This is a genomic window from Sinorhizobium terangae (assembly GCF_029714365.1).
GTDB classification, from domain to species: Bacteria; Pseudomonadota; Alphaproteobacteria; order Rhizobiales; family Rhizobiaceae; genus Sinorhizobium; species Sinorhizobium terangae.
This window is the reverse complement of sequence record NZ_CP121660.1, coordinates 1,260,384-1,318,054: the sequence shown is the minus strand read 5'-3', so window position 1 is coordinate 1,318,054 and position 57,671 is coordinate 1,260,384. Positions and strand designations below refer to the sequence as shown.

At 62.6% G+C, this 57,671-nt stretch carries 50 protein-coding genes and 2 pseudogenes (2 of these 52 cut by a window edge); 32 read left to right on the top strand and 20 right to left on the bottom strand.

All coding sequences use genetic code 11. The features are described from left to right. Positions 1-235, bottom strand: partial view of an IclR family transcriptional regulator gene (locus QA637_RS24800; RefSeq protein WP_283065321.1) — the beginning only. The gene continues 587 nt to the left of window position 1, outside the view; the window shows 235 of its 822 coding nt (coding positions 1-235); its start codon is at positions 233-235; its stop codon lies beyond the left edge, outside the window. Positions 236-407: 172 nt separating this feature from the next. On the opposite strand from QA637_RS24800, the gene gcl reads away from it, so the two are divergent. From gcl to QA637_RS24780, 4 genes are all read left to right on the top strand, one after another. Then, the gene (gene gcl, locus QA637_RS24795; RefSeq protein WP_283065319.1) at positions 408-2,192 is read left to right on the top strand and encodes a glyoxylate carboligase; all 1,785 of its coding nucleotides are present in this window, start codon (positions 408-410) and stop codon (positions 2,190-2,192) included. 79 nt (positions 2,193-2,271) lie between these two features. Then, on the top strand, positions 2,272-3,081 hold the full coding sequence (gene hyi, locus QA637_RS24790) for a hydroxypyruvate isomerase (protein WP_283065318.1): 810 nt from the start codon (positions 2,272-2,274) through the stop codon (positions 3,079-3,081). A 5-nt stretch (positions 3,082-3,086) separates the two neighbouring features. Then, positions 3,087-3,971 (top strand): 2-hydroxy-3-oxopropionate reductase, encoded by an 885-nt coding sequence (locus QA637_RS24785; RefSeq protein WP_283065317.1) that lies wholly within the window; start codon positions 3,087-3,089, stop codon positions 3,969-3,971. 102 nt (positions 3,972-4,073) lie between these two features. After that, positions 4,074-5,342: a glycerate kinase type-2 family protein gene (locus tag QA637_RS24780; protein WP_283065316.1), complete on the top strand. Its 1,269-nt coding sequence runs from the start codon at positions 4,074-4,076 to the stop codon at positions 5,340-5,342. 52 nt (positions 5,343-5,394) lie between these two features. On the opposite strand, the gene QA637_RS24775 is transcribed toward QA637_RS24780, so the two are convergent. Continuing rightward, complete coding sequence (locus QA637_RS24775; RefSeq protein ID WP_153439589.1) at positions 5,395-5,907, bottom strand: Hsp20/alpha crystallin family protein; 513 nt, start codon at positions 5,905-5,907, stop codon at positions 5,395-5,397. Positions 5,908-6,101: 194 nt separating this feature from the next. Continuing rightward, positions 6,102-6,581, bottom strand: coding sequence for an Hsp20 family protein (locus tag QA637_RS24770; RefSeq protein ID WP_283065313.1), 480 nt, complete (start codon positions 6,579-6,581; stop codon positions 6,102-6,104). 280 nt (positions 6,582-6,861) lie between these two features. Here QA637_RS24770 and QA637_RS24765 point away from each other — a divergent pair, with 280 nt between their 5' ends. Then, positions 6,862-7,167, top strand: coding sequence for a DUF982 domain-containing protein (locus QA637_RS24765; protein ID WP_153439587.1), 306 nt, complete (start codon positions 6,862-6,864; stop codon positions 7,165-7,167). A 103-nt stretch (positions 7,168-7,270) separates the two neighbouring features. On the opposite strand, the gene pbpC is transcribed toward QA637_RS24765, so the two are convergent. From pbpC to QA637_RS24730, 7 genes are all read right to left on the bottom strand, one after another. Further along, positions 7,271-9,307, bottom strand: coding sequence for a penicillin-binding protein 1C (gene pbpC, locus QA637_RS24760; protein ID WP_283065311.1), 2,037 nt, complete (start codon positions 9,305-9,307; stop codon positions 7,271-7,273). A 413-nt stretch (positions 9,308-9,720) separates the two neighbouring features. Further along, the gene (locus QA637_RS24755; RefSeq protein WP_283067339.1) at positions 9,721-15,177 is read right to left on the bottom strand and encodes an alpha-2-macroglobulin family protein; all 5,457 of its coding nucleotides are present in this window, start codon (positions 15,175-15,177) and stop codon (positions 9,721-9,723) included. A 160-nt stretch (positions 15,178-15,337) separates the two neighbouring features. Then, positions 15,338-16,069, bottom strand: coding sequence for an aspartate/glutamate racemase family protein (locus tag QA637_RS24750; RefSeq protein WP_153439586.1), 732 nt, complete (start codon positions 16,067-16,069; stop codon positions 15,338-15,340). Positions 16,070-16,074: 5 nt separating this feature from the next. Further along, positions 16,075-16,896, bottom strand: a complete 822-nt coding sequence (locus QA637_RS24745) for an ABC transporter permease (protein ID WP_153439585.1) — start codon at positions 16,894-16,896, stop codon at positions 16,075-16,077. A gap of 1 nt (position 16,897) precedes the next feature. After that, positions 16,898-17,806 carry an ABC transporter permease gene (locus QA637_RS24740; RefSeq protein ID WP_153439584.1) on the bottom strand — a complete coding sequence of 303 codons (909 nt, stop codon included), beginning with the start codon at positions 17,804-17,806 and terminating at the stop codon, positions 16,898-16,900. A 240-nt stretch (positions 17,807-18,046) separates the two neighbouring features. Further along, entirely contained in the window at positions 18,047-19,345 is a 1,299-nt protein-coding gene (locus tag QA637_RS24735; RefSeq protein ID WP_153439583.1) for an ABC transporter substrate-binding protein, read from the bottom strand. Between the two features lie 81 nt (positions 19,346-19,426). Further along, positions 19,427-20,515, bottom strand: coding sequence for an ABC transporter ATP-binding protein (locus QA637_RS24730; protein ID WP_153439582.1), 1,089 nt, complete (start codon positions 20,513-20,515; stop codon positions 19,427-19,429). A 253-nt stretch (positions 20,516-20,768) separates the two neighbouring features. Between QA637_RS24730 and QA637_RS24725 the strand changes: the two genes are divergently transcribed. The 10 genes and pseudogenes from QA637_RS24725 to QA637_RS24680 form a co-directional block, all read left to right on the top strand. Then, on the top strand, positions 20,769-21,476 hold the full coding sequence (locus QA637_RS24725) for a GntR family transcriptional regulator (protein ID WP_153439581.1): 708 nt from the start codon (positions 20,769-20,771) through the stop codon (positions 21,474-21,476). Positions 21,477-21,597: 121 nt separating this feature from the next. Next, positions 21,598-22,323 carry a DeoR family transcriptional regulator gene (locus tag QA637_RS24720; protein WP_153439580.1) on the top strand — a complete coding sequence of 242 codons (726 nt, stop codon included), beginning with the start codon at positions 21,598-21,600 and terminating at the stop codon, positions 22,321-22,323. Between the two features lie 143 nt (positions 22,324-22,466). After that, on the top strand, positions 22,467-23,480 hold the full coding sequence (gene deoC, locus QA637_RS24715) for a deoxyribose-phosphate aldolase (protein ID WP_153439579.1): 1,014 nt from the start codon (positions 22,467-22,469) through the stop codon (positions 23,478-23,480). Positions 23,481-23,485: 5 nt separating this feature from the next. Beyond that, a complete protein-coding gene (locus QA637_RS24710) occupies positions 23,486-25,870 on the top strand; it encodes an aldehyde dehydrogenase family protein (RefSeq protein WP_283065310.1) in 2,385 nt (794 codons plus the stop codon). A gap of 238 nt (positions 25,871-26,108) precedes the next feature. Continuing rightward, positions 26,109-26,564 (top strand): RbsD/FucU family protein, encoded by a 456-nt coding sequence (locus tag QA637_RS24705; protein WP_283065309.1) that lies wholly within the window; start codon positions 26,109-26,111, stop codon positions 26,562-26,564. Between the two features lie 444 nt (positions 26,565-27,008). Continuing rightward, positions 27,009-27,437, top strand: coding sequence for an OsmC family protein (locus QA637_RS24700; protein ID WP_283065307.1), 429 nt, complete (start codon positions 27,009-27,011; stop codon positions 27,435-27,437). Positions 27,438-27,845: 408 nt separating this feature from the next. Beyond that, complete coding sequence (locus tag QA637_RS24695) at positions 27,846-28,367, top strand: DUF2231 domain-containing protein (protein WP_153439574.1); 522 nt, start codon at positions 27,846-27,848, stop codon at positions 28,365-28,367. Positions 28,368-28,533: 166 nt separating this feature from the next. Then, positions 28,534-29,343 carry a dimethylarginine dimethylaminohydrolase family protein gene (locus QA637_RS24690; protein ID WP_283065305.1) on the top strand — a complete coding sequence of 270 codons (810 nt, stop codon included), beginning with the start codon at positions 28,534-28,536 and terminating at the stop codon, positions 29,341-29,343. Positions 29,344-29,515: 172 nt separating this feature from the next. Beyond that, a complete protein-coding gene (locus tag QA637_RS24685) occupies positions 29,516-30,070 on the top strand; it encodes a hypothetical protein (RefSeq protein ID WP_153439572.1) in 555 nt (184 codons plus the stop codon). Between the two features lie 325 nt (positions 30,071-30,395). After that, positions 30,396-30,687, top strand: a pseudogene (locus QA637_RS24680) (sulfite exporter TauE/SafE family protein); the annotation flags it as partial. Between the two features lie 26 nt (positions 30,688-30,713). Here QA637_RS24680 and QA637_RS24675 read toward each other — a convergent pair. Both QA637_RS24675 and QA637_RS24670 read right to left on the bottom strand, forming a co-directional pair. Continuing rightward, positions 30,714-32,090: an FAD-containing oxidoreductase gene (locus QA637_RS24675; RefSeq protein ID WP_153439571.1), complete on the bottom strand. Its 1,377-nt coding sequence runs from the start codon at positions 32,088-32,090 to the stop codon at positions 30,714-30,716. A 56-nt stretch (positions 32,091-32,146) separates the two neighbouring features. Then, positions 32,147-32,257 (bottom strand): annotated as a pseudogene (locus tag QA637_RS24670) (DUF4126 domain-containing protein); the annotation flags it as partial. 222 nt (positions 32,258-32,479) lie between these two features. Between QA637_RS24670 and osmF the strand changes: the two are divergent. The 10 genes from osmF (at position 32,480) to QA637_RS24620 (ending at position 42,488) form a co-directional block, all read left to right on the top strand. Next, positions 32,480-33,391 carry a glycine betaine ABC transporter substrate-binding protein OsmF gene (gene osmF, locus QA637_RS24665; RefSeq protein WP_153439570.1) on the top strand — a complete coding sequence of 304 codons (912 nt, stop codon included), beginning with the start codon at positions 32,480-32,482 and terminating at the stop codon, positions 33,389-33,391. Between the two features lie 189 nt (positions 33,392-33,580). Beyond that, positions 33,581-34,768 carry an ABC transporter permease gene (locus QA637_RS24660; RefSeq protein WP_283065303.1) on the top strand — a complete coding sequence of 396 codons (1,188 nt, stop codon included), beginning with the start codon at positions 33,581-33,583 and terminating at the stop codon, positions 34,766-34,768. After that, entirely contained in the window at positions 34,765-35,703 is a 939-nt protein-coding gene (locus QA637_RS24655; RefSeq protein WP_153439568.1) for an ABC transporter ATP-binding protein, read from the top strand. The genes QA637_RS24660 and QA637_RS24655 overlap by 4 nt, the downstream gene beginning before the upstream one ends. Further along, entirely contained in the window at positions 35,703-36,440 is a 738-nt protein-coding gene (locus QA637_RS24650; RefSeq protein WP_153439567.1) for an ABC transporter permease, read from the top strand. Before QA637_RS24655 ends, QA637_RS24650 begins: the two co-directional genes overlap by 1 nt. A gap of 174 nt (positions 36,441-36,614) precedes the next feature. Beyond that, positions 36,615-37,772 carry a Gfo/Idh/MocA family protein gene (locus tag QA637_RS24645; RefSeq protein WP_283065300.1) on the top strand — a complete coding sequence of 386 codons (1,158 nt, stop codon included), beginning with the start codon at positions 36,615-36,617 and terminating at the stop codon, positions 37,770-37,772. Positions 37,773-37,785: 13 nt separating this feature from the next. Then, the gene (locus QA637_RS24640) at positions 37,786-38,670 is read left to right on the top strand and encodes a carbohydrate ABC transporter permease (protein ID WP_283065298.1); all 885 of its coding nucleotides are present in this window, start codon (positions 37,786-37,788) and stop codon (positions 38,668-38,670) included. Continuing rightward, positions 38,667-39,524, top strand: a complete 858-nt coding sequence (locus tag QA637_RS24635) for a carbohydrate ABC transporter permease (RefSeq protein WP_153439564.1) — start codon at positions 38,667-38,669, stop codon at positions 39,522-39,524. Before QA637_RS24640 ends, QA637_RS24635 begins: the two co-directional genes overlap by 4 nt. Positions 39,525-39,552: 28 nt before the next feature. Continuing rightward, positions 39,553-40,782, top strand: coding sequence for an extracellular solute-binding protein (locus QA637_RS24630; protein ID WP_283065296.1), 1,230 nt, complete (start codon positions 39,553-39,555; stop codon positions 40,780-40,782). Between the two features lie 90 nt (positions 40,783-40,872). Beyond that, the gene (locus tag QA637_RS24625) at positions 40,873-42,006 is read left to right on the top strand and encodes an ABC transporter ATP-binding protein (protein WP_283065295.1); all 1,134 of its coding nucleotides are present in this window, start codon (positions 40,873-40,875) and stop codon (positions 42,004-42,006) included. Positions 42,007-42,104: 98 nt separating this feature from the next. Continuing rightward, the gene (locus QA637_RS24620; RefSeq protein ID WP_283065294.1) at positions 42,105-42,488 is read left to right on the top strand and encodes a VOC family protein; all 384 of its coding nucleotides are present in this window, start codon (positions 42,105-42,107) and stop codon (positions 42,486-42,488) included. Between the two features lie 93 nt (positions 42,489-42,581). On the opposite strand, the gene QA637_RS24615 is transcribed toward QA637_RS24620, so the two are convergent. The 8 genes from QA637_RS24615 to ehuB form a co-directional block, all read right to left on the bottom strand. Then, positions 42,582-43,961 carry an aspartate aminotransferase family protein gene (locus tag QA637_RS24615; protein WP_283065293.1) on the bottom strand — a complete coding sequence of 460 codons (1,380 nt, stop codon included), beginning with the start codon at positions 43,959-43,961 and terminating at the stop codon, positions 42,582-42,584. Positions 43,962-43,985: 24 nt separating this feature from the next. Continuing rightward, a complete protein-coding gene (locus tag QA637_RS24610; RefSeq protein ID WP_283065292.1) occupies positions 43,986-45,482 on the bottom strand; it encodes an NAD-dependent succinate-semialdehyde dehydrogenase in 1,497 nt (498 codons plus the stop codon). 133 nt (positions 45,483-45,615) lie between these two features. After that, the gene (locus QA637_RS24605; RefSeq protein ID WP_283067337.1) at positions 45,616-46,098 is read right to left on the bottom strand and encodes an Lrp/AsnC family transcriptional regulator; all 483 of its coding nucleotides are present in this window, start codon (positions 46,096-46,098) and stop codon (positions 45,616-45,618) included. Next, positions 46,098-46,721, bottom strand: coding sequence for a GntR family transcriptional regulator (locus QA637_RS24600; protein WP_428843141.1), 624 nt, complete (start codon positions 46,719-46,721; stop codon positions 46,098-46,100). Before QA637_RS24600 ends, QA637_RS24605 begins: the two co-directional genes overlap by 1 nt. Before the next feature lie 110 nt (positions 46,722-46,831). After that, positions 46,832-47,611 (bottom strand): ectoine/hydroxyectoine ABC transporter ATP-binding protein EhuA, encoded by a 780-nt coding sequence (ehuA, locus tag QA637_RS24595; protein WP_283065291.1) that lies wholly within the window; start codon positions 47,609-47,611, stop codon positions 46,832-46,834. A 3-nt stretch (positions 47,612-47,614) separates the two neighbouring features. Next, a complete protein-coding gene (gene ehuD / locus QA637_RS24590; RefSeq protein ID WP_283065289.1) occupies positions 47,615-48,262 on the bottom strand; it encodes an ectoine/hydroxyectoine ABC transporter permease subunit EhuD in 648 nt (215 codons plus the stop codon). Further along, the gene (ehuC, locus tag QA637_RS24585; protein ID WP_428843170.1) at positions 48,262-48,903 is read right to left on the bottom strand and encodes an ectoine/hydroxyectoine ABC transporter permease subunit EhuC; all 642 of its coding nucleotides are present in this window, start codon (positions 48,901-48,903) and stop codon (positions 48,262-48,264) included. The genes ehuD and ehuC overlap by 1 nt, the downstream gene beginning before the upstream one ends. Before the next feature lie 150 nt (positions 48,904-49,053). Then, positions 49,054-49,917 carry an ectoine/hydroxyectoine ABC transporter substrate-binding protein EhuB gene (ehuB, locus tag QA637_RS24580; protein ID WP_283065285.1) on the bottom strand — a complete coding sequence of 288 codons (864 nt, stop codon included), beginning with the start codon at positions 49,915-49,917 and terminating at the stop codon, positions 49,054-49,056. 191 nt (positions 49,918-50,108) lie between these two features. On the opposite strand from ehuB, the gene QA637_RS24575 reads away from it, so the two are divergent. The 7 genes in view from QA637_RS24575 to eutB are tightly spaced (at most 60 nt apart) and all read left to right on the top strand, a layout consistent with a single transcriptional unit that may run on beyond the window. Further along, complete coding sequence (locus tag QA637_RS24575) at positions 50,109-51,290, top strand: M24 family metallopeptidase (protein ID WP_283065283.1); 1,182 nt, start codon at positions 50,109-50,111, stop codon at positions 51,288-51,290. A gap of 60 nt (positions 51,291-51,350) precedes the next feature. Beyond that, positions 51,351-52,499, top strand: coding sequence for a M24 family metallopeptidase (locus QA637_RS24570; RefSeq protein WP_283065281.1), 1,149 nt, complete (start codon positions 51,351-51,353; stop codon positions 52,497-52,499). A gap of 9 nt (positions 52,500-52,508) precedes the next feature. After that, on the top strand, positions 52,509-53,765 hold the full coding sequence (locus QA637_RS24565; protein WP_283065279.1) for a sarcosine oxidase subunit beta family protein: 1,257 nt from the start codon (positions 52,509-52,511) through the stop codon (positions 53,763-53,765). Between the two features lie 9 nt (positions 53,766-53,774). Beyond that, complete coding sequence (locus QA637_RS24560) at positions 53,775-54,041, top strand: sarcosine oxidase subunit delta (protein ID WP_153439551.1); 267 nt, start codon at positions 53,775-53,777, stop codon at positions 54,039-54,041. Beyond that, entirely contained in the window at positions 54,038-56,977 is a 2,940-nt protein-coding gene (locus QA637_RS24555) for a sarcosine oxidase subunit alpha family protein (RefSeq protein WP_283065277.1), read from the top strand. The genes QA637_RS24560 and QA637_RS24555 overlap by 4 nt, the downstream gene beginning before the upstream one ends. Further along, positions 56,970-57,467, top strand: a complete 498-nt coding sequence (locus tag QA637_RS24550; RefSeq protein ID WP_283065275.1) for an aminomethyltransferase family protein — start codon at positions 56,970-56,972, stop codon at positions 57,465-57,467. The genes QA637_RS24555 and QA637_RS24550 overlap by 8 nt, the downstream gene beginning before the upstream one ends. Beyond that, positions 57,446-57,671 carry the 5' end (the start) of a hydroxyectoine utilization dehydratase EutB gene (gene eutB, locus QA637_RS24545; RefSeq protein WP_283065273.1) on the top strand. 785 nt of this gene lie beyond the right edge of the window, so 226 of the gene's 1,011 nt are visible here — the first part of the coding sequence; its start codon is at positions 57,446-57,448; its stop codon lies beyond the right edge, outside the window. The genes QA637_RS24550 and eutB overlap by 22 nt, the downstream gene beginning before the upstream one ends.

Sequence of the window (57,671 nt, the reverse complement as noted above, 5' to 3'; positions counted from 1 at the left end):
ACACCCCCGTGTCGCTGTCGCTCATGACCATGCCGTGGGAGGCGAGCGAGGTGAGCAGTCGGTGCACGGTCGACGGCGCCATGCCGGTGCGCTCGGAAAGCGAGGTCAGCGTCGAGTCGTCGCTTTCCGCAACGATCGCCAGGAGCGCCAGGCTGCGATCCAGCACTTGCACGGACGAAGGTGCGGCATTCTCGGCGGCCTTGCGACCGCGCTTTCCCTTGCCCGTCCACTCCATGAACCATTCTCCAAATCAGTTGCTTCGTTCCATCTTCCTCTACCGCGATTGCCCTCGATTTTCTCCTTTTTGTTGAAAATCTTTATTTCCGCATGATGGAAATGATTTCCATTTTAGAATTGATGAAATCGGAAAATGGATTATCGTCCTATTCCAAACAGGAGGAATTTCCATGGCCAAGATGCGCGCTGTCGATGCGGCAGTTTATGTTCTGGAGAAGGAGGGGATCGATTGCGCCTTCGGTGTTCCGGGCGCTGCGATCAACCCGTTCTATTCAGCCTTGAAGGCCCGCGGATCGATCCGCCACATTCTTGCCCGTCACGTCGAGGGCGCCTCGCATATGGCGGAGGGCTATACGCGGGCGAGATACGGCAATATCGGTGTCTGCATCGGCACCTCGGGGCCGGCCGGCACCGACATGATCACCGGCCTCTATTCGGCCTCCGCGGACTCGATCCCGATCCTCTGCATCACCGGCCAGGCGCCGCGCGCCCGCCTTGACAAGGAGGATTTCCAGGCCGTCGACATCGCTGCGATCGCCGGCCCCGTCACGAAATGGGCGGTCACGGTCATGGAACCGGCCCTGGTCCCATTCGTCTTCCAGAAGGCGTTCCACCTGATGCGCTCCGGCCGTCCCGGTCCGGTCCTCATCGACCTTCCGGTCGACGTTCAGCTTGCCGAGATCGAGTTCGATCCGGAAACCTATTCGCCGCTGGAGCCCTACAAACCGTCGGCGACCCGCGCGCAGGCCGAAAAGGCGATCGCCATGCTGAATGAAGCCGAGCGGCCGCTGATCGTCGCGGGCGGCGGCATCATCAATGCCGACGCCTCGGACCTTCTGGTTGAATTTGCCGAGATCACCGGCATTCCGGTCATTCCGACATTGATGGGCTGGGGCACGATCCCGGATGATCACCCGCTGATGGCCGGCATGTGCGGGCTGCAGACATCGCACCGCTACGGCAACGCGACGCTGCTCGCCTCCGACTTCGTGCTCGGCGTCGGCAATCGCTGGGCCAACCGCCACACGGGCAACGTTCCGACCTATACCGAAGGACGCAAGTTCGTTCACGTCGATATCGAGCCGACGCAGATCGGCCGTGTCTTCGCCCCGGATTTCGGCATCGTCTCGGACGCGGGTGCTGCGCTCAAGCTCTTCCTCGATGTTGCCACCGAATGGAGGACCGCCGGCAAGTTGCGCGACTGGTCGGGCTGGGCGGAAGAGTGCCGCGAGCGCAAGCGCACCATGCTGCGCAAGACCCACTTCGACCAGACTCCGCTCAAACCCCAGCGGGTCTACGAGGAAATGAACCGGGCCTTCGGCCGTGATACCTGCTACGTCTCGACCATCGGCTTGAGCCAGATCGCCGGCGCGCAGTTCCTGCACGTCTACAAACCCCGCAACTGGATCAATTGCGGCCAGGCGGGTCCGCTCGGCTGGACGCTGCCGGCGGCGCTCGGCGTCAGGGCGGCGGATCCGGACAGGCCGATCGTCGCGCTTTCCGGCGACTATGACTTCCAGTTCCTGATCGAGGAACTGGCCGTCGGCGCGCAGCATAAGCTGCCCTACCTGCATGTGGTCGTGAACAATTCCTATCTCGGCCTCATCCGGCAGGCGCAGCGCGGCTTCAATATGGATTTCGAGGTGAGCCTCGCCTTCGACAACATCAATGCCGACGGCGATGCCGAGAAGGGGTACGGCGTCGACCACGTCGCGGTCGCCGAAGGCCTCGGCTGCAAGGCGATCCGCGTCCGCAGCCCCAATGAATTCGCCGAAGCCTTCGACAAGGCGCGGGCGCTGATGGATGAACACCGGGTGCCGGTCGTCATCGAGTTTATCCTCGAGCGCGTGACGAACATCGCCATGGGCGCCGACATCAACGCCGTCGTCGAGTTCGAGGAACTTGCCGCGCGCGGTGAGGACGTGCCGACGGCCATTGCCGCACTTCTTGACTGAAATCATCAGAGCGGGACGAGGAAAAGTGCACGCGGTTTTCCGCCCGCGTCCCGCTCCAACTTCCAGGAGGAACAATCGCATGCCGAGATTTGCTGCGAACCTGACCATGCTGTTCAACGAGGCACCGTTCCTCGATCGCTTTTCGTTGGCCGCCAAGGCGGGCTTCGAGGGGGTGGAGTATCTCTTCCCCTACGAATTCGAGAAGATGGCGCTCAGGAATGCGCTTGAGCGCCATGGCCTCACCCAGGTGCTGCACAACCTGCCTGCCGGAGACTGGGCGCGCGGCGAGCGTGGCATCGCCATACTTCCGGACCGCATCGACGAGTTTCGCAAGGGCGTTGCGTCCGCCATCGACTATGCGATCGCGCTCGATTGCAGGCAGGTCAATTGCCTCGCGGGCATCGCGCCGGACGGCGTTTCCGATAAAATCCTGCGCACGACGCTGGTTGAGAACCTGAAGCTCGCGGCGACCGAACTCGGCAAGCACGGCATCCGCCTCCTGATCGAGCCGATCAACCGCTTCGATATTCCGGGTTTCTATCTCAACACCGTCGAACAGGCGGCCTCGATCATCGCCGAGGTCGGAAGCGACAACCTCTTTATCCAGTACGACCTTTATCACCAGCAGCGCACGCAGGGAGAATTGGTCGGCACCTACAAGCGCTTCGCCGATCGCATCGCCCACATTCAGCTTGCCGACAATCCGGGCCGCAACGAACCCGGCACCGGCGAGATCAACTATCCCTTCGTCTTCGATGCACTGGAAGCGGCCGGCTACGACGGCTGGATCGGTTGCGAATACAAGCCGCTGACGACGACGGCCGAGGGGCTGGGCTGGCTTGGCGCTGAGCGCAAGCAGTCGGCAGACATCATCAAAATCAGGAGCTAAGCACGATGGCATCTATCGGTTTCATTGGACTGGGTATCATGGGCACGCCGATGGCGCGCCACCTGCAGGATGCCGGATATACGATCGTCACGTCGAAATTCGTCATCCCGCCGCGCCAGGAGCTCGTCGATAACGGCCTCGAATTCGTCGAGACGCCGAAGGCGCTCGCCGAGGCTGTCGATACGATTATCCTGATGCTGCCCGATACGCCGGAAGTGAAGGACGTTCTCTTCGGTGAAAACGGTGTCTTCTACGGCCTTGGCAAGGGCAAGCTCGTCATCGACATGAGCTCGATCTCGCCGATCGAAACGAAGGAATTCGCAAGAAGAGTCCGCGAAACGGGAGCCGAATACCTCGATGCTCCGGTTTCCGGCGGTGAGGTCGGGGCGAAGAACGCCTCGCTCAGCATCATGGCCGGCGGTTCGCAGGAATCCTTCGATCGTGCTCTGCCGCTCTTCAAGCTGATGGGCAAGAACATCACCCTCGTCGGCGATTGCGGCGACGGCCAGGTCACCAAGGTTGCCAACCAGATCATCGTTGCACTGACGATCGAGGCGGTCTCCGAGGCGCTGGTCTTCGCGTCCAAGGCCGGTGCCGATCCGGCGCGGGTGCGTGAAGCGCTGATGGGCGGTTTCGCTTCGTCGCGCATTCTCGAAGTCCATGGCGACCGGATGATCAAGCGCAGCTTCGATCCGGGCTTCCGCATCTCGCTGCACCAGAAGGATCTCAATCTGGCGCTGCAGGGCGCAAAGAGCCTCGGAATTTCGCTGCCGAACACGGCGGCCACGCAGGAGCTCTTCAACAATTGCGCCGCCAATGGCGACAGCGGGCTCGACCATTCCGGCCTCGTCCGGGCGCTCGAGCGCATGGCCAACCACCAGGTTGCGTAATTTCAATAGGTTCGAGCGTTTCACGGTTTCGAAGAAACTTTGAAATGTTCATCCGGGGCGGCGGTGGGGAGGCCGCCGCCCTTCATTTTCAGGGAGACATACGTGGCACCCATCGCCGACCCCCGCGCCTTTCTCGAAACGCTGTTTATCTCGGCCGTCGCCGCCGCAGATCCTGACCTCGTCATCGCCTCCAACCTGCCGGAGAGACCGAAGGGGCGGACCGTTGTGGTCGGGGCGGGGAAGGGCGCTGCGCAAATGGCGCGGGCCTTCGACAAGGCTTGGCGCGGTCCGCTGAGCGGCGCCGTCGTCACGCGCTACGGCTTCGGCGTTCATTGCGAACGCATCGAGGTGCTGGAAGCGGCCCATCCCGTGCCGGACGAAAGGGGGCTCCACGCCTCCAAACGCCTTCTCGCCGAGGTTCGCGGTCTGACGAAGGACGATCTCGTGGTGGCGTTGGTCTGCGGCGGCGGTTCCGCGCTCCTGCCGTCGCCGCCGCCAGGCCTGTCGCTGCAGGATGAAATCGTTGTCAACCGCGCTCTTCTCGCCTCCGGCGCCCCGATCAGCGCAATGAACTGCGTGCGCAAGCATCTGTCGACGATCAAGGGCGGCAGGCTGGCGGCAGCTGCCTATCCGGCGAAAGTCGTTTCGCTCGTCGTTTCCGACATCCCGGGGGATGATCCGGCGCTGGTCGCCTCCGGTCCGACGATTGCGGACGAGAGCACGCGCGGGGAGGCCTTGAGGATCGTCGAGCGCTGCGGGCTGTCGTTGCCGGAAAAGGTCATCGAGTGGCTTACGACAGATGCTGCCGACGCGCCGAAGCCGTCCGATCCGAGATTTCGCCGAAACGAAGTGCGCCTGATCGCCTCGGCGGCCGTCTCGCTGGAGGCGGCGGCCGCGCGTGCCCGCGAAGCCGGGATCGAGGCGATTATCCTCTCCGACGCGATTGAAGGCGAAGCGCGCGAAGTCGGGCGCGTCCACGCCGCGATCGCGCGCGAAGTTGCTCAGCGCAGCCGCCCGTTCGCCAAGCCGGTCGTCGTCCTCTCGGGTGGCGAGACAACCGTGACGATCAAGGGAAAGGGCAGGGGCGGCCGCAACAGCGAATTCCTCCTGTCGCTGGCGCTCGGCATAGACGGCATTCATGGCGTCTCGGCACTTGCCGCCGATACCGACGGCATCGATGGCTCGGAGGACAATGCCGGCGCTTTTGCCGACTGTACGACGATTGCCCGGCTTCAGGGGCAGCGGCTGGACCCGGCGGCGCTGCTTCAATGCAACGACAGCTGGACGGCTTTCGATGCACTCGGCGATATCTTCAAGCCGGGACCGACCGGAACCAATGTCAACGATTTCCGAGCGATCCTCGTGCAGTAATTTGGCGCTCAAACGCCTCGCCGCCGCCGAGCCTCGAGGGCACTGCCGGCGCTTATTCGGTGCTGATCGCGATGCGTTTGGACTTGTCCTGGCTCTGCTCCGTTTTCGGAAGCGTGATGCTCAGCACGCCGTTCTTGAACGTCGCTTTGACCTGACCTTCGTCGATGTCGTATGTGAGCGGAATACGCCGTTCGAAGCGGCCGTAGTAGCGTTCGGAGAACTGCTTCTCCTTGTCCTCGCTCTCGGCGCGCTTTTCGCCGCGTAGCGTCAGCACGCCCTCGGAGAGGGACAGCTCGATATCCTTTTCTTCGAGCCCGGGCAGTTCCGCAGTGACCTTGATCTCGTTATCGCGATCGGTGACTTCGACATTAGGCCAACCGAAGCCGAAGCCCGGCTGGTTCGAAAACGCAAACGGCATGCGTTGATCGAAATTGCGGAAGACGTCGTCGAACAGGCGGTTCATTTCCCGGTGAAGCATCAGGAATGGGTTGCGGTCGCTATCCCGATAGGATGTCGGCACATGCTCCGGGGCGCGGCCCCATGGAATGAGATCACGTACGTTCATTGTCAGCTCCTTTTTCTTTTATTGCCGTCTGCCGAAGCGCCGGTGATCACCGCGCTTCGGCGGTATTCGGCATAGGCGGTTGCCCCGCCACCTAGAGCGCCGTGCGTTCAAATGAACGCACAAAGGACGCTCTAGCACTTTGATTCTAGAGCATCTTATCCGCTTTCAGTGATTCCACTTGAAAGCGGGATGCTCTAGGCGGCCTGCTTGCCACCTCCGGTCTGCTCGCGGCCCTCCAACGGGGGTAGGGCCTTAGCCTGTTCAATCTCGATCCGGCGTGGCTTCATCTGCTCGGGCAACTCACGGACGAGATCGATTGCCAACAACCCATTGGCGAGGTTGGCACTTGTGACCTTCACATAGTCGGCCAGCTGGAAGCGGCGATCGAAATTGCGCCCGGCAATACCGCGATAGATGTAATCAGCGTTGTCTTCGCCGGCTTTTTCGCCGCGAACGACAAGCAATTGCGGTTCATGTGTGACGGTTATTTCGTCCGGCGCGAAGCCGGCGACTGACATGGTGATGCGATACTGGTTATCGCCGACGCGAAGGATGTCGTAGGGCGGCCAATTGTCGGTTGGTGCCAGGCGGCTCGCTGCGTCGAGCAGGTCGAAAACGTGGTCAAATCCCACGCTTGACCGAGACAGGGGCGAAAAGTCGAGTGTTGTTCTCATAGCCATATCCTCCTTGAAGCAACATGGACGATGAGGAGCAGCGTCGAAGAGGACGATGCCCCCCGACTGCGAACCCCAAAAGGCGGCTCGCAATTGCGATTTAGTGACTTCCGCAGCGGTTTCAAGGGGTTGTGCCGGCGATCGGGAGGCGAGGAAAGGTTATGGATGCAAGTCTTTGTAATATCGTGAAAAATTTCGACGCGCGCTCGGCTTGATTTTCCGGAATCGGGCCCAATATCTGTGTCAGCGATCCATTGATGGCGCGCGAAAGGAGGAATAAATGCTTCTCAATGAGATTCCCTGGACAACTCCCCTCACCGTACGTCTTTCAAGCGGCATCAAGCACACCTTCAATTCCGTATACGAAGCCCTGGACTTTCTTGAAAACGAGTGGCCGCTACGCAATGGCCGCCATTACGAACGTGCGGTACGCACCTGCCGCGGCGCGCTCAATCGAATGACGCCGGCCGCGATCGCCCGAGAGGCTTTCGTCGCCGCCTGCGTTGAAGCCGGAATGCCGATTGTGGCGACCGGCCATCCAGCGCATCAGCAGGTGGGTGAAGGCAATTCAACTCGGCGTGCGTGAGGAAACGCGAGTGCCGTCCACCGATTGAAAACGGATGATCGGTGGACGGATGCGAAGACGTCCGAAAACTGCCGCAGTTGACGCCGTCGATCCGCGAACGGCATTATTCAACGAAAACGCGAACGCTTGCAGCCCGCCCCACGGCATCAATAACCGTGAGAGTGGAGTAGCCGCCGCCGTCCGGCAGCCACTGGCTGATGCGGCGGCGGGTGACATCGGGCAGCGGCCGGCCATTGGCGAGCCATCGGAACGGCGCGCGACCGCCCTGCAGCTTGAGGGTCAACGGCGTCATCGTTTCACCGCCGCTCGCGCCAAGGTCGACGCGCGCGCCCTCAGGCGGAAAGACGATCTGAGGGGCCGGCTCGCGTGCCGATGCCGAAAGCAAGCCGCTCGCGGTCGTCGAAAAGCGCCGCTGGCTGATCGGCAGGTCGCCCTGAGCAATTCGAACGGCGCCGGGCGGGGCATCCGGCAGCGGCGTGATGGCGATCCCGGATTTGGCGAAAGCTTCGAACAGGATTGGTGCGGCGGCGCCGTAACCGGTCAGTCCAGGTACTGCGCCGTTGTCCGGCCGGCCAACCCACACGCCGAGTACGTACCGGCCGTCGAAGCCGACGGACCAGGCATCGCGATAGCCGTAGCTGGTACCGGTCTTGTAGGCGATGCCGCGCTGCCGGCTGTCGGCGGGCGGCAAAACGTCGGAGAGGATATCGGCGACATGCCAGGCGGCAACGGTCGAGAGCAGTGGCTCTCCGTCGATCAGGCCCGCCTTTCCCTCGATGCCGTCGCCGAGCCGCACCGGCCAGCCGCGATTGGCGAGGCCCGCGTAAAGCTGAACGAGGTCACGCAGGGTAATGCCGAGGCCGCCGAGGCCGATCGCAAGACCCGGTGCCTCATTGGGCGGCAGGGCGGGCTGCACCTCCGCCCGGCGGAAGCGCACCATCAGTCGCGCGGGTCCGACAGCATCGAGCAGACGGATCGCCGGCACGTTGAGAGAGAGCTGCAGCGCCTGCCGGATGGAGACGTCGCCCTGATAGCTCATGTCGAAGTTGCGCGGGCGATAGCCGAAGAAACCCGCCGGCCGGTCCTCGATGATGGTTTCCTGGGCGACCAGTCCCTCCTCGAAGGCAAGCCCGTAGATGAAGGGCTTTAGCGTCGAACCGGGCGATCGCATGACCCGCGTCATGTCGATCCAGCCGGCGCGGCTCGCGTCAAAGTAATCGGCCGATCCGACTTCGCCGACGATCCCGCCGCTCCGCACGTCGGCCATCACCATGGCGACGGAGACCTTTGGCCCGAGCTTTGCCGCCCCCTCGCGCGCAACGGCTTCGAGCCCGCGCTGAATGTCGCGACGCAGCGTCGTATGGTGCTGGAAGGTTGTTGGCTCCTTGCGAAGCGCCACTTCGGCGAGATGTGCCGCATAGGCCGGAAGCTGAAGGCGCCGCGTCGGTATGGCCGCCAACGCCGCCCGTTCCGCTTCGCCTTCGCCGATCACTTGGGAGACCGCGGCACGGCCGAGGACCCGTTTGCGCGCTGCTTCGGCGGCGGCCAGATTGCGGTCGGGACGACGCTTTTCCGGCAATTGCGGCAGCGCGACGAGAAGCGCCGCCTCGGCGACAGAGAGACGGCGCGGTTCCTTGCCGAACCAGGCGAGGCTTGCGGCGCGCACGCCTTCGAGATTGCCGCCGTACGGCGCATGGGTCAGGTAGAGGTCGAGGATTTCGTCCTTGCTGAGGCGCCGCTCGATCTGGATGGCGCGTGCGAGTTGCAGGAGCTTCGCCGGCAGCGTCCGCTCCCGGCGCGGCTCGATCAGCCTGGCCACCTGCATCGAGAGCGTCGATGCACCGGAAACGACGCGGCCGTTTGTGACGAACTGCAGTGCCGCACGGCCGAGCGCCAAGGGGTCGACACCGTGGTGCTCCCGAAAACGCTGGTCCTCATAGGCGACCAGCATCCTGAGAAAGCGCGGGTCGACATCGTCGACGGTCGTCTTCAGCCGCCACAGGCCATCCTTGGTCGCGAAAGCGCGTAGCAGACGCCCGTCCTTGTCGAGAACTTCGGCCGAGACGGCGCCGGCCGGCTCGATCGGCGGTGGAAATGCTTTGTCCGCCCATTCGAGGGCGACGATTGCGAGCGCGGCCATGACGAGCCCAATGGGCAAGGTGATCAGTAACGTCGTGTAACGACGCGGAAGGTGTCGGGAACGACCTGGATCGATTGTACTGGCTTTACCCCCCTCTGCCCTGCCGGGCATCTCCCCTACAAGGGGGGAGATCGGCAAGGTGCGGACTTCCGGCTTCCTATCCTCGATAAACTCAGCCTGACCGCCCGACGGGGCGTCGTCACTCCTCAGTTCTACCGCATCGAAGACAGTCGCTTCGGCGTATGATGCATCAGCCGTCGCGTGCGATGCGGAGGTGGCGCATGTCGGTGCATCCCTGTTCTCCCCCCTTGTGGGGGAGATGCCCGGCAGGGCAGAGGGGGGTGACGTCCAACCGATGCCTTTGCGACTCCCCACTATCCGTTCAAGTAGCTGCCAGAGCGTCATCGCGCGATCTACTGGGCTGCCAGCACCTCCATGCGCCCGGTGGCCGTGCGGGCCGAGAATTGCGGCCGGTACATGTCCTCCACGCTTGCCGCCGGATGATCATAGGTGCCCGGGGTTACCGCGCGTACGACATAGGCGAGCGTGATCTCCCGGTTGTCGCCGGTCGAGCGATCGAAGGCCGCCACGAAGCGATCGCTGCGGAACTCGGTGTGGGCGGCTTGTACCTCACCGATCCATTCGAAGTTCGTGAGTTGCGCACTGTCGACAAGGCTTGGATTGTCGATCTCGAAGCCGGCCGGCAGCAGATCGGTGATCAGCACGCGCGACGGCCAATCGTTGCTTTCGGTGACCTTGAGCACGACGACATAACGCTCGTTCTGCCGCGCTTCGCTGACATTGGCCTCGGCGCCGTCGAGCGTGTAGTAGGTGCGCTCGATCGTGAAGCCATCACCGCCGGCCGACAACGGCTGAGCCGGGGCCGCGACGGTCGTCACCACGGCGGAGACTGCGTCGGCGCCGTTGTTGCGAATGACGACCGGGTGCTCGATGAGCGCATCCCCGGTTATGCGTGCGGCGTAGCTGCCGGTGCGCGCCGCGCCGTTGATGTCGAGTTTCATATCCTCGTCGCCGCCCTGGATCGCGCGCGCTGCGAGCAACATCCAGGTCTGTTCCTGCGTGCTCGCATATTGCGCCTGCTGCCACTCCCGCGCGACGATCCTGGAAAGCTCCGGAATGATCGCCGGTACGGGACGGCTTTCGGCCGCGAGCGCCAATACCGCCGCATCGTCGCGCAGTGACGAGCCGTAGTCGGACCGGGCAAGGCTGACTTTGACGAGGCCGGCGCCGGTCGACATGTTCAAGGATGCCGCAAAGATATCCTGAGAGCGGGCCGCATCGCCATAGAGCGCCAGTGCCGCGGCGATATGCGCCTTGGCGAGCGGCGTCGGGAAATCGTCGAGCATCGTGTCGGCGTAATAGCGAAGGTCGCTGATCGCCGCCTTGCGATTGCGGGCGAGCACATAGAGCGCATAGGCGATCTCGTTGCCGCGGTCCTTGACGTTGGTCTCGTAGCTCAGCGCATTCTGGAGATTCTCGAGCGCCTGCACCATCGCCTGTTCGGGCACGTCATATTTCTGTTCGCGCGCCCGCGTCAGGAAATCACTCACATAGGCGTCGAGCCAGAGATCGCCGGAGCCCGGGCCCCAGAGGCCGAAGCTGCCGGAGGAGGACTGGTAGGCAAGCACGCGGTAGATCGCCTCCTGCACCCGCTTCGTCACCTCGCCGTCGTCGGCAAGGCCGGACTGCTTGGCGAGTTCGCTGAGATAGAGCAGAGGCAGGGCGCGACTCGTCGTCTGTTCCGCGCAGCCATAGGGATAGCGGTCGAGCGTCATCAGGAGCGCGGGAATATCGAAGGCGGCCGAGCGCGTGACGTTGAGACTGACGGACGCGCCCTGCAGCAGGCTGTCGGCAAGCAGTTGGTCGTCCACCGTCAGGCTGCTGCCGGCGGCGATGCTGACCACCTGCCGCTGGGTGACCGGCAATGCCGCCGGGCGGACCGGAACGTTCAACGCCTGCTCGATCGACAGGCCAGAGGCGTTGGAAAGTGCCACGGTGACGAGCCCGTTGCCGGGATATTGGCCCGTCAGCGGCAGCGTCACGGCGGTCTTGCCACCGGCGTCGAGATGCACGGTTTCGGCTGCGCCGGTCTGCTCCACGGCTACAGGGCCGTTGGTCGTCACCTGCAATTGATAGTCGCCGGCAGGTGCATCCGTGTTGGCAATGTCGAGCCTCAGTTCGGCGCGGTCTGCCGGGGCAAGGAACTTCGGCAGGCTTGCGGTCACCACGACCGGGTCGCGGATCACGACGTCCTTGGTCGCATGGCCGACACCGGATTTCGTCCAGGTGACGGCCATGACCCGCGCTGTGCCGTTGAACTGCGGGATATCGAAGCTGACCATCGCTTCGCCGTCTGCATCGAGCTTCACCGGTCCGGAGAAGAAGGCAACCAGCTTTTCGGTCGGCGGGCTGCCTTGCAGCGGCACTTGCCCGCCGTCGCCGCCGGTGCGCAACCGGCCCGTGGCGCCGAGCGAGCCGTCGATCAGGCGTCCGTAGAGGTCGCGGATCTCAAGGCCGAGCTGCCTTTGGCCGAAGTACCAGCCGTCGGGATCGGGTGCCTCGTAACGCGTGAGGTTCAGGATGCCGACATCGACAGCGGCGATCGTAACGTAAGCGTCCTCGTTCGCGCCCGCGCCGCGCACCTTGAGGTTGCCGTTGAGGGGCTGGCGCGGCTGCATCTTCTCCGGCGCGTCGAGCGTGACGGCGAGCTTGCGCTCCGCCGGATCGACGGCGAGCCACTTGATGCCGATCGCCCGCATCGGCATACGGCTCTCCTGGGCATCACCGGGGCGATAGAGCGTCGCGGTGACATAGGCACCGCCGCCCCACTCGGCGGTGACCGGCAATTCCACCTCGCCGCCGGTCTCGGCAATGGTCGCCGTCTTCATCGTGATCAGGCTTTCCGTACCGACCGTGACCAGCAATTCGCCGGCAAAGCGCGGTGAGACTTTGAGCCTCGCAGTCTCGCCGACCGCGTAGCTCTCCTTGTCGAGCGCGATCTCCAGCCCGTCCGGTGTTTCAGTCGAAGTTGCTTCGACATACCAGCCAGCATCGAACTCGACACTGGAGGCAGGTCCGTCGACCGCAGCCGTCTCGATCTCGAGGCGGTAGCGGCCCCAGCCGACCGGCACGGCGATCTCGCCACCGTCCGCAGCCACGTCGACAGTGCCGTTCGCCACCTGCTTCGTGGAGACGACTGGCTCGTATTTCCAGGCGCTCCCGTCCCGATACCATTGGTAATTGCGTTCGACGCTGATCAGCTTCCAGAGCAAGCCGGGTATCGGTATTTTCGTGCCGTCCTCCCCGACCGCAATCACGTGAAAGCGCCCGACCGAGTTTTCGGCAAGATCTCCGGAAAACTCCGGCTTGATGCCGACCATCGGCCCTTCGGGCTTGACCGGCAGCGTCAGCGAGCGTTCCACGGCGCGACCGCCGGCCTCTCGCATGCGCACGGTGACATTGGCGTTCAGCAACTGCGTCGTCGAGGGAACCTCGGTCAGATCGACGTCGAAAACAGCTTTGCCGTTCTGATCCAGCGGCTCCAGCGCCTCGAGCGGCAAGCGCGTGTCTTCGCTCGCCTCCTCGTCGGCAAGGCCGAAGAAGTAGCCCTTGAAGGCCGCGCTCTCGCGCGTCGGCTTGATCGCGACTTCACCCTCAAGCGTCAGTCCGGCAGCGGGCGCGCCATAGAGGAAGCGGCCTTCGACAGAGACGGGCACCGGCGTGCCCACAGTGATCTCGCTTGCCTCGCTCGTCAGGTCGAACTCGGTGCGGTCCGGCACGAAGTCGTCGACGAGGAATTGCTTCTCGCCGATCGCGGACCCTTTCGGATCCGCGAAGATCTGCATGGTCCAGGTCCCGCGCATCGCGTTTTCCGGAATCGGCAGGTCGAGCGTGTGGCCGCCGAGCTTGGCGCCATTGCTGACCATGCGCCGGTCCTCGACGCCATCCGGGCGCAGGAAGGCGAAGGTGAGCGGCAGGTTCTCGATCGCCGCGCCGTTCACGTCGCGGGCAAGCGCGGCCGCATGCACCGTCTCGCCGACGCGATAGATACCCCGTTCGGTCCAGGCGAAGAGGTCGATCGCGCCGGGTGCGGCGCGACCGGTGACGCCGCGATCGGAAAGATCGAAGCCGGCGCGGGTCATATCGAGAAAGACGTAATCCGCGTCGCTCGTCTTCGCGGTGATGACGGCAGGTGTCATGCTGGCCGTGCCGCGCATCAGGCCGGCGGCGAACGTCGCCTTGCCCTCCGCGTCGCTCGTCGCGGTGCCGAGAACTTCATTGTTCTTCGCAACGAGTTGCAGCTCGACGCCGTCGAGCGGCTTGGCGGTGGCGAGCGAGCGGGCAAAGACGGTGAGTCCATCCGTCCCGGCATAGGTCGAGATGCCGATATCGGAGACGACGAACCATTGGGTGGCGCGGGCGTCCCAATCCTGGCTAAGCCCGGTGCCCGAGACTGCCGTCAGCACATAGACGCCGGGTTTGCGTTGAGGCAGTGCTTCATCCACCGGGAAGCTGGTCACCACTTCCTTGTTGAGTTCTGTTTTGATGTCGATGCTGCCCTGCCAGACGAGTTCGCCGCTCTCTTCCTTGATGCGCTCTTCGCTGTAGCCATCGAGCTGGGTCAGGAACTGCGAACTGGTCAACAGGGAAGAGATGCCGCGGTCGCCGATGCGATAGAGCTTGAGCTTGGCGCTCTCGGTGTTGACGGAGACGATCGGAATGCCGCGCCGTGCGGTCGACGGCAGCACGAAGCTGTCGCCGGTGAAGCGCACCATTGGCGAGCGATCCTTGACATAGATGTCGAGACTGACGGGCGTTTCGATGACCTCGTCGACGGAGGAGGGCAGGCCCTGCCTCAGCACAAGCTTGTAGCGTTGCCCGTGCGACAGGCCCTCGACGCAAATCTCGTTTCCCTTGGCCTCGACCGCCTTGGGAGCCTTGCCATCGAGAGTGACGAACGAGGCGTAGTCCGTTCCGTTCTTGACGAGCTGCTCGGAGAACTGGACGCAGGCACGCGGGCTGGCGCTGTCGGCATCGATCGTATGGTCGGTGACGCGGAACCCCTGCCGCGCCCTGAGATCGAGGTAGGCCGTTTCGACCGTCTTCGCCTGCACGAGTTCGAGGCTCGCCTTGTAGGCGTTGAGGGCGGCGCGATAGTTCTCTGTGTTTTCGAGCGATTTGGCGAGAACGGCGAGCGCGTCTGCCCGGCTCTCGGTCGTGCGGGTCAGTTGATAGCCGTTGAGGGCGGCAAGCGCTGCCTGGCCGGCAATCTCAGTGTTGCCAGTGATCCGGTTGGCTGCACGCGCCGTCTCCAGCCACAATTCGCCGTCATCCAGCGTTACCGCCAGCGCACCGCGAAAGCCTTTCAGCGCATTCTCGATGTTGCCGGCTGTCAACTCGCTCCGGGCGGCTTCGATCAGACCGTTGACGCCGAAACCCTGTTGATCCTCTGTGAGCGCTAGGTTCGCCTTGACGTCACGCGCCTGCTGCAACAGATCGTCTGAGATGAAAGAGAGACGCGATGGCGCGCCGATATCGGGCTGGACGCTGCCCGTCTCGACGACTTTGCCGGCGATCGCCCCTTTGAAGGTGTTCAACTGATTGAAGTCGGATTTCAGGAAGCACCACCTCACCTTTGGATTGTAGGTGAAGGCGCGGCAGGCCTGGTCGGCGATGCAGGCGGTCTCGCACTGCCGAAGCGAGACATTCTGCTCGGTGCGAAGATCGAACCCGAAATAATCGCCGTCTTGCGTAATCTCGATTGTGCGGCTCGTTTCAGCCGCCGCAGCAGGTGAACTGAGGGAGGCGAGCGTGAGAAGAAGGGTGGAAAGGCCGACAAACGCGCGCATAGACATAAGTCCTCCCCGATGCTGCCCGTCTCGATGGAGCGTCACTTTGTCAACCTTCTCGCCGGCTTGTCAATCGCGCATGCGGCAAAGGCCCGCGGCAACTGTCGCTTGAGCGGTGCTGCAACCTGAGCGATTGATTGGGCGGGGCTCAGGGACAGGCTTATTCCGGCGCGAAGGCCTGCATCGAACCGGTGTAGGGTTTTGCAATCGGTGCGGCATAGGAACCGCGCTTGCTGGTCGTAAGGCCCTGCGCGACGAGCGCCTCAGCCTGCTTGACCGCCGCTGAGACGCCATCGACGACCGGGACGCCGTATTCGCGCTGCAGAAGCTGCGCTAGATCGGTCATGCCGGCGCAGCCAAGAACGATCGCTTCGGCTCTGTCCTTAGTAAGCGCCAACTCGATCTGGCGCCTGAGCTTGGCGAGCGCGCCCGAGTCCTTGTCCTCAAGATCGAGCACCGGAATATCGGCGGCACGAACCTTTGCGCGGCCGCCCATGCCATAGCGCACGACGAGGTTTTCGATAAGAACGCGGGAGCGCTCCAGCGTGGTGACGGCGGTGAAGCGTTGGGCCAGAAGCGCGGCCGTCATCAGGGCGGATTCGCAAAGCCCCAGCACGGGAATGTCGGCGAGGGTGCGCGCAGCCTCGAGCCCGGTGTCATCGAAACAGGCGATGATGGCGGCATCGGCGCCGGCTGCCTGCCCCGCGCGGATTTCGAGAAGCAGGCCCGGTACAGCAATCGCGCCGTCATAGTGCCCCTCGATCGAGGCGGGCCCGTTTCTGGAGGTTGCTGCGACGATTTCGGTCCCATGTCCGGCGACGGCGCGCGCTGCTTGCGCAGCCTTTTCCGTCATTGAGGCTGTGGTGTTCGGATTGACGATCAGAATGCGCATGGATGTCAGCTTATCTTTGCCTGCCGACGCCTGAGCACGAGGATGACGGCGAGAGCGACGAGGATGATGGTGAAGGAGAACAGCGTCGTGACCGTGCCGAGAGCATAGAGCACCGGCGTCGTCACATTGGTCGTCATGCCGTAGATTTCGAGTGGGAGCGTGTTGTAGGTGCCCGACGTCATCAGCGTGCGGGCAAACTCGTCATAAGAGAGGGTAAAGCCGAAGAGGCCGACGCCGACGAGGCTCGGCGCGATCATCGGCAGCACGACATGACGGAAGGTCTGCCATGGCGTTGCGCCGAGGTCGCGGGCGGCTTCCTCATAGGCGGGCGAGAAGCGGTTGAAGACGGCGAACATGATCAGCACGCCGAAGGGCAGCGTCCAGGTGAGGTGCGCGCCGAACCCGGAAGAATACCAAGCGGGCTTTAACCCGAACTGCTGGAAGACGACGCCGATGCCAAGCGAAATGATGATCGAGGGCACGACGAGACTCGCGACCGTCACGTAGAAGAGTGTCGTCGAGCCGCGGAAGCGGTGGCGGAAGGCGAGCCCCGCCAAGAGCGCCACGACGACGTTAACGACCATGACCATAAGTCCCAGCGTGAACGACCGGCGGAACGAGGCGCCGAAATCGCCGACAGCCTGCTTTTCGAAGAGGTTGTAGAACCAGTGCAGCGAAACGCCGTTCAGCGGAAAGGTGAGACCGCCGTCCGGCCCCTGGAAGGAGAGGATCAGGACCGCCGACAACGGTCCGTAAAGGAACAGCACGAACAGCGCAAAGAAGGCCGCCAGCACATAGAATTCCCAAGTCCGTCTTTCGTGGCTCATCTCAGAGCTCCTTCCTGATATCGACGACCCGGAGGATCGCGGCGACCATCAAAAGAACGACGATCAGCAGCACGACGGCGTTGGCGGCCGCCGCTGGATATTGAAGCAGCGACATCTGGTTCTTCATCATCAGCGCGACCGATGCGCTCTGCCCGCCGGACATGACCTGCACGGTGGAAAAATCCGCCATCACCAGCGTCACGACGAAGATCGAGCCGATCGCCATACCCGGCTTTGCCAGCGGCAGGATGACGTTCCAGAGGATCTGTGAGCCGCTCGCGCCGCAATCGCGCGCGGCTTCGATCAGCGAGCGATCGATGCGCATCAGCGTGTTGAAGATCGGCGTCACCATGAACAGCGTGTTGAGATGCACCATGGCGAGCACGACGGCAAAATCGGAGTAGAGCAGCCATTCGATCGGCTCAGGGACGATGCCGAGCTCGATCAATGTCGAGTTGACGAGGCCGTTGCGGCCGAGTACCGGGATCCAGGAGATCATCCGGATGATGTTGGAGGTGAGGAACGGCACGGTGCAAACGAGGAAGAGCACCATCTGCATCGTCGTCGTGCGGATGTGGAAGGCGAGGAAGTAGGCGACCCAGAAGCCGATCACGAGCGTCAGCGCCCAGGTGATCGCCGTGAATTTCAGCGTGTTGAGATAGGTCTTCCACGTCACCCACGAGCCAAGCGTGTCCGTATAGTTCATTGTCAGCAAATCCGGGTAGATGCCCGCGAAGTCGTAGTCCCAGAAACTGACGACGAAGATGGTCAGGATCGGCAGGATGAAGAAGAAGCCGAGGATCAGGAAGAGCGGCGTCGCCTGGAGATAAGCAATCAGCCATTGTGGTGCGGCGAGGAAGCGTGGTGCCTTGCCGGCCTTGATTTCTCCTGAGCTTGCGACGGCTGTCATACTCAATCCCTTTACAATTTTGCCTTGGAAACTGCCCCTCATCCGCCTGCCGGCACCTTCTCCCCGCTCGCGGGGAGAAAGGGACTTACGGCGCTGTCCTCGTCCTACCTTTTCCCTCGCGAAGAGAAAGTGCGGGAGCCGCGCCCCTCGTCCCCTCTCCCCGCGTGCGGCGAGAGGGCAAGGGTGAGGGGCAATCGCCTCCGATAAGAGGCGATCGCTTAACGTGAGGCCAAATCTCCTCTACGCCGCGATGAACTCGTTCCAGCGGCGGACCATGTAGCGGTCCTCGTCCATCACGGAGTTCCAGCACGCGACCTTGCCCATACGTTCCTCGAACGAGCCGCCGTCGCGGACGGCACCGGCCTTTTCCATGACCTTGCCCTCCGGAGAGAGGATGTCGCCCTTTGCCGGCTTGCCCTCGACCCAGAAGCCCCACTCGTCCTCGGACATGTGCGCTTTGGCCGTCTCCATGGCGGCGGAGTAGTAACCCTGGCGGTTGAGATAGGCCCCGACCCAGCCGGAGAGATACCAATTGATGTATTCGTAAGCGGCGTCGAGCTGGGCGCCCTGCAGGTGGGCGGCAAGACCGAGCCCGCCGCCCCAGGCGCGATAGCCCTCTTTCAGCGGCTGGTATTTGCAGGCGATCCCCTTGGAGCGGACGGCGGCGACGGCCGGCGACCACATGGACTGGATGACGACTTCGCCCGAAGCCATCAGGTTGACGCTCTCGTCGAAGGACTTCCAGAAGGCACGGAACTGGCCATCCTGCTTGGCCTTGATGAGGAAATCGATGGTCTGGTCGATTTCATCCGTTGTCATGTTGCCCTTGTCGGCATATTTGATCTTGCCCATGGCCTCCATGATCATGGCGGCGTCCATAATGCCGATCGAAGGGATGTTGAGGAGCGCCGTCTTGCCTTTGAAGGCGGGATCCATGATGTCGGCCCAGGTCGTGATCTCGCGACCGACGAGATCCGGACGGATGCCGAGGGTGTCGGCATTGTAGATGGTCGGGATGAGGGTCATCCATTGCGTCGGCGCCTTGGCGAAGGTCTTGGAGTCCTGCGCTTCGACGAAGCCGACGGTGTGCGGCGCGGTGCCCTGGGCGATTACGCTGTCCGGCTTCAGCTTGCCGTTGATGAAGAGCGGCACGATCTTGTCGTAATATTTGATCTTGGTGACATCCATCGGCTGCATGACGCCAGCCGGGAAGACCTTCTTGGCGATCCAGTATTCGATGTCGGCGATGTCGTAGGAGTCCGGCTGGGTGACGGCGCGCTGGGCGGCGGCGTCGGAGTCGGTCGCCGTCATTTCCAGCGTGATGCCAAGGTCCTGTTTGCACTTCTCGGCGATCGCGTTGATGTTCGAAACGCCGGTACCGAACTGGCGGAGCGTGATCGGGTTCTGCGCCCAGATGGTCGGGAATCCGGTGATAACGCCGGATCCGGCGATGGCGCCAACGGCGGCAGCGCCCGTCTTAAGCAGCGAGCGTCGGGAGATGCCCTTTTGGGCTTTCAGTGTCTTGGCTTCGGTTGTCATACGCAGTTCCCCTTCTTGGTGGTTGGTGGTTGTTTGTGAGCAAGGCGCGGGCGAAAACGCATCGCGCGTTTCCTCTTCTCGCTATGCCGAAAGACGGCCGAGAGGGATCACGTCCTCCAAGGCCCAGCTCAAGGACACCGCTTCGCCCACGGAGACCGGTTTCCTGAAGTAGTCCGCGTCGGAGAGGATCACGGTGAAGTCGTCGCTGCCGGCGCCGATCACGGTGATCCTCACGGAAGCGCCGCGATACTCGACATTCGAGACGACACCTTGGAGGCCCAGTGATCTTTCCGAGGCCGGTTCGAGACGCACGCGATCGGTGCGGATGCCGATGTCGATCGGCTTGCCGACCTCCTGCGCGATATCGCGTACGGCAAAGGTCTGGCCTTCGGGCACCTGCAGCGTCACTATGCCGTCCCCGATCGCCGTGATGCGGCCGGAAAGCACGTTATGGTCGCCCATGAAGCGGGCAACGAAGGCGGTTGCCGGCTTTTCGAAAACGGTGCGTGGCTTGGCCGCCTGCTCGATGCGGCCGTTGTTCATGATGACGATCAGGTCGGCCAGCGCCATCGCCTCTTCCTGGCTGTGCGTCACATGGACGAAGGTGATACCGAGCGTCTTTTGCAGCTTCTTCAACTCTGCCCGCATCCGGATCTTCAGGAAGGGATCGAGCGCGGAGAGCGGCTCGTCGAGCAGCAGCGCCTCCGGATCTGTGATGAGCGCCCGGGCAAGCGCCACGCGCTGCTGCTGGCCGCCGGAAAGCTGCGCCGGGCGACGCGTCGAATAGGCCTCCATCTGCATGAGCTTCAGCATTTCCAGCGCCTTCGCCCGGCGCTCATCCCTTTCTATGCCCTTCATCTTCAGGCTGAAGGCCACGTTGTCGACGAGATCGAGATGAGGGAACAGCGCGTAGGACTGGAACATCATCGCCGTGCCGCGTTTCGCCGGCGGAAAATCCGTGACCACGGTATTGCCGAGACGAATGTCGCCGGACGAAATGCTCTCGTGACCGGCAATCATGCGCAGCGTCGATGTCTTGCCGCAGCCGGAGGGTCCGAGAAAGCAGCAATAGCTGCCGGCGGGAATCTTTAGGCTGATCGAATGGACGGCGGTGGTCGATCCGTAGATCTTGGAAACGGAGGCAATATCGATCTCTGCCGCTTTTGACATGGCGTTTTCTCCTTGCGACAGGAGAGAAGCATCAAGCGTGCCAGTTTGCTAAAAAGCCTGATATCCATGGCCACGTTTTCGGATGCCGCGATCGGCCGGCGGGTTTGGCCTGAGCGGTTGCACATTTTGTAGGCGGTCGTCGGCAAAGACTGCCAATATTGTATACAATTGAAAGCCGAGTTGAGCACAATTAATGATTCACTTCCGGCGTGCGCCGCGTTAGAGTGTCAACATTGTTCGGATTCCCAGCCCCATGACCTCAGCCACTCTTGCCCCGGCAGAAAACGCCATCGACACCGGCGCCCAGCATATCCGTGACGTGATCCGCGAGGCGATCGTCGAGCGGCGGTTGGCGCCCGGAACGAAGCTTTCCGAAAACGACGTCGGCGGCCTTTTCAACGTCAGCCGCACGGTCGTGCGCGCCGCGCTCCAGGCCCTTTCCTACGAAGGGCTCGTGACGGTCGAAAAGAACCGCGGCGCCTTCGTCGCCTACCCCTCGGTTGCTGAGGCGCAGCAGATATTCGCGACGCGCCGACTTATCGAGCCGGGCCTTTTACGCGAGGCGGCCCGTCATCTGGAGAAGCGACATATCAAGGAGTTGCGTGCGCTGCTTGCCGCAGAGGAGCGGCTAACCAATGAGCGTGGCCAGTCGGCGCGCCGGGCGGAGATCAAGGCCTCCGGCGACGTTCACCTGGCGCTCGCGGCGATCACCGGAAATGCCATTCTCCAGCGTTTTATGGACGAACTCATTGCGCGTTCCTCGCTGGTGATTGCGCTTTACGGCCAGTCGGTGGTCTCAAGCTGCGGTCATGCCGAGCATCAGCAGATCATCGACGCCTTAGAGAAAGGAGATGTCGAGGCCGCCTGCAGGCTGATGCTAGAACATATCGATCACATCGAAGCCGACCTCGATCTCCGAGCGAAGAAAAGTGGTGACCTGAAAGACGTGCTGAGCCTCTAGGGCCGCATCCAGGTGACCGATTGGAAGGCCGCTTGCCGATGTGATGGATTCTGTGATAATTCTCACAATAAAATTTCTAGCGAGCTCCCGCTCACATGCTGGATTGCGAGAACCGGGATCGATGACCAGTCGCAAGTCGACACGTATCACGACCTTGACCGACGCGCTTTCGGCGCGCCGCGTGCTTCATCTGAAAGAGGCCGCCGCGCTGCTTGGCGTATCGGAAATGACGGTGCGCCGCGACGTTGCCGACAATCCCGGGCTTTTCGGCTATCTCGGGGGGCACATCGTTCCCGCGGCCGATATCGAAAGCGACATTCCCTATGAGCTTGCGCGCGCGGCTGACAGCCATGCGGCCGCCAAGCGCGAGGCCTGCGTCCATGCCGCACGGTATATTCGTCCCGATGAGACGATCTTCATCGACTGCGGCACGACGCTTGAATACCTCGTCGATCTGATTCCGGAAGATTATTCAATAACGGCAGTCTGTTATTCGTTGAACGTGGCCGACCGCCTGACCCGGAAACCCAATGTGCGGATCGTCATGCTGGGTGGTCTTTTTCATCCGTCGTCGGCATCCTTTTCAGGCGATTCCGGCCTGGAGACGCTTGATCGGCTTGGTATCAACGTCGCGTTTCTCTCCGCCGCCGGGATCGACCGACAGCGGGGCGCGACCTGCGTCCATTTCCACGAGGTGTCGATCAAGCAGAAGGTGATCTCGCTCGCTCGGGAAAATTACCTCGTCGTCGATCGCAGCAAGATCGGCAAGCTGAAGCCGGCCTTTTTCGCGCCCACGGGCGCCTTTCGGGCGGTGATCACGGAAGATGGCGAGACGGCGGTCGGATAGGCGCTTCGCGCTTTGCTTGACAGATCGGCGCTTTGGTGGAATTCTAACATAAATAGATAAAAAGATAACAACATCGCCAAGGCGGACAAAAGCTGCGAAGATGCGCGCCCGAGGGCGACATCGGCGATACGAGGAGTAGTCGTTTGGAAGACCTTGCTGTGAAGAGCACGGCGGCGGCATCCGCTAAGATCGTCGGTGCGGGTCACAATTGGCCGCGCAATGATGGCATCGAGCTCGACCTTTCGTGGGTGGTCGATCAGCGTGTCAATCTGTCGGCGGCCGAACGGCGTGTTGCGACACTGCCGGGGCGGCGTACGGTCAAGAAGGACGCCCAGGCCGCCTGGCTGCTGAAGGCGGTGACCTGCATCGATCTTACCACGCTCAATGGCGACGACACGACCGAGCGCGTCAGGCGGCTATGCGCCAAGGCGCGCCAGCCAGTGCGACAGGACATTCTCGATGCGCTCGGCATGGGCGATCGCGGCATCACGACCGGTGCCGTCTGCGTCTATCATCGCTTCGTTTCGACGGCGGTAGATGCGCTTGAAGGTTCAGGTATTCCGGTTGCCGCCGTCTCCACCGGCTTTCCGGCGGGTCTCGTGCCGCACGACGTGAAGTTGAAGGAGATCGAGGCCTCCGTCGCCGATGGCGCGCGGGAGATCGATATCGTCATCACGCGCGAGCATGTGCTGACCGGCAATTGGCAGGCGCTCTACGACGAGATGCGCGATTTCCGCGCGGCTTGCGGAGACGCTCATGTCAAGGCGATCCTCGCGACCGGCGATCTCAAGACCCTGCGCAATGTGGCGCGCGCATCGCTCGTCTGCATGATGGCCGGCGCCGACTTCATCAAGACCTCGACGGGCAAGGAGGGTGTCAACGCGACGCTGCTCGTAACGCTCGTCATGCTGAGAATGATCCGGGCCTATCAGGAGCGCACCGGGCTCAAGGTCGGCTACAAGCCGGCCGGCGGCATCTCGGCGGCGAAAGATGTGCTGAACTATCAATTCCTCATGAAGGACGAACTTGGCCGTGAATGGCTGGAACCCGATCTCTTCCGCATCGGGGCATCGAGCCTGCTTGCCGATATCGAACGCCAGCTCGAGCATCATGTCAGCGGCGCCTACTCGGCCCTCAACAGACACCCGATAGGATAATCCTGATGACGGTTGCCAGGTATTTTGACGAAATGTCCTATGGTCCCGCACCTGAGGCCGACACCGAGGCGCGTGCATGGCTCGCGCGCCACAAGGGCGTGTTCGGCCACTTCATCAACGGCGCCTTCGTCGCTTCGGCGTCTGGAAAGACGTTCGATACCTACGAGCCTGCGACCGGGGCCTTGCTCGCCAAGATCGCGCTCGGCGGCCGCGAGGACGTCAACAGCGCGGTTGGCGCCGCCCGCAAGGCGCAGGGCGCATGGGCGAAGTTGCCCGGCCATGCGCGTGCGCGTCACCTCTACGCGCTGGCCCGCATGATCCAGCGCCACGCGCGTCTGATCGCAGTGGTCGAAGCGATCGACAACGGCAAGCCGATCCGCGAGACGCGCGACATCGACATTCCGCTTGCCGCCCGTCACTTCTACCACCATGCCGGCTGGGCGCAGCTCCAGGAGACCGAGTTCGCCGATCAGGTGCCGGTCGGCGTCGTCGGTCAGGTCATCCCGTGGAACTTTCCCTTCCTGATGCTGGCCTGGAAGGTCGCGCCGGCGCTGGCGCTCGGCAACACGGTCATCCTGAAGCCGGCCGAATTCACGCCGTTGACGGCGCTTCTCTTCGCCGATCTCGCCGCCGCGGCCGGGTTGCCGCCGGGCGTCTTGAATGTAGTGACGGGCGAGGGAGAAACCGGCGCGCTGATCGTCGAGCATGAGGATATCGACAAGATCGCCTTTACCGGTTCGACCGAGGTTGGCCGCCTCATCCGCGAGAAGACCGCCGGAACCGGCAAGTCGCTGACGCTGGAACTCGGCGGCAAGTCACCCTTCATCATCTTTGATGATGCCGATATCGACGGGGCGGTCGAAGGCGTCGTCGATGCCATCTGGTTCAATCAGGGCCAGGTCTGCTGTGCAGGTTCGCGCCTCCTCGTCCAGGAGGGCATCGCCCCGCTTTTTTATGAGCGCCTGACGCGACGCATGGGAACGCTTCGCGTCGGCCAACCGCTGGACAAGGCGATCGATATGGCGGCAATCGTGGCGCCGGTGCAGTTGCAGCGGATTGAAAGCCTTGTCGCCCAGGGTGTGACCGAGGGCGCGTCGCTGCACCAGCCCAAGATCGACCTGCCGAAGGGCGGCAGCTTCTATCCGCCGACGCTGCTCACGAACGTTCAGCCGACCTCGATCGTCGCCACCGAGGAAATCTTCGGTCCGGTGGCGGTTTCCATGACCTTCCGCACGCCGGAAGAGGCGATCCAGCTCGCCAATCATACGCGCTACGGCCTTGCCGCCAGCGTCTGGAGTGAAACGATCGGGCTCGCTTTGCATGTGGCCGCGAAGCTTGCGTCCGGCGTCGTCTGGGTCAATGCCACCAATCTCTTTGACGCGGCGGCCGGCTTCGGAGGAAAACGCGAGTCCGGCTTCGGTCGTGAGGGCGGGCGCGAGGGCTGCTACGAATATCTGAAGCCGAAGGCCTGGGTTGGGCGCAAGCTCCGGTCCGTTCCGGCCGCGCCGATCGTGAAAGCGGCCGCGGGCGACTTCTCCATGCCGGCGCTCGACCGCACCGCAAAGCTCTTCATCGGCGGCAAGCAGGCGCGGCCGGATGGAAACTATTCGCGGCCGGTGCTTTCCTCCAAGGGCAAGGTGATCGGCGAGGTCGGCGAAGGCAACCGCAAGGACATCCGCAACGCCGTCGTCGCAGCGCAGGCTGCATCGGCCTGGTCTTCTGCAACGACCCATAACCGTGCGCAGATCCTTTATTACATCGCCGAAAACCTAAGCGGCCGCGCGGCGGAATTTGCCGATCGCATCGCCGCCATGACCGGCGCCTCGGCAGCCGGTGCGAGGGCCGAGGTGGACGCTGCGATCGCGCGTCTTTTCACCTATGGCGCCTGGGCGGACAAATACGAGGGCGTCGTGCACCAGCCGCCGCTGCGCGGCGTTGCGCTGGCGATGCCGGAGCCGCAGGGCGTCGTCGGCGCCATCTGCCCGCCCGAGGCACCGCTGCTTGGGCTTGTCAGCCTCGTGGCGCCGTTGATCGCCGTCGGCAACCGCGTCATCGCCGTTCCGAGTGAGCAGCATCCGCTGGCGGCAACGGATTTCTATTCCGTGCTTGAAACCTCCGATGTGCCGGCTGGCGTCATCAATATCGTCACCGGATCGGCGGTCGAACTCGCCAAGACGCTTGCCGCCCACAACGACGTCGATGCGCTCTGGGCTTTCGGCTCACCGGAACTCTCGGCGCTGGTCGAGAAGCTCTCCGTCGGCAACCTGAAGCGCACGTTTGTCGACTACGGCAAGGCGATCGACTGGATGGACCGGACGGCTGCCGAGGGCCCGGCTTTCCTGCGCCGTGCCGTCGACGTCAAGAACATCTGGATCCCCTACGGCGAGTAGGAGGGTCCAGCATCTTTTTGGGCGGGGGCACGGCCGGAAGAGCGGGGAAATCCGAACAACCTTGTTGACGCCCGGCGTTGGAATGGGCCTGATGCGGCCGTACGCCGCCGGAAGCCCCGGCGATGGGTGCCTGTAGGGCCGCGCGTCCGATCGGACGTGCAAGGTTGCCGCAGCACGTTGAATTGCAGCATGGTTCTGTCGTTAGATCGGTCAAGGAATCATGCAGGGGAGGACAGGAATGCTCAGGAATATCGACCCGGCTCTCAATGCCGACGTGCTGCACGCGCTGCGCTCGATGGGTCACGGTGACACGCTGGTCATCTCGGACACCAATTTCCCATCCGATGCGATCGCGCGTCAGACGACGCTCGGGAAACTGCTGCACATCGACAACGTCTCCGCCGCGCGCGCCGTAAAGGCGGTGCTCTCGGTCCTTCCGCTTGACACACCGCTGCAGCCCTCGGCCGGTCGTATGGAAGTCATGGGCGCACCGGACGAGCTTCCGGCGGTACAGCGGGAGGTCCAGGCCGAAATCGATCGCGCCGAGGGCAAGCCGGCGCCGATGTACGGCATCGAGCGCTTCGCCTTCTACGAAGAGGCGAAGAAGGCCTATTGCGTCATCACCACGGGCGAGACGCGTTTCTACGGCTGCTTCCTCTTCACCAAGGGCGTCATTCCGCCGGAAGCCGCCTGATTCGTCGGCGCGACGTTAGACCGGACAACAAAGGCGGGGGATCGCGGTCGTAAACCGCGCCGCGACCCAATCAAGTTTGGAGAGCGACCGAGCGCTCTTTGCTTCGCAGCCTTTCGCGTGGCCGCGAGAAAGGCGAGCTTCGCCGGCCTCGCGATGAGCTTCGAAAGCGCGACCGGAACAAAGTGCAGGAGAAGTCGCCGATCGTGATCATGTTCCAGGCGGCGACCCAGGTGGCGATGAAGAATAATGTCGCGGGCAACGTCAACGGCGCCACATCCGACTTCGTCTCCTACCGCTTGGTGAAGAAGAACTGAGCGATCCACGTCCATTTCTTCGGGGAGCAAATTGCGCCGTGGGCCTGATAAGCCCCCGCGGCGTTGTTGCAGGAGCAGAGCGTTGCCTCGATATTGCGCCGGTCGCGTGCGCAGCGGGAAGGAATAATGAATGGCTGAGTTGAAGGTAAGGACGAGGGAGACGGGCGCGACCGCCGTCGTCGGGCGCACGGGCTTCCCGCACGTGAAATCGGTCACCGGCGGCGAACTCGATATCGTCACCAGCCCGTCACAACCGGGCTATGGCCCGCTCGATCTTCTCTATGCTTCGCTTGCGAGCTGTCTGGTGCTGAGCGCCCGCATTGCCGCGAGCCGCTTCGGTGTACTCGACAGATTGACGGAGGTCTCCGCAAAGGTCACCGGCGAGAAGGCCTACGACGAGCCGTCGCGTGTCGCACGCTTCGACATCGAGTTCTCCATCAAAGGCGATTTCGACGACACCGTTCGCCATGCGATCGCGGAGGCGGCCGAGGCGGAGATCTGCACGATCAGCAATACCTTGCGCGGCAATCCGGATTTCGCAACCAGGGTATATGGCTAGCACATCGGCCCGAAAATCGGACCCGATTTTCGGAAAGCACGATGCGTCGAATCAAAGAGTTACAGCGTCGTTTGTGCGTCCTAATGGACGCACGGCGCTGTAATGCGTGTCACCCAAGGGTTCCAGAGGGATAGCAACCGCCGCTGCTTTGTGCTCGCATCCGCGCCTGGCAGCTGAGTGTACCTGCGGTCGTGGAACCTTCTACTATCAAGCGACGTTTGTAATTGCTCGCTCGCGATTCCGCCGTTTTGAGGTTGGCGGCCGCCGGCTCCGCCGGAAGAGGTCGAGCAGTGATCTTCGGAGGTTGTCGAGCGCTTCACCGGACACCTCTACCGGCTCCGCGCCATCCGGCTGGATGTGACGCGAAGTTTTGACGCCCGCCGCTTCCGTATTGAGGAGGCAGCGTCCATGACTTGGAATGAAAGTCACACTTCAACGACGGCGCAAGGAGCCGTATCGACGCCGGAATTGGCGCGTCCTGCTGGCAATCCCCGCAGCACGCTGCAGATCGCCGGCCATCCGATCCACCCGATGCTCATTCCGTTTCCGGTCGTCTTCGTGGTGACGACGCTGTTCTGCGATCTCGCCTTCTGGCAGACGGGCTCGTCATCATGGTCAGCCGCGGCGCTGTGGCTCCTCGGCGGCGCGCTGGTCTTCGGCGCATTGGCAGCGGTCGCCGGTCTGACGGATTTCCTGGGCGAGCCTCTCATCCGGAGACTGACGGATGCCTGGTATCACTTCATCGGCAACGCGGTAGCAATCGTCGTGACGGCGGTGAACTTCTATCTGCGCTATTCAAATGGCGACCAGGCCGTGATACCGGAAGGACTGCTGCTTTCGCTCATCGTCGTCGGAATTTTCCTGTTCACCGGCTGGAAAGGCTGGGAGCTGGTCTATCGCCACCGAGTCGGCGTCTCCGACGAGCTTTAGCTCAGCCGCAGGGACGCACATCTGAAGCTGCAGAGCCCCGGCAGGGCCGGGCTGAGATTCTGTTCATCAAAACACTTTAGACGCAAACTTGCTAGCGTCGAGCGCGATTCTCTGATCGACTGCAGCGGTCATCAGTGAAAACCGTCGAAGCTCAGGTGCCGAACGAATGCCGCAGCCACGCTCCGTCTATAATTTCAACAGGATCATCGCCCGTACTCCTTCGCGCTCGGTCGTCAACGGCTTGCGCGCCGAAGATCGCGGTAACCCGACCTATGAGGGGGTCAAGGCCGAGCATGACGCCTATCTTCAGGCGATGCAGAAAGCCGGCGTTGAGGTTGCCGTCCTTCCGGCGCTCGAAGCCTTTCCGGACGCGATCTTCGTCGAGGACCCGGCACTCGTCTTCACCGAAGGGGCGATCCTGCTCAGGCCGGGCGCGGCGACACGCGTGAAGGAAGTCGAGGAAATCGCGCCGACGCTGCGCGATGCGTTCGAGACGGTTCTTGAACTACCGGGCACGGGCTATGCCGATGGCGGCGACGTGCTGACGACAGGTGAAAGCGTAATGATTGGTCTCTCGGCCCGCACAGACAAGGCAGGCGCCGAAGCGCTTCAGAGCTGTCTCGACAGGCTCGGCCGCAAGAGTGAGATCGTCGCGACGCCCGAGGGCGTTCTCCACTTCAAGACGGATTGCTCGCTGCTCGACGACGAAACCGTGCTTTCCACCAACCGCCTGGCGCGGTCGGGCGTCTTCGGGAAATTCAAGCAGGTGATCATTCCGGAGGGCGAGGAGGCGGCCGCCAATGCGCTCCGGGTCAATGACGTCGTCATGGTCGGCGCCGACTTCCCGCGCACGATCGAGATGCTCGACAGGGCTGGCTTCAAGGTCGTGCCGCTGAAGACCACGGAAATCGGCAAGATCGATGCCGGGCTCTCCTGCATGTCGCTGCGTTGGTTCAGCTGCGGAAAAGGTGGGTGAATAGGTGCCGCATGGCAACGGACGATACCAGATCGTCGCGGGCGCCCTGGCCTGCTCTGCTTAATTGTTTGGGTGCGGCCAATCTGCTATTATTTTAGGCGTGGCTAATGCGGCTCGGGACAGCCGCCGGCCGATACAATGACAACGATGAATGCGATCCGGGAGAATGGCCATGAAAAGGCTTCTAACGGCCGCTGCTCTGTTGGCAGCAAGCAGCTTGGTTGCAATGCAAGGCGTAGCCGCCGACGCAGCCGTCGACGACGCTGCGCTGATCAAAAGCGCCGAATCCGCTGCGCCCGCTGCGGTAGCAAGGGGCGCTGCCATCCACGTTATGGACGAGAAGGGCAGTATGCGCACGTTGAGGGAGGGCACGAACGGCTTCTGGTGCATGCCGGACAATCCGGTCACGCCAGGCCCGGACCCGATGTGCGGCGATGCCAATGCCATGGAATGGGCGACGGCATGGATGCAGAAAAAGGAGCCGCCAAAAGGGAAGGTAGGCTTCATGTATATGCTGGCCGGCGGCACCGACGGAAGCAATACCGATCCTTACGCGACAAAACCTGAAGAGGGTAACAACTGGGTGGAAACCGGCCCGCATGTCATGATCGTCAACGCGACGGACATGATGCAGGGCTATCCGACGGACCCTAAGCCCGACACCTCCCGGCCGTATGTGATGTGGGCAGGCACTCCTTACGCCCACCTTATGGTACCGGTGAAATAGCGAGAGTGGAAAAGCTCTGGGCGCGAACGGTTGTTCGCGCAAATTGCGGCAACGACAGCTGAGATGCTTTTGTTCGCGAAGGCACTCGTTTTGGTTTGTGCTGCGCGCGCCCCACGCCTCTATCCGTACGAACGTGATCGTCGCGGGGCCGGTCACGACCGACTGGATCAGGGTGCGGCAACGTTTCGACAGTAGTTAGGCACGCCCGGACCGAGCCGAAATCACGGGACAAGCCGATGCGTGGTCCGTTTAATTGCGAACCTTGAGGGGCACCATGAACGCAGTCATGCGCAGAGCCACGTATGGAAGAATTCCTACTGTTCGCGGCGGTCGGCCGCGATACGTGATTGGCACGGTCAATGCGGCCGAGTTCCTGATTGCACTTCGGTGTGGCTGAGCTTCCTCGCCACCATGTAACCGGCCACTGGGAGCAAACCGGCGAAATCGGCGATTACCTGACATCTGTTGGCGGGCTGATCGTCGGAGGTGTTCCGGCGGCGCCGCCGGCGGGATGGGTGATCAAGACATTGCAGGAGAAGACACTCCTGCGGCTTGTCGGATCCCTGATCACGCTTTTGGCCGGCTACCAGACGCTCGAACTGACAGACGTGCTCTGAGGGACTCGGTAAGGACAATCCTGGCATTACTTCGCAGGAGTAAGTTCCCCGAACACCGTCGGGATCAGTTCCGACACGGTCGGGTGGATGTGCACGGCGCGGGTGATCGTCGTATAGGGCTTCTTCGCATACATGACGTCGAGGATGCTCTGAATCGCTTCGTCTCCGCCGGTGCCGAGGATCGATGCGCCGAGGATTTCCTGCGTGTCCGCGTCGACGATCACCTTCATGAAGCCCTGCGTCTCGCCCTTCTCGACGGCACGCCCCACCCTCGTCATCGGCCGTGTGCCGATCAGCAGCTTGCGGCCGCTGTTGCGGGCTTCGCTCTCGGTCATGCCCGCGCGCCCGAGCGGTGGGTCGATGTAGAGCGCGTAAGTCGGGATACGGTCGGTCACCCGGCGCGGATCGTTGTCGAGGAGATTGGCGGCGACGATCTCGAAATCGTTGTAGGCGGTGTGGGTGAAGGCGCCGCGGCCGTTGCAGTCGCCCATCGCGAAGATATGTGGAACGCTGGATCGCAGGAAATCGTCGACCTCGATATTGCCCCGCGGGTCGGTCTTCACGCCAGCCTTGTCGAGCCCGAGATCGTCCGTATTCGGCCGGCGGCCGGTGGCGAGCAGCACATGCGAGCCGATGACTTCCGGCGCTCCTGACGTGCAATCGACGCCGGCGGCGACGCCGTCTTTATGCTTGGCGAAGCGGATGCATTCGGCATTGAGGCGGACATGGATGCCTTCCTTTTCGAGAATGTCGCGGATCGTATCGGAGACGTCCGGATCTTCCCGCCCGATCAGGCGCGGCGCTTTCTCGATGACGGTCACCTCGGAACCGAAACGCCGGAACATCTGAGCAAATTCGAGCCCGATATAGCTGCCGCCGATGATGACGAGGTGCTCCGGGAGTTCGCTGAGGTCCATCATCGAGGTGTTGGTGAGATAGGGAACCTCGTCGACGCCAGGAAAATCAGGGACCGCTGCACGGCCGCCGGTGTTGAGAAAAATCTGGTCGCCGGAAATCAGCTCATCACCGACGCGGATGTCGGTCGGGCTTTCGAAGCGTGCATGGCCTTCGATGACTGTGCAGTTGTCCATGCCCTTGAGCCAGCTTTCCACGCCCGAACGAGCATCGAGCCGAACCTTCTCCTTGCGTGCCATGACGCGGGCGAAGTCGACGGAGATCGCGCCGGTCATCATGCCGTATTCGGCGCCGCGACGCGCGGTGTGGATCGCATAGGCGCTGGCCACCATCGCCTTGGTCGGCATGCAGCCGGTGTTGACGCAGGTGCCGCCGAAAAGCTTGCGCTCGATGAGCGCAACGGTCTTGCCGGCAGCCGTCAGCCGCCCGGCAAGCGATGGTCCGGCCTGGCCGGCGCCGATGATGATTGCGTCGAAGTGCTTGCTCATGACACGGAGGACACCACCCGGAAGGTTAGCAGAATTGCGATCAGAGCTTGGAGAAGGGCAATTGGCAGCCAGCCCGCATCGGCCGCGATGCAGACGGCGGCGGGCGCGGTCATGGCACAAAGCCCCGCCACCACACCAATCAAAAGCGCGAAAATCTTGACGGACATGGTTTCCCCCGAAACAATTCCATGCGCTGAGGGGAGAGTGGCTGAGAACGGTATCGATTGCAATGTCCAATAGGAGAGTGCGTCTGCCGGAGAATTCAACCGTAGGCGCGGACACGCAACCCGCTCTATTTTTCGCCGAACCCTGACATATATGGAATGGCTTACGCCGACCCAGCGGAGAATCCGTGATCAAACTGCGAGACCAGAACGAGGGAGACAATCATGCGCCTGATCAAGACTGTTATCGGTACTGCCCTTGCCATCGCGCTCACCGCCGCTGCGGCTGAGGCCGATGTCGTCGTTTCCTCGAAAATCGATACGGAAGGGGGCGTGCTCGGCAATATCATTCTCGCCGTCCTCAATGCCAACGGTATCAAGACCACGGACCGTGTTCAGCTTGGCGCGACACCAGTGGTGCGCAAGGCGATTACCGCCGGGGAGATCGACATTTATCCCGAATATACCGGCAATGCAGCGTTCTTCTTCGAGAAGGCGGACGATCCGGCCTGGAAAGATGCTGCCAAGGCCTATGAGCAGGCAAAGAAGCTCGACTATGACGCCAACAAGATCGTTTGGCTGACCCCGTCGCCCGCCAACAACACCTGGGCGATCGCGCTCCGCAAGGAGGTCGTAGAGGCCAACAAGCTCAAGACGCTCTCCGACTTCGGCAAATATGTCTCGGGCGGCGGCGAGGTCAAGCTTGCGGCCTCGTCCGAATTCGTCAACTCGGCCGCGGCGCTTCCGGCGTTCCAGACAACATATTCCTTCAAGCTTAAGCCCGACCAACTGATCACGCTGTCAGGCGGCGATACATCGGCGACGATTGCCGCGGCTGCAAATCAGACGAACGGCGCCAACGCCGCGATGGTCTACGGCACCGATGGCGGCATTGCGCCTTCCGGCCTCGTCGTGCTCGAAGACGACAAGAGCGTCCAGCCGATCTATCAGCCGGCACCGATCATCCGCGAAGCGGTGCTCAAGGAAAACCCGCAGATCGAGGAATTGCTGAAACCGGTCTTCGAAAAGCTCGACCTCGTGACGCTGCAGGAGCTTAATGGGCGCGTCCAGGTTGGCGGCGAGCCGGCCAAGGCCGTTGCCGAGGACTTCTTGAAGAAGAACGGCTTTCTGAAATGATGTGACGAAGGGAGGGCGCACGTCCAGACGGGCGCCTCCTGCAGCCCACGCGTCCAGTCAGATGCGCAAAGGACGCTGTAGCAAATCGAACTGCCGCATGATTTTGTCCTTAATCGATTCCGATTTAAGGAATCATGCAGCAGTCCATCCGACCGGACGGGCGACTCCTGAAACGCCACGGGTGATGGCATGATCCAAGGAAAGGAACGCTTGCCCTTCCGCGTCGACAAGCTCGGCGTCGTCATTGCTGCGCTCGCTGGCTACGGCGCGCTCCTTGCGCCGTTTGCAACCTTCCGGGCCAACCGGATCGTCCAGGGTGAGGCGAAGGCAATTCTGGAGGCCTTGCCGCCATCGCTCGGATACACGCTTCTTGGCCTCATCGCGTTGGCTGCGGCGGTTGCCCTCTTCAAGACGCCGAACCTGGTACGAATGGCTGCGGCTTTTGCCGCTCTCGTCGCGCTTGGCATTCTGATCGGAATGGCCGCCAATCATCTGACGCCGCCGGAAAACACCTATGCCCGCGTTTCGCCGGCCTCGGGCTTCTGGGTGATGGTTTTCGCCTTCTCACTTCTGGTTGCCGATGCGCTGACACGCCTGAATCCCGGGCCCGTCATCCGCCTCCTCTTTCTTGTTTCGGTTCTTGCGGCCGCCGGTGCTATGCTGATAGCCGGCGGCTGGGACGGACTCTCCATCCTGAAGGAATATGCAAGCCGCGTCGACACCTTCTGGAAGGAGGCGGGGCGGCACGTAACGCTCGCGCTCGGATCGCTCGCGGCGGCGACCGTCATCGGCTTGCCGCTAGGCGTGCTTTGCCATCGGGTGGAGGTGTTGCGCGCCAGCGTGCTGAACGTTCTCAACGCCATCCAGACAATTCCGTCGATCGCGCTTTTCGGCATCCTGATCGCTCCGCTCGGCTGGATCGCGACACATGTGCCGGGTGCCGCGGCCATCGGCATTCGCGGCATCGGCGTCGCGCCCGCTTTTGTCGCGTTGTTTCTCTATTCCTTGCTGCCCGTCGTCGCCAATACGGTGGTCGGGCTCGCCGGCGTCCCGCGCGACGCCAACGACGCTGCTCGCGGCATCGGTATGACCGACTGGCAGCGACTTGCCGGCATCGAGTTTCCGCTCGCCTTTCCGGTGATCCTCACCGGCATCCGCATCGTGCTCGTCCAGAACATCGGACTCGCAACCATCGCCGCCCTTATCGGCGGCGGCGGTTTCGGCGTCTTCGTCTTCCAGGGCATAGGCCAGACGGCGATGGACCTCGTGCTGCTCGGCGCTGTGCCGACCGTCGTCCTGGCCTTTGCGGCGGCGATCGTGCTCGACGCCTTGATCGAAATGACCGTAACGGACCGTAACCAGGGCAATACCGCATGATCGAAATCGAACAGGTTACCAAGCGCTATGGCAACACGACCGTTGTCGACGACGTGTCGCTGACCGTCGAACCGCATACGATCACCGTGATCGTCGGCACCTCCGGCTCGGGCAAGACGACGCTGATCAGAATGGTCAACCGGCTGGTCGAGCCGACTTCGGGCACGATCAGGATCGATGGCCAGGATAACCGCGCCCTGCCGGATTTCGAGCTTCGCCGCAGGATCGGCTACGCCATCCAGGGCCACGGGCTGTTTCCACACCGCACGGTCGCCCAGAACATCGCCACGGTCCCGACGCTCCTCGGCTGGGACAGGAAGCGCATCGACGCGAAGGTCGAGGAACTGCTGACGCTGTTCCAGCTCGATTCTGCGGCCTTTGGCCCGCGCTATCCGCATGAGCTTTCCGGAGGCCAGCAGCAGCGGGTCGGCGTTGCGCGCGCGCTCGCCGCCGAGCCGAACGTGCTTCTGATGGACGAACCCTTCGGCGCCCTCGATCCGATCATCCGCTCCAAGGCGCAGGACGACCTCGTCGCGATCCAGAGACACTTCGGCACGACCATCATCCTCGTCACCCATGACATGGAAGAGGCGTTTCACCTCGCCGACAGGATCGCCGTGATGGACAAGGGCGAGGTCGTGCAATACGCGACACCGGCCGAGATGCTGGTCAAACCCGCGACACCTTTCGTGGAAACGCTGATCGGCACCAGCGAGCGGCCATTCCGGCTGCTGGCGATCGACACGGCCGCGGATGCGGTCGAGCCCGGCTCGGCCGAAGGCGCGCCGATACCGGCGACGCTCAGCCAGCGCGAGGCGCTCTCCGAGCTCCTGTGGTCCGGGCGATCTGCGCTGCCGGTTGCCGCGCCGGACGGCGCCATCCTCGGCAAGGTCAGCCTCGAAGGCTTGGCAAAACGGGCGGCGAGGCCACGGTGATGGCGTGGCTACCCAAGCTCGCCCGGATTGCTGTCCTGCTGCTGTTGCTCGCCTTCCTGCTGCAGCCCTCCTGGTTCGAACCCTTGCTGCGGCCACTGGTTCAGCAAAATGCGCCGGCGATCTACAACCAGGGCAGCCTGTTCTGGCTGACCGTGCTGCATCTCAGGACAGTTTTTGTCGCAACGGCTGGCGCGGCTGCCGTTGCCGTGGCTCTGGCGATCCTCGTGACGCGGAAGGCAGGGGCGGAGTTTCTTCCGCTCTCGCGCAGCCTCGTGAACATCGGCCAGACCTTTCCGCCGGTCGCTGTCCTGGCGCTGGCGGTGCCGATTTTCGGCTTTGGCGAGAAACCGACGCTGATCGCCCTCTTCCTCTATGGCCTGCTGCCGATCTTCGAGAATGCGCTGACGGGCTTGACGACGCTGCCGCCCGCCGTGATGGAGGCTGCACGCGGCGCGGGTATGACGGAGCGCCAGCGGCTTTTCAACATTGAGCTTCCCCTGGCGCTGCCGGTGATCCTGACGGGGATCCGATTGTCCGTCGTGATCAGTCTTGCGACCGCAACGATCGGGTCGACCGTTGCGGCCAAGACGCTCGGGGAAGTCATCATCGCCGGTCTGCAGTCGAACAACCTCGCCTTCGTGCTTCAAGGCGGCCTCATCGTCGCCGCGCTGGCCGTGCTCATCCATGATGGGCTTCAGGCATTCGAGAGATTCCTTTCCGGCCGGGTGCGCGCCTAGACCATCCGGACGACTTGCCACTGCTCGCAGAAGTCGTAACAGCAGCAGTTTGGCGCGATTGTGAAAATGAATTTCACATTTCGCCGGAATGGCCGATTTTTTGTTGACGCCCTGAAAAATCTATCTCAGTCTACGAAAATAAATTACGCCAAAAGGCAAGGGAACAGCGCGAGCATGAAAGTCGGTATAATCGGACTCGGATTCCGTCTTGGCTATCTGGGCTACGTTTTCAAGGCGATCGACGAAAGCTTCGAGATCGCCGGCTATGTCGACCCGGCGCCCGCCGGCCTCGCAACCCTCGTCGAAAAAGGCATTCCCGCCGGCAAGGCCTATGGATCGCCTGAGGAACTGATCGCCAGCGAGAAGCTCGATCTGCTGATGATCGGCTCGCCCAACCACATGCATCTCGATCATATCCGCATCGGCCTAGAGGCTGGTCTCAAGATCTTCTGTGAGAAGCCGATCGTCAGTACGATCGAACAGAGCCTTGAGCTTGCCGGGCTTTTGGCGAAGCACGGTCACGACCGCCTGATGGTCGGCCTCGTGCTGCGCTACGCGCCGCTGTATCGCGACCTTCGCGCCGCCCAGGCCGCGGGAACGCTCGGCCAGGTCGTTTCGATCGAGGCCTCGGAACATATCGAACCCTATCATGGCGCATTTTTCATGCGTGACTGGCGCCGCTATGGACGCTACGCCGGCAGCTTCATGCTCGAAAAATGCTGCCATGACCTCGATCTCTATAACGGTGTCGTCGGCGCCCGGCCCGAACGGGTCGCAAGCTTCGGCGGCCGCAAGAGCTTCATTCCTGCCAACGATCCCGCCCGCGAAGGCATCAACGATCTGCAGCTCTTCCACCGCAAGCCAAGCGGGTGGCTCGGATCGGACAGGGTCTTCGACAGCGATGGCGACATCATCGACTATCAGGTTGCGATCATCGAATACGCCAACGGCGTTGCGATGAATTTCCACACCAACCTGAACGTGCCGGACCAGTTCCGCCGCTTCTGCGTGATGGGATCGCGCGGCATGGCCGAAGGCGACTTCATCCGCGGCTATCTCGATGTCCATGAAGTGCTCTCCGGCAAGAAGGTGGTCGAGAAGCGCTATGCCGCGACGGAGCTTTCGCAGCATTACGGCGCCGACGAGCAGATGGCGGCCGAGATCATCGCCCACGTCCGAGACGAGGGGCCGCTGCCGGTCTCACCGCTCGATGCGCTGGAGGCCGGCATCTTGGCGCTTTCCATGGACGAGGCGCGGATGAAGAGGGCGGTCGTCGATTTGAGACCGCTCTGGGACCGCTTCGACGAAGCCCTGCACGCCCGTGCGGCCTGAGAGGGTGAGGAGCATGAGCGTTCGGCGCAGCACCGTCATCTTCGCCTGGATCCTGCTTCTTCCCGCCTTGCTCTATGTCTCGGTCATCGTTGCCTATCCGCTCGTCGACACGTTCATCCTGTCGTTTACAGATGCTTCGCTGAAGAAGACGACCAAGTGGGTGGGCACGGTCAACTACGACAAGATCTTCAACAGGACTTTCGCGGAAGTGATCGTCCGGACATTCGTTTGGACCTTCTTTTCCGTCTCGATCAAGATGATCATCGGCACCTTCGGCGCCGTCATGCTGAACGCCGCCGTACCTGGGCGTGCGCTCTTTCGCGTCCTGACCATGCCGCCGTGGATCGTGCCGATGGCAATCGGCATCTTCATGTGGGGCTGGATGTACAACGGCCAGTTCGGGATGATTTCCGGCGTGCTGCAGAACATGGGCCTTGTCGACGGCCCGATCGCCTTCCTCGCGCACGGTTCAACGGCATTCTGGGCAACGATCATCACCGACGTCTGGATCGGCGTGCCGCTGGTGACGCTCTATCTCCTGGCCTCGATCCAGGCGATCCCGCAGGATCTTTACGAGGCGGCATGGACGGACGGGGCCGGCCGCTTCTACCGCTTTCGCCGCATCACGCTCCCGCTGCTTGTTCCGGCGATGATCACCATGTCGATGCTGTCGCTGATCGCCACCTTCAACTCGTTCGACATCATCTGGATTCTGACTCAGGGCGGCCCGAACGGTGACACGACGACGATGATCATCGACACGTATCGAACGGCCATCGGCTCGAAGAAATACGGCGAAGGTGCAGCGCGCGCCGTGGTGATCTGCATCTTTCTGTCGATTTTCTGCCTGCTCTACTTCCGCGTCACCCACCGCCTTGCCTCGGGAGAAAGCCGATGAGCCAGCCGGCCTTGATCAATCGCTACCGCTGGTACGAGCTCGTCGGAATCTATGCGGGGATCTTCGTCTTCCTGAGCTTTATTCTCGCACCATTTGTCGAAGGCTTCCTGGTGTCGCTGAAGCCGCTCAGCCTGCTCTTTTCATCGCCCTACCGCTTTTGGCCGGAGAATGGGTCCTTTGCTGCCTACAGGACCATGTGGGTGAGCGTGCCAGGCTTCGCCCGCTATATCTTCAACTCATTCTTCGTTTCCATCATCGTCACCGCGGTCGTGCTGGCACTGGTGGTGCCGGCTGCCTATGCATTTGCGCGCTTCAGGTTCCGCGGTAGCGGGCCGCTGCTTGCGGCCTTCCTCGCGGTCAACATGTTTTCCGGCGCAGTGCTGTTGATCCCGCTCTTCCGACTGATGCGCAGCTTCGGCGTGCTCAACACCTATTTCGCCATGATCGTGCCGGGCGTCGCCTTCCTCATTCCCTCGGCGATCTGGCTCTTGCGCACCTACATGATGCGTATCCCCCGGGAACTGGACGAGGCTGCCTTCGTCGACGGCGCCAGTCACTTCTACACGCTTCGCCGGGTGATCCTGCCGATCGCCATGCCGGGCATCACCGTCGTCGCGATCACCACCTTCATCGGCTCCTACGCCCAGCAGTTCATCTTCGCGCTGACCTTCAATTCCAAGACCGAGTACATGCCGTTGCCCGTGGGTCTCTTCGCCTATTTCGGCCGGCAGGAAGTGGTCTGGAACGAACTGATGGCCGCTAGCTTCGTCGGCATTGCGCCGGCCGTCGTCGTCATTTTCTTCCTGCAACGCTATCTCGTCAGCGGCCTGACCGCCGGCGCGGTGAAACAATAAGCAACCACCAAAGAAGGGGAGTTCCATCGTGACCATTGCTTACAAGACTGCTTTTCTAACGCTTGCCTTGCTCGGTTCGACCGCGCTCGGGAGCGTTGCCGCGCAGGCCGCCGACCAGGAGATCAGCTGGATCTACTGCGGCGACAAGATCGATCCGATCCACGAGAAATACATCAAGGAATGGGAAGGCAAGAACGCCGGCTGGAAGGTGGTACCGGAAGTCGTCGGCTGGGCCCAGTGCCAGGACAAGGCGACGACACTTGCTGCGGCCGGTACGCCGGTCGGCATGGCCTATGTGGGGTCCCGCACACTCAAGGAGTTCGCCGAGAACGATATGATCGTTCCGGTCCCCATGACCGAGGAAGAGAAGAAGAGCTACTATCCGAACATCGTCGACACGGTGACCTTCGAGGATAACCAGTGGGGCGTGCCGATCGCATTCTCGACCAAGGCGCTCTATTGGAACAAGGACCTCTTCAAGCAGGCGGGCCTCGACCCGGAAACGCCGCCGAAGACCTGGGCCGAAGAGATCGCCTTTGCCAAGCAGATCAAGGAAAAGACCGGCATTGCGGGCTATGGTCTGCCGGCCAAGACCTTCGACAACACGATGCACCAGTTCATGCACTGGGTTTACACCAACAACGGCAAGGTCATCGACGGCGACAAGATTGTGGTGGACAGCCCGGAAGTGCTGGCTGCGCTGCAGGCTTACAAGGACATCACGCCCTATTCGGTCGAAGGAGCGACCGCTTACGAGCAGAACGAAATCCGTGCCATCTTCCTTGACGGCAAGGCTGGCATGATCCAGTCGGGCTCCGGCGCGGCTGCGCTGCTCAAGGACACGAAGATCAACTGGGGCATCGCGCCGCTGCCGCTCGGCCCTTCGGCCAAGGGTGAAGGGACGCTCCTGATCACGGACAGCCTGGCGATCTTCAAGGGTACCGGCGTCGAGGAAAAGGCGATCGAGTTCGCGAAGTTCATCACCTCGCCGGGACCGCAGGGCGAGTACGAGTTGCAGGGCGGCGCAGGGCTGACGCCGCTGCGCCCGTCCCCGAAGGTCGACGAATTCGTCAAGGCCGACCCATCCTGGAAGCCGTTGATCGACGGCATTGGCTATGGCGGTCCAGAGCCGCTCTTCACGGATTACAAGGGCTTTCAGAACGCAATGATCGACATGGTGCAGTCGGTCGTCACGGGCAAGGCGGAGCCGGCCGATGCTTTGAAGAAGGCTGCCGGCGAACTCGAACAGTACAAGTAAGCCCGATGAGGACCGCGAACTGACGGGTTCGCGGTCCTTCCCTCGCTTTCACGAAAGAGCCGCTTCTCGCCGGTGGCCGGAGACAGATTCTTGGGACAGCTCAATCTTAAAAAGGTTCAGAAATTCTACGGAACCTACGAAGTGCTGAAGGGTGTCGAACTCGAAGTCAGGAACGGCGAGTTCGTGGTCTTCGTCGGCCCATCGGGCTGCGGCAAGTCCACGCTGCTCAGAATGATCGCTGGCCTTGACGAGACGACTGCGGGCGACATCGTCATCGACGGCAAGCGTGTCAACGACTTGCCGCCGGTCAAGCGCGGTATCGCCATGGTCTTCCAGTCCTATGCGCTCTATCCGCACATGACGGTGTTCGAGAACATCGCATTCCCGTTGCGCGTGGAGAAGATGCCCGAGGAGAAGCTCAAGGCCAAGGTGGAGCACGCGGCGCGCATCCTCCATCTCGATCAGCGGCTCCAGCAGAAGCCCGGCATGCTTTCCGGCGGCCAGCGCCAGCGTGTCGCGATCGGCCGGGCGATCGTGCGCGAGCCGAAGATCTTCCTCTTCGACGAGCCGCTGTCGAACCTGGACGCGGCCTTGCGCGCCGACATGCGCATCGAACTGGCGAAACTGCACCGGCAACTGAAGGCAACGATGATCTACGTCACGCACGACCAGGTCGAGGCGATGACGATGGCGGACCGGATCGTCGTGCTGAACGCCGGAGAGATCGCCCAGACGGGCGCGCCGCTCGAACTCTATCACAAACCGGCCAACACCTTCGTGGCCGGGTTCATCGGCAACCCGAAAATGAACTTCCTGCCGGTCACCTGCAAGAGCGTTAGCGACGCCGGCGTCGAGGTTGAATACAAGGGGCAGACGGCGATCATTCCGGTGACGCCGCGTAGCGGCATGGCCGGTGCGACTTTGACCCTTGGTGTGCGCCCCGAGCATATCCAGGTCGGTTCCGGCGACCTGACGTTGGCGGTCACGCCCTCCGTCATCGAGCGTCTCGGAGCCCATACGGTTGCCTATGCTTCGCTCGGAGGTGAGGGGGAGAATTATTGCGCGATGCTCCCGGGCACCGCTGCGATCCGGGCGGACGAAGAGGTCAGGACCGGCATCCGTGCCGCTGACTGCCACCTGTTCGACGAAAACGGCATCGCCTTCGAGCGTCGCGTCGAGATGACCGATATCGACATGGCGCTTTTCGATCCCGCAGCAGCCTGATCGGCTGGTTGCGCCACAGGAAATTTCCGCTTCCGCGACCGTTGTCGTAGAGTACCGCACGTCAATCTGGCTGGGTGAACTCGGATCGGGAGGCAGGCATGCCGGAAATAACCGTCAACGTGCGCTACATGGTGGATGACGTCGAGGCTTCCATCGAGTGGTACACGAAGCATCTGGGCTTTTCGCTTCTTTCCAACCACGCTCCGGCTTTCGCGGACGTCAAGCGCGGAGCGCTGCGGCTATTGCTCAGTGGCCCTTTGAGTTCCGCGGGCCGACCGATGCCCGACGGCGAGCGTCCCGCGCCCGGTGGCTGGAATCGTATCCACCTCATCGTCGGTGATCTGGCTGCCGAGGTCGCGCGACTGAAAGCCGCCGGCGCCAAGTTCCGCAACGACATCGTCACCGGACCAGGCGGATCACAGATCCTGCTGATCGACCCGTCCGGCAATTTCGTCGAGTTGTTTCAGCCCGCCGGTCGCTGACGGGCGCTGCAAAGCAAGTCGGACTGGAACGGTTTACGGAGCGCCGTAGCCGGACAGCGCTCCGCCGGATTTGAACTATCGGAATTCAGGCAGTCATTTTTTGCCCAGGACTTCGGAGATGGCGCCGACTGCCGCCGTCACGACGATGTCGGCCTCTTCCCGCGTCAGGCAGAGGGGCGGGGCAAAGCCCAGGATGTCACCCTGCGGCATCGCCCGGCCGAGGACGCCGCGCTCTGCCAGCGCCGTAGCCACCCTTGGGCCGACCTTCAGCGCCGGATCGAAGAACTTCCGATCGTCCCGGTCTTCCACGAACTCGATCGCCGCCATCAGACCATCTCCGCGCACTTCGCCGACGTGCCGGTGCTCCGAGAACGCCTTTGCAAGCTCGGATCGGAAATATGCTCCGGTCGAGCCGGCGTTCTCGACGATGCCGAGTTCGTCGATCAATTCGAGATTGCTAATGCCGGCGGCGGCGCAGATCGGGTGGGCGGAGTAGGTCCAGCCATGGCCGATCGGGCCGAGTTCGTCGGATCCCTGCACCAGCACCTGCCACATCTTTTCCGAAACGATGCTGCCGGAAAGCGGCGCATAGGCCGAGGTCAGGCCCTTGGCGATGGTGATGAGGTCCGGCTTGATGCCGTAGTGATCGGAACCGAACATGGTGCCGAGACGTCCGAACCCCGTGACGACCTCGTCGGCAATGAGCAGGATGTCGTATTTCTCGAGCACCGCCTGGATCTTCTGCCAGTAGCCCTTCGGCGGCGGCACAATGCCGCCCGTACCAAGGATCGGCTCACCGATGAAGGCTGCGATCGTATCCGGCCCTTCGGCGAGGATCATTTCCTCCAGCTTGTCGGCGCAATATTGCGAGAACTGCTCTTCGTTCATCGAGCGATCCGGACGGCGGAAATAGTAGGGCGCCTCGGTGTGCAGGATCGGTGCGCGCGGCAGATCGAAGGCATTATGGAATAGGTGCAGGCCGGTCAGCGAGCCGGTCATCACGCCCGAACCATGATAGCCGCGCCAACGGGAAATGATCTTCTTCTTTTCGGGCCGGCCGAGAATGTTGTTGTAGTACCAGATGAGCTTGATGTTGGTCTCGTTGGCATCCGAACCGGAAAGGCCGAAATAGACGCGGCTCATGCCTTTCGGCGCGCGATCGATGATCATCTTGGACAGCCGGATCGACGCCTCGGTGCCGTGGCCGACATAGGCGTGATAATAGGCGAGGTTCTTCGCCTGTTCGCCGATCGCCTCGGCGATCTTCTGCCGGCCATAGCCAACGTTGACGCAGTAGAGGCCAGCGAAGGCGTCGAGGCTGCGCTTGCCGGCAACGTCGGTGATGTAGACGCCTTCGCCGTCACTGATGACCCGTGTCGCGCTCTCGCCGCGCGCATGCATGCCCATATGCGTGGACGGATGGAAGAAATGGTCGCGGTCCCAGGCGGTGAGTTCGTTGCTTTTATCGAGCATGGTCTTTCCTTTCGTCAAATCAGTTCAGGCGGCGGTGTCGATGCAGAGATATTTGAGTTCGGTGAAGGCCTCCATGCCGTGGCGTGAGCCTTCGCGCGCCAAGCCGGACTGCTTCCAGCCGCCGAAGGGGATCGGTCCGCCGGTGATCTTCACCCGGTTGATTGCCACCATGCCGTATTCGAGCGCTCGTGCGAGCCGTAGCTGGCGAGCGCCGTTCTCAGTAACGACGTAGGCCACGAGGCCATATTCGGTGTCGTTCGCCCGGGCGATCACCTCATCCTCGCTGCCGAATGCGGTGACGGCGGCCACGGGGCCGAATGTCTCTTCGCGCATGATCAGCGCGTCGTCCGGCACATCGGTGAGCACGGTCGGCTGGAAGAACAGCGGCCCTGCGGCGTGCCGCTTTCCGCCGATCGCGAGTTTCGCGCCGCATTTCAGCGCATCGGCGACCTGCTCCTCGACTTTGCCGATGGCACGCTCGTGCATGAGCGGTCCGATGTCCGTGTCTTGCGCGAGCCCCGCGCCGACCTTGAGACGGGATACGCGTGCAGCGAAAGCCTCGTTGAAGGCCTTGAGGATCGGTCGCTCGACATAGATCCGGTTCGCCGCCAGGCAGTCCTGCCCGGAGGTCGCGAATTTTGCGGCGATCGCGATGTCCGCCGCCTTCTCCACGTCGGCATCTGCGAAGACGATGAGCGGCGCATGGCCGCCGAGTTCCATCACCAGCCGCTTCATCGTCGGAGCGCACTGGCGGGCGATCAGCTTGCCGATCTCGGTCGAGCCGGTGAAGCTCATGGCGCGCACGCGGGGCTCCTCGCACAGGCGGCCGACAATGGTCGCGGCATCACCGGTGACGACATTGAAGACGCCGGCCGGAAGGCCGGCGCGCTCGCCGAGCTCCGCAAGCGCCAGGGCGGAAAGCGGTGTCTCGGAGGAGGGGTGGGCAACGACTGTGCAGCCGGCGGCAAATGCTGCGGCCGCCTTTCGGGTGATCATCGCGGAGGGGAAGTTCCAGGGCGTGACGACGCCGACCACGCCGAGTGCTTCGCGGCGCACGATCATCTCCGCGCCCGGCAGATGGCTCGTTATGTTCTCGGCGTTGAGCCGCTTGCCTTCCTCGGCATACCACTCGATGAACGAGGCGGCGTAGTCGATTTCGCCACGGGATTCCGCAAGCGGTTTGCCCTGCTCCAGCGTCATCAGCAGCGCGAGATCCTCCTTGGCGGCGAGCATCAGCTCGTACCATTTGCGCAGAATGGCGGCGCGTGCTTGCGGCAACATGCTACGCCATGCCGGGAAAGCCTTGGCAGCGGCATCGACGGCTTCGGAAGTCTGGGCGGCTTCGAGCGATGCGACCCAGGCAAGCGTCGCACCCGTTGCCGGGTCTGAGACCTCGAAGGCCTTGCCGTCACGCCCGGCAACCCAGCGCCCTCCGACATAGGCGAGCTCCCGTAAGAGCTGCCGATCATTCAGGTGGTTCAATGCGTCGTGGAAGGTCGTGCGCGCGAAAACAGCTGTCATGTCCGATCTCCTCTCGTGTTGGCTGTAGTCTGGACTGCAACAGGGAGAGAAGTTGTCTATTCCGGGCACATCCGGCAGAGAGTTGGACTAAATAAGCGGGGTTGGAGAGCCGGATTGTCTACGGCATCCCAATCTACAGCGTATCAGGGATCAGGCTGGTGAGCGGAAGCTGGGTTTCTTCCTTGACCGTCTTGGTGACGATGTAAGTGAAATAGCGGTCGATGCCCAACTCGCGATCCAGCAAGCCATCGATGAGCCGCTGGTAGGCGTCGACGTCGGGTGTCATGATTTTCAGAATATAGTCGACGCCGCCGCCGACGGACCAGCAAGCGACGATTTCGGGAATCGAGGCGACCACCCGTTCGAAGCGTTCGAAATCGGTCTGGCGATGGTTGCCGAGCGTGATTTCGGTGAGAACGCTCGTGACCGGGGTCACCCGGCGCATGGCGAGCCGCGCGTGATAGCCCGTTACTATCCCGGCCTTTTCCAGTTTCCTCAGCCTCAGCCAGCACGGTGTTGGCGACAGCCCCGCCTTTTCGGCGAGCGCCAGCTTGGTAATTCTTCCGTCCTTCTGGATCGCTTCCAGGATGCGCAGATCAATGGCGTCAAGCTTGATCATGCCTTGGAACGCTCTTCGGACTGTTCCGACTTCTCGGCATAGGCCATCATGCGGTGGAAGCTCATCGAGATATGGGCCCGCCGAATGTACCCGATCGCCTCCCAGTCGCCGATTTCGGCGGCGGACAGGACAGCCTGCATCTCGTTGCGAAAGGCCGAGTACTCTTCCGCCAATCCGAGCTTCGGCATCATTTTCAAGACGACGCGAACGACCTGATAGTACAGTCGCTCGCTGATCTCCCGCAGCGGGAGGTTTCCCGTAAACGCCCTGATTTCGGTAAAGAATGCCATGTTCAGGTGCAGGAAGGCCTTTTGCGTGGGATTTTTCATCTCCTCGTCGCAGCGGGCTATCAGCGCCCTGATCCTTTCGAGATCCTCGGCGCTGCGCGGGATCGGCGAAAGCTTGCCGACCAGAAGCGCAAGTTCCATGCGCAAATGATAGATCTGCACCAATTCCCCGATATCGGGGTCGGTCACGATCGTCCCGACACCATGCACCGATTCCACCAGCCCCTCGGACTCCAGCCTTGCCAGCACACGTCTCACGGGCGTGCGGCTGGTGGAAAATTCCTTCGCCAGCTCTTCCTCGGACAGACGGCTGCTCGGTGCGTATTCGAGCATGCAGATGCGGTCCCTGAGGGTATGGTATATCCGGTCGAACCTCTCTCTGGCCGATGCCGGCTGGAGGGAGTTGCTGGTTTCGACATTGTCGGGCAATTCCGGATGCAAGATTATCCTGCTTCCAAGACAGCGTTCAGAAACTGCCTTGTCCTTTCGTTCTTGGGGTTTCCAAAGATTTCCGACGGCGCGCCCTGCTCGCAAATCTTGCCTTGATAGAAGAAGCACACCCTGTCCGAAAACTCCTTGGCGAAACCCATCTGGTGGGTGACCATGAGCATGGTCAGGTCGTGTTCGCGCCCGATCTTCCTTATAACCTGCAGGACTTCGCCGACAAGTTCCGGGTCGAGCGCCGACGTGACTTCGTCGAACAACATGATCTTCGGCCGCATTGCAAGCGCCCGCGCGATCGCCACGCGCTGCTGCTGACCGCCCGACAGCTGCGACGGGTAGTGATCCTTCTTGGCGGACAGGCCGACCATGTTGAGAAGTTCCGCCGCGCGTTCCTCGGCCTCCGAGCGCTTCATTCCGAGCACGGTTATCGGAGCTTCGATGCAGTTTCCCATCGCCGTCATGTGCGGGAAGAGGTTGAAGGACTGGAATACCATGCCGATTTTCGCGCGGATCCGGCGTATGTGCTTGGTGGTCGCAGGCACGAGCTTGCCGTTCTGCATCATGTGCGTCATGGGCTCCCCATCGACCCAGAGGACGCCGTCATTGATGGCCTCCAACGTCATAAGCATGCGCAAGACGGTCGTCTTGCCGGAGCCCGAGGGACCGATGATCGACACCTTCTCGCCGCGGCCGATGTCAAGATTGAGATTGTCGAGAACGGTGAGCGGGCCGTAGCGTTTTGAAACGTTCTCGAAGCGTACCATTGGCATGTCGTTCATCTTTTATCTCCGCTGCAACCACGATTCGAGCATCCGGACCATGCCCGCTGAAACGAGACTCATAACCAGGAAGAACACCCCGACGAGCGTGACGGGCTCGGTATAGCGGAAGGTCTCGGATCCGATGTTCTTTGCGGTCTGCATGAGCTCGAGGACGGCAATGGCCGAAAGCAAGGGTGTCTCCTTGAAAAGCGCGATCAGATAGTTTCCAAGCGCAGGAACGACCGGAGGCAGGGCCTGAGGCAGGATTATATCCTTGAAAGTGTTCCAGGGAGACAGATTGAGAGCGATCGATGCCTCCCATTGCCCTCTCGGAACGTTCTCGAACCCGGCCCGGTAAACCTCGGAGCAATAGGCGGCATAGTGAATGCCAATGGCTGCCACGCCGGCCGTAAACGCATCCAGCACGAATCCTGCCTTCGGCAAGACGAAGTAGAGGAAGAATATCTGGATGAGCAGGGGCGTCGACCGGATCAGTTCCACGAGCACCGTGACGACGACGCCGGCGGCCGGAAAAGCCAGCCTGATGGAGGCGAGCACAAGGCCGAGTGTCGCCGCTATGACGAAACCGAGAGCGGTCGCTTCGACCGTCATGATCGCCGCCCGAGCAAGCACCGGCAGAATCTCGAATGTGAATGTCCAATCCCACATCAGGCGACCCTTCCGCGTGTCAGTCCCCTCGACGCGCGCTGCTCAAGCAGGCGCATGCCAATGGTGACGGTTAGAGAAATGGCCAGATAGATCAGCAGCACGAGGGTAAACACCGGGACGGTCTTCAGTGTGGTCTGGTTCATTTGCTGGGCCTTGAAGGTGAGGTCCGCGAGCGTAATCAGGGAAACGAGCGACGTGGACTTCACCAGTTCGATGAAAAGGTTGCCCCAGGGCGGGATCATCGCCGTAAACGCCTGCGGCAGAATGATCCGGCGCAGCATTTGTGCCTGAGACATGTTCAGTGCGATCGAAGCCTCCCACTGTCCGCGCGCCACGGAAACGATGGCACCCCGGACCACTTCCGCTCCATAGGCTCCAATGTTCAGGCCGAGCGCCAGAACCGCCACCACAAAGGCGTCGAGGAAGATGCCGAATTGCGGCAGGACGAAATAGAGCCAAAAGAGCTGCACCAACGCGGAAGTCCCGCGGAAGATTTCAATGTAGGTCGTCGAAAGCCACCTTATCGGCAGAGGGCCGTAGAGCTTTGCGAGTGCCGCTATCAGCGCCATGAATACGGCGAGTACAGCACCCAGAAGCGTGATCTCTACCGTCAGGACGGCGCCGTCGAGCAAGCCCGGCATGAAGAGCCGGTAATCAGGGTTGGCCGAAAGCAGGGCAATCAGCAGCAACGTTGCCGCGAGCATCGCGGCGAGCATGCGAATCCACATCTGGGTCCCTCATGAACGCAGGGATTGGAAGTGCGGCGCTTTCGCGCCGCCGGCCAGAAGGCGTTACTCGCCTGCGCAAAGCTGCGCGGTCGTCTTGTTTGGCAGATAGGCCTTGCCAAAGCCCAGCGGTTCGACGAGGGCGATGTGTTCGGGGGTGCCCAGGAAGGCGGCGAGCTCCTTGTTGAAGGCCTCGACGAGGTCCTTGTCTTCCTTGCGGAAGCCGAAGCCGCCATGGCCCTTGACCGACTTTCCGGCAACTTCACCAAAGGGCTCGGTCGATTCCACGCCTTCCGCCTTCTTGGCCATCTCGGCGATGGAGAGCGCGGTCAGCGCTGCCGCATCCGCGCGGCCGGCCTGGACAGCGGCGACGAGGCTGGACTGATCGGGCAGCGAGATGATCTGGTCGGGCGCGACGCCGGCATCCTTGGCGTAGCCGTTCTCGACAGCACCCGCCATCACGGCGAGCTTCAGGTCCTTGTTGGACGCGAACGTGGAATAGTCCTTGACCGCCTTGGGGTTGCCCTTCGCGACCAGCATGGCCTGCCCGATGCCATAGGAGGGCTCGGAGAAGGCGATCTCGGCGCAACGCTTGGGATTGATGAACATGCCCGCCGCGATGATGTCGAAGCGACCTGCCTTCAAGCCCGGAATGAGCGAGCCGAATTCCGTGAGGACGCCGTCCACTTCCGCGATGCCCATTTTCTTGAGCACGGCCTTCGCAACTTCCGGCGCTTCTCCCGTGAGCTTTCCGTCCGGCGTCGCAAATCCGAAAGGCGCCTCATTGGCAAATCCGATGCGGATATAGCCGGCAGCCTTTGCCCTCTCGAGGGTCGACTCGGCATGGGCGTAGCCGGAGAAGGACACGGCGGCAATCGTGAGGGCTGCTGCCCTCAGTGCATTCCTGCGGGAAATGAGAGTTTTGAACATGGGTTCCCCTTTTATTTGAACATGGTGTTCGCCTCGCACGGCTTGGATGCCTCGCGAGAGAATAGAAGTATACATCTGTCTCTCGTTTTGGCAAGAAGCTCCGGAGGAAATGCGAAAATCTGGAAAGCCTGTTGCGTGTCGCGCAAAATGATGTACACATCTATGTCGTCGTACACGATGGAGGAGATGTCGTGAGCAGGTCGGCTGTTTTTACCGCGGCGGAGTATTCACGCCGGATCCGTGACGTGAAGAAGCGCATGGAGCGGGCGGGCTTCGACCTCATCATCTGTCAGGATCCCGCGAACATGGGTTGGCTCACCGGCTACGACGGCTGGTCCTTCTATGTTCCGCAGTGCGTCCTCGTGCACGCGGACGAGGAACTGCCCATCTGGTTCGGCCGCGCGCAGGACGAGAAGAGCGCCCTTCTGACGACCGGCTTGCCTCAGAGCAACGTCGTACCGTTTTCGGAGTATCTGGTGCAGAACCCGGAAGGCCATCCCTTCGACGAGCTTGCCGAACTGGTGCGGGCCCGTGGCTGGGGGGAGGCGCGCATCGGGGTGGAGATGGACGCGCACTACTACACGGCGCGGTGCCACGCCCATCTCGTCAAGGGGCTTCCGGATGCCCGCTTTTCCAACAATGGCGATCTCGTCAATTGGGCTCGCCTGATCAAATCGGAACCCGAACTGACCCTGATGCGTGAGGCCGGCGCCATTTGCTCACATGCGATGGAGCGGGCCGTCGCGAAGATGAGCCCTGGGGTGCCGCAGAACGAAGTCATCGCCGAGCTCTATCACGCCCAGATCATGGGCGTCGGTGGTCTCGGCGGCGACTATGCCGCCATCTGCCCGCTGATGCCCGTCGGTGAAGGCACCGCCACGCCGCATCTGACCTGGACCGAGGACCCCCTGCCGCAGTCCGGCCTCGCGATCCTTGAAATCGCCGGGGTCAGGCGGCGTTACCATGCGGCGCTTACCCGCACGGTGCATTTTGGCCGGCCGCCGCAGACCTACATCGATATCGCCAAGGCCATTGTCGACGGTGTGGACGCCGGGCTCGAAAAGGCGCGTTCCGGCAACACCGCCGGGGAGGTCGAGGCCGCATGGCAGGCGGTTCTGCGCAGCCGGGGGCTGAAAAAGGAAAGCCGCGTCGGTTATCCGATCGGCCTGGCCTATCCGCCGGACTGGGGCGAGCGCACGGTCAGTCTCCGTCCGGGCGATCGGACCGAGCTGCAGCCAGGCATGTGCTTTCACATGATGGCCGGTGTCTGGCTTGGCGATTTCGGCCTGGCGATATCCGAGTCCTTCGTCGTCACGGATAAGGGCGGGGAGAAGCTTTGCACGTCGCCCCGGGAACTGATCGTCGTCGAATAGACGCCCATTGATATCCATTCGAAGCGCCGCCGACCGAGGGCGGAAGACAAGAGAGAAACCATGGACGGTAATCCCTTTACCGATGGCGAGATCGCGCGCCGTCTTGATGCTGTTAGAGCCGGGCTCGTCGATCGCGGACTTGACGCGGCGGTTTTCGCATCGCCGGAAAACATCTTTTATCTGACCGGTCTCGACCACTGGGGCTACTTTGCCCCCCATCTTCTCATCGTTCCGCTCCGGGGTGTGCCCACCCTCGTCACCCGCGCGATGGAGCGGGTGACGATCGAAAATCATGTCCGTGCGGCCGAGTTCCGCGGCCACAGCGATAGCGAAACCGCGGCCGACCTTGCGTCGCGCATCCTCAACGATCAGGGCTTTGCCGGAAAGCGGCTCGGGCTCGAGCAATGGACGTCCGGGCTGAGCCACGGGCTTGCGCAGCGGCTGGAATCGCTCGTGTCCGCCGAGTGGAGCGATATCTCCAACCTCGTGGATCAGTTGCGACTGGTGAAGAGCGCCGAGGAGCAGGTCCTCATGCGGCGGGCGGCCGCGGTCACGGACGCGGCGGCCAGCGCCGCCATCGAGGCGATCGCCGACGGTGCACGGGAGCGCGACGTTGCTGCGGAATGCATCGCCGCGATGACCCGCGCGGGAGGTCACGTGCCTGGCTTTGGCCCCTTCATCCGTCCGGCCTCCCGCCTTGGCGAGGAGCACACGACTTGGGGATCGGGAAACTACCGCCAAGGAGAGCCGGTCTTCATCGAGCTTTCCGGGTGCATCTCGCGCTATCACGCGCCGCTCGGGCGCCTGATCCGGCTTGGAGGCATCAGCGACGCCGATGCGCGCATGGCGGAAGTGACGGCGGCGGCCTTTGATGCCGTGGTCGGGGCGCTCAGGCCCGGCGCACGCGCCCGGGATGTCTATGCCGCCTGGCAGGCTGTCGTCGATGATGCGGGCCTTTCCCATTACCGCCGCCATCACTGCGGCTACTGCGTGGGCGTCGGCCAGCCGCCGTCGTGGACGGGCGGAAACACGGTGACCGGTCTCAGGCACGATTCCGATCTCGAGATCCGCACGGGCATGAGCTTCCACATCCTTTCCTGGCTTATGGGGACCGGAAAGGGGGACGATTTCGTCTCCAACACCGTCTTGCTGACGGAGACCGGACCCGAGGTGCTGACGCGCACGCCGCTCGGCCCGATCGTTCGATAGGACTTTGTCATGAGCCGCTATTCGGTCTTCTCGCTGCTGCGCCACGCAGCCACAGGCAACCGGGGATGGCAACGCGCCTGGCGGGCCGCCACTCCGAAGGCCTCCTATGACGTCGTCATCATAGGTGGGGGCGGGCACGGCCTCGCGACCGCCTTCTACCTCGCCGAGAACCACGGCATCCGCAACGTCGCGGTGGTGGAGAAAGGCTATATCGGCGGCGGCAATGTGGGCCGGAACACGACGGTCATCCGGTCGAACTATCTGCTCGACGGCAACACCCAGTTCTACGAGTTCTCCATGAAGCTCTGGGAGGGAATGTCGGCGGCGCTGAACTTCAACGTCATGTTCTCCCAGCGCGGCCAGCTCGTGACGGCACATTCGGCGGATCAGCTCGATACGTTCAGCCACCGCGCCAATGTCATGCGCTCGAACGGCATCGATGCGGAGATTCTCGACCGGGACGCCGTGCGCAAGCTCGTGCCCTATCTCGACTTCTCCGACACGGCGCGGTTTCCGATCCATGGGGCGATCTTCCAGGGGCGCGCCGGCACGGCCCGCCACGATGCGGTCGCATGGGGTTATGCACGCGCGGCAAGCGGCCACGGTGTCGACATCATCGAGGGCTGCGAAGTTACGGACTTTGTCCGGCAGGGCGATCGGATCGTTGGCGTTGAAACCACCCGTGGCCGCATCGGTGCCGGCCGGGTCGGCCTTGCGGTGGCCGGCCATACGTCGGTCCTTGCCCAGAAGGCGGGGCTGGAGCTCCCGATCGAGAGCCATCTGCTTCAGGCCTTCGTAACGGAGCCGGTCAAGCCGTTGGTCGACCATGTCGTCGCCTACGGGGCGGACCACTTCTACCTCAGCCAGTCCGACAAGGGCGGTCTCGTCTTCGGCGGCAACCTCGACGGCTACAATTCCTACTCCCAGCGCGGCAATACCGGCGTGCTGCGCGAGGTCTGTGAAGCCGCGATCGCGCTGATGCCGAACATCTCGCGCCTGCGCCTGCTGCGCCATTGGGGCGGCATCATGGACATGACGCCGGACGCCAGCCCGATCATCTCGCTGACGCCCGTCGATGGCCTCTATCTGAATGGCGGCTGGTGCTACGGCGGGTTCAAGGCGACCCCCGCATCCGGCTGGTGCTTCGCCGAGATGCTGGCGACTGGCGAGACGCCGGCGCTCGTCCGCGGCTATGGGCTGGGGCGCTTCCGCAGTGGGCACATGATCGACGAGGCTGGTGCCGGCCCCTTCGCGTGGCTTCAATAGGAGAGCGAGATGCTTCGTATCGACTGCCCCTGCTGCGGCATGCGTGACCACAGTGAATTCCGTTACGGCGGCGATGCCACCGTCGAGCGCCCCGCTCACGACAATCCGGATGGCGATGCCTGGTATCGCTACGTGTACGTGCGCGCCAATCCCAAGGGGCTGCATCGGGAATATTGGCAGCACGTTCTCGGCTGCCGCCAATGGCTTGTCGTCGAGCGCGACACGGTCACGCACTCGATCCATTCGGTCAGTTTCTCAAGAAGGCAACGGGCATGACACCCACCGAAAAGCGCCTTGCGTCGGGCGGATATCTGGACCGCTCGCAAGTCATCAAGTTTATGTTCGATGGCCGTCAGTACGCGGGATTCAAGGGAGACACGCTCGCTTCCGCCCTGCTTGCGAGCGGGGTCGCGCTGGTCGGCAGGAGCTTCAAGTATCATCGTCCCCGCGGCATCCTTTCCGCTGGCGCGGAAGAGCCGAACGCACTGGTGACGGTTGGCACCGGCGCGCGCCGGGAGCCGAACCTGCCGGCCACGATGCTTGAACTGGCATTCGGCCTGGAAGCGGCAAGCCAGAACAACTGGCCGTCGTTGCGTTTCGATGTCCGGAGCGTCAACAGCCTGTTCAGCCCGCTGCTTTCCTCGGGCTTCTACTACAAGACCTTCATGGGACCGAGCCGCCGTGCCTGGATGTTCTATGAGCACTTCATCCGCAAGGCCGCCGGTCTCGGCAAGGCGACAATGCTGCCGGACCCGGATGTGTACGACTCCCGTGACGATTTCACGGACGTGGCGGTCGTCGGCAGTGGCGCGGCCGGACTTTCCGCCGCCCGGGCCGCCGCGCAAGCCGGAGCGCGTGTGTTGCTGATCGAGCAGGACTTCGAAATCGGCGGCCTCCTGCTTTCCGAGCCTGCGGGAGCGGCATGGCTCGGCGCGATGCGGGCAGAGCTTGAGGAAATGGCGAACGTGCGCATCATGCGCCGCACGACCGCCTTCGGCCTCTATGACGGGAATACGCTTGCACTGATCGAGGATGCGGATCTCTTCGCTGGTCCCGCGATGGATGCGGCGCGGAAAACCTTCACATTGCTGCACGCCCGCAGCATCGTTTTTGCGACGGGCGCGATCGAGCGGCCGATGGTCTTCTCGAATAATGACCGGCCGGGCGTCATGCTGAACTCGGCGCTCAGGGCGTATGTCAATCGCTACGCGGTTCTGCCCGGCAGGAACGTCGTGATCGCGACCGCTGACGACAGCGCTTATCTCACCGCTTTCGATCTCCTCACCCACGGCGCACGCGTCACGATCGCCGACGCGAGGCCGCTCGCGGAGCCGACGCTGCTTGCGAAGGCCAAGCAATTGGGTGCTGAGATTCACCTCGCGACGAATGTCGCGGACGTGAAAGGCAAATATGCGGTAACCGGTGTCGTTCTCGCAGGAAAATCAGGCACCACCGGCGTCAGTTGCGATCTGGTCGGCATGTCCGCCGGCTGGTCTCCGGTGCTGCATCTGACGTCGCACCAGGGAGTGAAGCCTGTCTACCGCCCAGAGATCGACGCCTTTGTTCCGGGGCAGCTCCCCGAAACCCAGTTCGTCGCGGGCGCGGCGGGCGGAAGCCTGAGCGTCTCGGCGGCGATCGCCGAGGGTGCCAGCGCCGGCCGCGCGGCGGCCGCCGTCGCTGGAAAGGCCGGGACAGTCACCGAATTGCCCGCTTTGGAGATCGAGGAGGCGGCCGGACCGACGACCGTCTACAAGCCGATCTTCGGTCAGCGAAAGGCATTTGTCGATTTCCAGATGGACGTGACGCTCGACGATATCCAACTCGCCCAGCGGGAAGGCTACGAGTCGGTCGAGCACCTCAAGCGCTATACGACGCTCGGTATGGGTACCGACCAAGGCAAGACCAGCAATATCAACGCCCTGAAGGTGATGGCCAAATTGCGCGGGATTTCGATCCCGGAGGCCGGAACGACTACCTTCCGGCCGCCCTATACGCCGGTGGCGATCGGGGCGGTTGCCGGGCGTGCGACAGGTCACCACTTCCGTCCCTACCGCCTCACGCCGATCCACGACTGGCATACCGCAAATGGCGCGCAGATGCTCGAGGTCGGTCTCTGGATGCGGCCGTGGTTCTTCGAGGCTTCCGGCAAGGATGTGAACACGGCTTACGTCAACGAAATGCGGCTTGTGCGATCCGCGGCGGGGATCATGGACATCTCGACACTCGGCAAGATCGACATCCAGGGACCGGACGCAGCCGCCTTTCTCGACAGGGTCTACGCCAACGGTTTCGCCAGCCTTAAAGTCGGGCGGGCGCGTTACGGCGTCATGCTGCGCGACGACGGAATTGTTTTCGATGATGGAACGACGACCCGCCTCGAGCAGAACCGCTTCTTCATGACGACGTCGACCGCCAAGGCGGCGGACGTGCTTTCCTGGCTGGAGTTCCTGCTGGACACGGCGTGGCCGGATTTGCGCGTCTCCGTTTCATCGGTCAGCGACGAATGGGCGGGTATGTCGGTCACTGGGCCTGAGAGCGCCAAAATACTCGCGGCGGCGTTCCCGGAGATCGATTTCTCCAACGAGGCGCTGCCGCACATGGGGCTGACCGAGGGAATGTTCAAGGAAAGCCCGCTGAGGATCATACGCCTCAGCTACTCCGGCGAGCGCGCCTACGAGATCTATGTCGGGGCCTCGAATGGAGAAGCCGCCTGGCGGCATCTCATCGATGCCGGCGCGCCAAACGGCCTGAAACCCTACGGCGTCGAGGCGCTTGGTGCGCTGCGCATCGAAAAGGGCCACGTAGCCGGCCCGGAAATCGACGGCAGGACGACGCTTGCGGACCTCGGCATGGGCCGGATGGTCGCCAAGCGCAGCGGCTATGTCGGCGAGGCGCTCAGCCATCGGGAGGCGTTTCAGGCTGCAAACCGCCAGCGGCTGGTCGGCCTGAAATGCATCGAACCGGGCAAACGGCTTCGCGGTGGGGCGCTTCTGTTTGCACCCGGCGAGCCGCTGCAAGGCCACGGCCACGGCCGCATGACGTCGATCACCTACAGTCCGGAGCTGGACTGCTACGTCGGCCTCGGACTGCTTGCCGCGGACTTCAAAGGCGACGAGGTGATTGCCTCCTACCCCATGAAAAATGAGGTCGTGCGGGCGCGCGTCGTTTCGCCCGTCTTCCTCGATCCCGCCGGAGAACGCATGCATGGTTGAGACGTCATCCGCCAAGCGCATGGTGCTGAAGCAACTGCCATGCCCGCTCATTCAATGCGATGCATGGGAGGGCACCCTTGCGGCTTTCGAGTCGGCGCTCGCCGGCGAGATCGGTGGCGCCCTGCCGATCCAGGTCGGGCAGATTGCCGGCCGCGACGGCCTCAGCGTCGTGCGCGCCGGACCACAGCGCTTCTGGATTTTCCCGTCCGAGCGCTCGTCGGCGATCGCTTCCGGCATTCCGCCCGAATTGGGCTGCAGGCTGGACCTCAGCGAAGGGCGGATACGCATCGAGGTCTCCACGCCCGATCTGCGCGATGTCGTCTCCAAGTGTCTGGCGATCGACTGGGACCGCACACTGGGCGTTGCGACCTTTTCCTCGCTGCACCGCATCCCGGTCATGTTCACGCGTTTCTCGGAGCGCGATGGCGAATTTGTCGTGCCGCGAAGCTTCGCAAGGAGCATCTCTGAATGGCTGGAGGAATGCCAGTGATGGAGCTCGACGCTTTCCTGGCGGCCCGGCAACGGATCGCCGGCCGGGTGCTGCGCACCCCCTTTGTCCTTTCCGCGTCGCTTTCCGAGCGCTGCGGCGTGCCAGTCGGCCTGAAGCTCGAACACCACCAGACGACCGGCAGCTTCAAGCTGCGCGGCGCTACCAACGCCGTCCTGTCGCTCAGCCCGCAGGAGCGGGCGCGCG

Coding starts and splice junctions, on each gene's coding strand:
- gcl (WP_283065319.1), top strand. CDS start 408: ATGGCCAAGATGCGCGCTGTCGATGCGGCAGTTTATGTTCTGGAGAAG.
- hyi (WP_283065318.1), top strand. CDS start 2,272: ATGCCGAGATTTGCTGCGAACCTGACCATGCTGTTCAACGAGGCACCG.
- QA637_RS24785 (WP_283065317.1), top strand. CDS start 3,087: ATGGCATCTATCGGTTTCATTGGACTGGGTATCATGGGCACGCCGATG.
- QA637_RS24775 (WP_153439589.1), bottom strand. CDS start 5,907: ATGAACGTACGTGATCTCATTCCATGGGGCCGCGCCCCGGAGCATGTG.
- QA637_RS24770 (WP_283065313.1), bottom strand. CDS start 6,581: ATGAGAACAACACTCGACTTTTCGCCCCTGTCTCGGTCAAGCGTGGGA.
- QA637_RS24765 (WP_153439587.1), top strand. CDS start 6,862: ATGCTTCTCAATGAGATTCCCTGGACAACTCCCCTCACCGTACGTCTT.
- pbpC (WP_283065311.1), bottom strand. CDS start 9,307: ATGGCCGCGCTCGCAATCGTCGCCCTCGAATGGGCGGACAAAGCATTT.
- QA637_RS24755 (WP_283067339.1), bottom strand. CDS start 15,177: ATGCGCGCGTTTGTCGGCCTTTCCACCCTTCTTCTCACGCTCGCCTCC.
- QA637_RS24750 (WP_153439586.1), bottom strand. CDS start 16,069: ATGCGCATTCTGATCGTCAATCCGAACACCACAGCCTCAATGACGGAA.
- QA637_RS24745 (WP_153439585.1), bottom strand. CDS start 16,896: ATGAGCCACGAAAGACGGACTTGGGAATTCTATGTGCTGGCGGCCTTC.
- QA637_RS24740 (WP_153439584.1), bottom strand. CDS start 17,806: ATGACAGCCGTCGCAAGCTCAGGAGAAATCAAGGCCGGCAAGGCACCA.
- QA637_RS24735 (WP_153439583.1), bottom strand. CDS start 19,345: ATGACAACCGAAGCCAAGACACTGAAAGCCCAAAAGGGCATCTCCCGA.
- QA637_RS24730 (WP_153439582.1), bottom strand. CDS start 20,515: ATGTCAAAAGCGGCAGAGATCGATATTGCCTCCGTTTCCAAGATCTAC.
- QA637_RS24725 (WP_153439581.1), top strand. CDS start 20,769: ATGACCTCAGCCACTCTTGCCCCGGCAGAAAACGCCATCGACACCGGC.
- QA637_RS24720 (WP_153439580.1), top strand. CDS start 21,598: ATGACCAGTCGCAAGTCGACACGTATCACGACCTTGACCGACGCGCTT.
- QA637_RS24710 (WP_283065310.1), top strand. CDS start 23,486: ATGACGGTTGCCAGGTATTTTGACGAAATGTCCTATGGTCCCGCACCT.
- QA637_RS24705 (WP_283065309.1), top strand. CDS start 26,109: ATGCTCAGGAATATCGACCCGGCTCTCAATGCCGACGTGCTGCACGCG.
- QA637_RS24700 (WP_283065307.1), top strand. CDS start 27,009: ATGGCTGAGTTGAAGGTAAGGACGAGGGAGACGGGCGCGACCGCCGTC.
- QA637_RS24695 (WP_153439574.1), top strand. CDS start 27,846: ATGACTTGGAATGAAAGTCACACTTCAACGACGGCGCAAGGAGCCGTA.
- QA637_RS24690 (WP_283065305.1), top strand. CDS start 28,534: ATGCCGCAGCCACGCTCCGTCTATAATTTCAACAGGATCATCGCCCGT.
- QA637_RS24685 (WP_153439572.1), top strand. CDS start 29,516: ATGAAAAGGCTTCTAACGGCCGCTGCTCTGTTGGCAGCAAGCAGCTTG.
- QA637_RS24675 (WP_153439571.1), bottom strand. CDS start 32,090: ATGAGCAAGCACTTCGACGCAATCATCATCGGCGCCGGCCAGGCCGGA.
- osmF (WP_153439570.1), top strand. CDS start 32,480: ATGCGCCTGATCAAGACTGTTATCGGTACTGCCCTTGCCATCGCGCTC.
- QA637_RS24660 (WP_283065303.1), top strand. CDS start 33,581: ATGATCCAAGGAAAGGAACGCTTGCCCTTCCGCGTCGACAAGCTCGGC.
- QA637_RS24655 (WP_153439568.1), top strand. CDS start 34,765: ATGATCGAAATCGAACAGGTTACCAAGCGCTATGGCAACACGACCGTT.
- QA637_RS24650 (WP_153439567.1), top strand. CDS start 35,703: ATGGCGTGGCTACCCAAGCTCGCCCGGATTGCTGTCCTGCTGCTGTTG.
- QA637_RS24645 (WP_283065300.1), top strand. CDS start 36,615: ATGAAAGTCGGTATAATCGGACTCGGATTCCGTCTTGGCTATCTGGGC.
- QA637_RS24640 (WP_283065298.1), top strand. CDS start 37,786: ATGAGCGTTCGGCGCAGCACCGTCATCTTCGCCTGGATCCTGCTTCTT.
- QA637_RS24635 (WP_153439564.1), top strand. CDS start 38,667: ATGAGCCAGCCGGCCTTGATCAATCGCTACCGCTGGTACGAGCTCGTC.
- QA637_RS24620 (WP_283065294.1), top strand. CDS start 42,105: ATGCCGGAAATAACCGTCAACGTGCGCTACATGGTGGATGACGTCGAG.
- QA637_RS24615 (WP_283065293.1), bottom strand. CDS start 43,961: ATGCTCGATAAAAGCAACGAACTCACCGCCTGGGACCGCGACCATTTC.
- QA637_RS24610 (WP_283065292.1), bottom strand. CDS start 45,482: ATGACAGCTGTTTTCGCGCGCACGACCTTCCACGACGCATTGAACCAC.
- QA637_RS24600 (WP_428843141.1), bottom strand. CDS start 46,721: ATGCTCGAATACGCACCGAGCAGCCGTCTGTCCGAGGAAGAGCTGGCG.
- ehuA (WP_283065291.1), bottom strand. CDS start 47,611: ATGAACGACATGCCAATGGTACGCTTCGAGAACGTTTCAAAACGCTAC.
- ehuD (WP_283065289.1), bottom strand. CDS start 48,262: ATGTGGGATTGGACATTCACATTCGAGATTCTGCCGGTGCTTGCTCGG.
- ehuC (WP_428843170.1), bottom strand. CDS start 48,903: ATGCCGGGCTTGCTCGACGGCGCCGTCCTGACGGTAGAGATCACGCTT.
- ehuB (WP_283065285.1), bottom strand. CDS start 49,917: ATGTTCAAAACTCTCATTTCCCGCAGGAATGCACTGAGGGCAGCAGCC.
- QA637_RS24570 (WP_283065281.1), top strand. CDS start 51,351: ATGGACGGTAATCCCTTTACCGATGGCGAGATCGCGCGCCGTCTTGAT.
- QA637_RS24565 (WP_283065279.1), top strand. CDS start 52,509: ATGAGCCGCTATTCGGTCTTCTCGCTGCTGCGCCACGCAGCCACAGGC.
- QA637_RS24560 (WP_153439551.1), top strand. CDS start 53,775: ATGCTTCGTATCGACTGCCCCTGCTGCGGCATGCGTGACCACAGTGAA.
- QA637_RS24555 (WP_283065277.1), top strand. CDS start 54,038: ATGACACCCACCGAAAAGCGCCTTGCGTCGGGCGGATATCTGGACCGC.
- QA637_RS24550 (WP_283065275.1), top strand. CDS start 56,970: ATGGTTGAGACGTCATCCGCCAAGCGCATGGTGCTGAAGCAACTGCCA.